The 57,671-nt window shown below is 71.4% G+C and carries 50 protein-coding genes, 3 pseudogenes and 1 riboswitch (2 of these 54 cut by a window edge); of the genes and pseudogenes, 28 read left to right on the plus strand and 25 right to left on the minus strand.

All coding sequences use genetic code 11. From position 1 onward, the window contains the following. The 3 genes from K7G59_RS13920 to K7G59_RS13930 form a co-directional block, all read right to left on the minus strand. Positions 1–740, minus strand: partial view of a 1-phosphofructokinase family hexose kinase gene (locus tag K7G59_RS13920; protein WP_225833994.1) — the 5' portion only. It extends 181 nt beyond the left edge of the window; only the first 740 of its 921 coding nucleotides appear in the window; it begins with the start codon at positions 738–740; its stop codon lies off the left edge, out of view. Positions 741–854: 114 nt separating this feature from the next. Continuing rightward, a complete protein-coding gene (nagA, locus tag K7G59_RS13925) occupies positions 855–1,997 on the minus strand; it encodes an N-acetylglucosamine-6-phosphate deacetylase (protein WP_225833996.1) in 1,143 nt (380 codons plus the stop codon). Further along, a complete protein-coding gene (locus tag K7G59_RS13930) occupies positions 1,997–2,941 on the minus strand; it encodes an ROK family protein (RefSeq protein ID WP_225833998.1) in 945 nt (314 codons plus the stop codon). Before K7G59_RS13930 ends, nagA begins: the two co-directional genes overlap by 1 nt. A 161-nt stretch (positions 2,942–3,102) precedes the next feature. Between K7G59_RS13930 and K7G59_RS34700 the strand changes: the two are divergent. The 3 genes and pseudogenes from K7G59_RS34700 to otsB form a co-directional block, all read left to right on the plus strand. Next, positions 3,103–3,345: pseudogene (locus K7G59_RS34700) on the plus strand (sugar ABC transporter substrate-binding protein); the annotation flags it as partial. 19 nt (positions 3,346–3,364) lie between these two features. Beyond that, a complete protein-coding gene (locus K7G59_RS13935; RefSeq protein WP_225834000.1) occupies positions 3,365–3,589 on the plus strand; it encodes a DUF3263 domain-containing protein in 225 nt (74 codons plus the stop codon). Positions 3,590–3,665: 76 nt separating this feature from the next. Next, entirely contained in the window at positions 3,666–4,499 is an 834-nt protein-coding gene (gene otsB, locus K7G59_RS13940) for a trehalose-phosphatase (RefSeq protein ID WP_225834002.1), read from the plus strand. 39 nt (positions 4,500–4,538) lie between these two features. Here the strand turns inward: otsB and K7G59_RS13945 are convergent, their stop codons facing one another. Together K7G59_RS13945 and K7G59_RS13950 are read right to left on the minus strand one after the other, a co-directional pair. Then, the gene (locus K7G59_RS13945) at positions 4,539–5,966 is read right to left on the minus strand and encodes a trehalose-6-phosphate synthase (protein ID WP_225834004.1); all 1,428 of its coding nucleotides are present in this window, start codon (positions 5,964–5,966) and stop codon (positions 4,539–4,541) included. 83 nt (positions 5,967–6,049) lie between these two features. Then, the gene (locus tag K7G59_RS13950; protein ID WP_225834007.1) at positions 6,050–6,994 is read right to left on the minus strand and encodes a glucosyl-3-phosphoglycerate synthase; all 945 of its coding nucleotides are present in this window, start codon (positions 6,992–6,994) and stop codon (positions 6,050–6,052) included. A 155-nt stretch (positions 6,995–7,149) separates the two neighbouring features. Next, a riboswitch (SAM riboswitch) is annotated at positions 7,150–7,306 on the plus strand. Between the two features lie 18 nt (positions 7,307–7,324). On the opposite strand from K7G59_RS13950, the gene thrC reads away from it, so the two are divergent. From thrC to groL, 4 genes are all read left to right on the plus strand, one after another. Then, a complete protein-coding gene (thrC, locus tag K7G59_RS13955) occupies positions 7,325–8,611 on the plus strand; it encodes a threonine synthase (protein WP_225834008.1) in 1,287 nt (428 codons plus the stop codon). Then, positions 8,608–8,883: a MoaD/ThiS family protein gene (locus K7G59_RS13960; protein ID WP_225834010.1), complete on the plus strand. Its 276-nt coding sequence runs from the start codon at positions 8,608–8,610 to the stop codon at positions 8,881–8,883. Before thrC ends, K7G59_RS13960 begins: the two co-directional genes overlap by 4 nt. 433 nt (positions 8,884–9,316) lie before the next feature. Further along, positions 9,317–9,520, plus strand: coding sequence for a cold-shock protein (locus K7G59_RS13965; protein ID WP_004986573.1), 204 nt, complete (start codon positions 9,317–9,319; stop codon positions 9,518–9,520). 321 nt (positions 9,521–9,841) lie between these two features. After that, positions 9,842–11,464: a chaperonin GroEL gene (groL, locus tag K7G59_RS13970; RefSeq protein WP_225834012.1), complete on the plus strand. Its 1,623-nt coding sequence runs from the start codon at positions 9,842–9,844 to the stop codon at positions 11,462–11,464. 84 nt (positions 11,465–11,548) lie between these two features. Here the strand turns inward: groL and K7G59_RS13975 are convergent, their stop codons facing one another. After that, complete coding sequence (locus K7G59_RS13975) at positions 11,549–13,024, minus strand: serine/threonine-protein kinase (protein WP_225834014.1); 1,476 nt, start codon at positions 13,022–13,024, stop codon at positions 11,549–11,551. Between the two features lie 148 nt (positions 13,025–13,172). Between K7G59_RS13975 and K7G59_RS13980 the strand changes: the two genes are divergently transcribed. Then, positions 13,173–14,300 carry an NADH:flavin oxidoreductase gene (locus K7G59_RS13980; RefSeq protein ID WP_225834017.1) on the plus strand — a complete coding sequence of 376 codons (1,128 nt, stop codon included), beginning with the start codon at positions 13,173–13,175 and terminating at the stop codon, positions 14,298–14,300. Positions 14,301–14,339: 39 nt separating this feature from the next. Here K7G59_RS13980 and K7G59_RS13985 read toward each other — a convergent pair whose 3' ends face one another. From K7G59_RS13985 to K7G59_RS14000, 4 genes are all read right to left on the minus strand, one after another. Continuing rightward, entirely contained in the window at positions 14,340–14,915 is a 576-nt protein-coding gene (locus K7G59_RS13985; protein WP_225834240.1) for a hypothetical protein, read from the minus strand. A gap of 211 nt (positions 14,916–15,126) precedes the next feature. After that, positions 15,127–16,512: a PTS transporter subunit EIIC gene (locus tag K7G59_RS13990; protein ID WP_225834019.1), complete on the minus strand. Its 1,386-nt coding sequence runs from the start codon at positions 16,510–16,512 to the stop codon at positions 15,127–15,129. Between the two features lie 16 nt (positions 16,513–16,528). Then, positions 16,529–17,452 carry an N-acetylmuramic acid 6-phosphate etherase gene (gene murQ, locus K7G59_RS13995; protein WP_225834020.1) on the minus strand — a complete coding sequence of 308 codons (924 nt, stop codon included), beginning with the start codon at positions 17,450–17,452 and terminating at the stop codon, positions 16,529–16,531. 58 nt (positions 17,453–17,510) lie between these two features. Then, on the minus strand, positions 17,511–18,416 hold the full coding sequence (locus K7G59_RS14000) for a MurR/RpiR family transcriptional regulator (protein ID WP_225834021.1): 906 nt from the start codon (positions 18,414–18,416) through the stop codon (positions 17,511–17,513). Between the two features lie 56 nt (positions 18,417–18,472). Here K7G59_RS14000 and K7G59_RS14005 point away from each other — a divergent pair, with 56 nt between their 5' ends. After that, positions 18,473–18,856, plus strand: a complete 384-nt coding sequence (locus K7G59_RS14005; protein WP_225834022.1) for a hypothetical protein — start codon at positions 18,473–18,475, stop codon at positions 18,854–18,856. A 7-nt stretch (positions 18,857–18,863) separates the two neighbouring features. Then, entirely contained in the window at positions 18,864–19,142 is a 279-nt protein-coding gene (locus K7G59_RS14010) for a DUF4031 domain-containing protein (protein WP_225834023.1), read from the plus strand. On the opposite strand, the gene K7G59_RS14015 is transcribed toward K7G59_RS14010, so the two are convergent. Continuing rightward, positions 19,124–20,191, minus strand: a complete 1,068-nt coding sequence (locus K7G59_RS14015) for a GNAT family N-acetyltransferase (RefSeq protein WP_225834024.1) — start codon at positions 20,189–20,191, stop codon at positions 19,124–19,126. The genes K7G59_RS14010 and K7G59_RS14015 overlap by 19 nt on opposite strands. Before the next feature lie 553 nt (positions 20,192–20,744). On the opposite strand from K7G59_RS14015, the gene K7G59_RS14020 reads away from it, so the two are divergent. The 4 genes and pseudogenes from K7G59_RS14020 to K7G59_RS14040 all read left to right on the plus strand — a co-directional run bounded on the left by K7G59_RS14020 (position 20,745) and on the right by K7G59_RS14040 (position 26,894). Next, positions 20,745–21,029: a hypothetical protein gene (locus tag K7G59_RS14020; RefSeq protein WP_225834025.1), complete on the plus strand. Its 285-nt coding sequence runs from the start codon at positions 20,745–20,747 to the stop codon at positions 21,027–21,029. A gap of 35 nt (positions 21,030–21,064) precedes the next feature. Beyond that, the gene (locus K7G59_RS14025) at positions 21,065–21,703 is read left to right on the plus strand and encodes a hypothetical protein (RefSeq protein WP_225834027.1); all 639 of its coding nucleotides are present in this window, start codon (positions 21,065–21,067) and stop codon (positions 21,701–21,703) included. Next, a pseudogene (locus K7G59_RS35325) lies at positions 21,703–26,440 on the plus strand (putative T7SS-secreted protein). Before K7G59_RS14025 ends, K7G59_RS35325 begins: the two are co-directional and overlap by 1 nt. A gap of 223 nt (positions 26,441–26,663) precedes the next feature. Continuing rightward, on the plus strand, positions 26,664–26,894 hold the full coding sequence (locus K7G59_RS14040) for a hypothetical protein (protein WP_225834029.1): 231 nt from the start codon (positions 26,664–26,666) through the stop codon (positions 26,892–26,894). A gap of 45 nt (positions 26,895–26,939) precedes the next feature. Here K7G59_RS14040 and K7G59_RS14045 read toward each other — a convergent pair whose 3' ends face one another. Then, positions 26,940–27,590 (minus strand): hypothetical protein, encoded by a 651-nt coding sequence (locus K7G59_RS14045; protein ID WP_225834030.1) that lies wholly within the window; start codon positions 27,588–27,590, stop codon positions 26,940–26,942. 61 nt (positions 27,591–27,651) lie between these two features. Between K7G59_RS14045 and K7G59_RS14050 the strand changes: the two are divergent. Together K7G59_RS14050 and K7G59_RS14055 are read left to right on the plus strand one after the other, a co-directional pair. Continuing rightward, positions 27,652–28,361: pseudogene (locus tag K7G59_RS14050) on the plus strand (maleylpyruvate isomerase family mycothiol-dependent enzyme). A 112-nt stretch (positions 28,362–28,473) separates the two neighbouring features. Further along, entirely contained in the window at positions 28,474–29,175 is a 702-nt protein-coding gene (locus K7G59_RS14055; RefSeq protein WP_225834031.1) for a copper homeostasis protein CutC, read from the plus strand. Here the strand turns inward: K7G59_RS14055 and K7G59_RS14060 are convergent. Further along, positions 29,172–30,104, minus strand: a complete 933-nt coding sequence (locus K7G59_RS14060; RefSeq protein ID WP_225834032.1) for a hypothetical protein — start codon at positions 30,102–30,104, stop codon at positions 29,172–29,174. The genes K7G59_RS14055 and K7G59_RS14060 overlap by 4 nt on opposite strands. 62 nt (positions 30,105–30,166) lie before the next feature. Then, positions 30,167–32,134, minus strand: coding sequence for a UvrD-helicase domain-containing protein (locus tag K7G59_RS14065; RefSeq protein WP_225834245.1), 1,968 nt, complete (start codon positions 32,132–32,134; stop codon positions 30,167–30,169). A gap of 381 nt (positions 32,135–32,515) precedes the next feature. On the opposite strand from K7G59_RS14065, the gene K7G59_RS14070 reads away from it, so the two are divergent. Continuing rightward, the gene (locus K7G59_RS14070; RefSeq protein ID WP_225834033.1) at positions 32,516–32,698 is read left to right on the plus strand and encodes a hypothetical protein; all 183 of its coding nucleotides are present in this window, start codon (positions 32,516–32,518) and stop codon (positions 32,696–32,698) included. A gap of 3 nt (positions 32,699–32,701) precedes the next feature. On the opposite strand, the gene K7G59_RS14075 is transcribed toward K7G59_RS14070, so the two are convergent. Further along, the gene (locus K7G59_RS14075) at positions 32,702–34,351 is read right to left on the minus strand and encodes a DNA repair helicase XPB (RefSeq protein ID WP_225834034.1); all 1,650 of its coding nucleotides are present in this window, start codon (positions 34,349–34,351) and stop codon (positions 32,702–32,704) included. Positions 34,352–34,562: 211 nt separating this feature from the next. Beyond that, a complete protein-coding gene (locus tag K7G59_RS14080; protein ID WP_225834035.1) occupies positions 34,563–37,145 on the minus strand; it encodes a helicase-associated domain-containing protein in 2,583 nt (860 codons plus the stop codon). Positions 37,146–37,243: 98 nt separating this feature from the next. Between K7G59_RS14080 and K7G59_RS14085 the strand changes: the two genes are divergently transcribed. Both K7G59_RS14085 and K7G59_RS14090 read left to right on the plus strand, forming a co-directional pair. Further along, positions 37,244–38,338, plus strand: coding sequence for a hypothetical protein (locus tag K7G59_RS14085; RefSeq protein ID WP_225834037.1), 1,095 nt, complete (start codon positions 37,244–37,246; stop codon positions 38,336–38,338). A 200-nt stretch (positions 38,339–38,538) separates the two neighbouring features. After that, positions 38,539–39,186, plus strand: coding sequence for an HAD family hydrolase (locus K7G59_RS14090; RefSeq protein WP_225834039.1), 648 nt, complete (start codon positions 38,539–38,541; stop codon positions 39,184–39,186). Here K7G59_RS14090 and K7G59_RS14095 read toward each other — a convergent pair. Next, complete coding sequence (locus K7G59_RS14095) at positions 39,159–39,413, minus strand: hypothetical protein (RefSeq protein WP_225834041.1); 255 nt, start codon at positions 39,411–39,413, stop codon at positions 39,159–39,161. The two genes, K7G59_RS14090 and K7G59_RS14095, sit on opposite strands and share 28 nt — an antisense overlap. A gap of 165 nt (positions 39,414–39,578) precedes the next feature. Between K7G59_RS14095 and K7G59_RS35035 the strand changes: the two genes are divergently transcribed. Continuing rightward, on the plus strand, positions 39,579–39,962 hold the full coding sequence (locus K7G59_RS35035) for a cold-shock protein (protein WP_308295031.1): 384 nt from the start codon (positions 39,579–39,581) through the stop codon (positions 39,960–39,962). A 5-nt stretch (positions 39,963–39,967) separates the two neighbouring features. On the opposite strand, the gene K7G59_RS14105 is transcribed toward K7G59_RS35035, so the two are convergent. The 4 genes from K7G59_RS14105 to K7G59_RS14120 all read right to left on the minus strand — a co-directional run bounded on the left by K7G59_RS14105 (position 39,968) and on the right by K7G59_RS14120 (position 43,479). Continuing rightward, positions 39,968–40,834 (minus strand): 1,4-dihydroxy-6-naphthoate synthase, encoded by an 867-nt coding sequence (locus tag K7G59_RS14105; protein WP_225834044.1) that lies wholly within the window; start codon positions 40,832–40,834, stop codon positions 39,968–39,970. Beyond that, the gene (locus K7G59_RS14110; RefSeq protein ID WP_374114226.1) at positions 40,812–41,510 is read right to left on the minus strand and encodes a futalosine hydrolase; all 699 of its coding nucleotides are present in this window, start codon (positions 41,508–41,510) and stop codon (positions 40,812–40,814) included. Before K7G59_RS14110 ends, K7G59_RS14105 begins: the two co-directional genes overlap by 23 nt. A gap of 83 nt (positions 41,511–41,593) precedes the next feature. Then, entirely contained in the window at positions 41,594–42,073 is a 480-nt protein-coding gene (locus K7G59_RS14115; protein WP_225834046.1) for a DUF2771 domain-containing protein, read from the minus strand. A gap of 62 nt (positions 42,074–42,135) precedes the next feature. Continuing rightward, a complete protein-coding gene (locus K7G59_RS14120) occupies positions 42,136–43,479 on the minus strand; it encodes an MFS transporter (RefSeq protein WP_225834249.1) in 1,344 nt (447 codons plus the stop codon). 453 nt (positions 43,480–43,932) lie between these two features. Here K7G59_RS14120 and K7G59_RS14125 point away from each other — a divergent pair, with 453 nt between their 5' ends. Next, a complete protein-coding gene (locus K7G59_RS14125) occupies positions 43,933–44,859 on the plus strand; it encodes a DUF3027 domain-containing protein (protein ID WP_225834047.1) in 927 nt (308 codons plus the stop codon). Between the two features lie 223 nt (positions 44,860–45,082). Here the strand turns inward: K7G59_RS14125 and K7G59_RS14130 are convergent, their stop codons facing one another. Continuing rightward, the gene (locus K7G59_RS14130) at positions 45,083–45,934 is read right to left on the minus strand and encodes a helix-turn-helix domain-containing protein (RefSeq protein ID WP_225834048.1); all 852 of its coding nucleotides are present in this window, start codon (positions 45,932–45,934) and stop codon (positions 45,083–45,085) included. Positions 45,935–46,191: 257 nt separating this feature from the next. Further along, positions 46,192–46,602, minus strand: coding sequence for an ATP-binding protein (locus K7G59_RS14135; RefSeq protein WP_225834049.1), 411 nt, complete (start codon positions 46,600–46,602; stop codon positions 46,192–46,194). 153 nt (positions 46,603–46,755) lie between these two features. On the opposite strand from K7G59_RS14135, the gene K7G59_RS14140 reads away from it, so the two are divergent. From K7G59_RS14140 to K7G59_RS14165, 6 genes are all read left to right on the plus strand, one after another. Beyond that, positions 46,756–47,622 carry a helix-turn-helix transcriptional regulator gene (locus K7G59_RS14140; RefSeq protein WP_225834050.1) on the plus strand — a complete coding sequence of 289 codons (867 nt, stop codon included), beginning with the start codon at positions 46,756–46,758 and terminating at the stop codon, positions 47,620–47,622. Continuing rightward, on the plus strand, positions 47,619–47,825 hold the full coding sequence (locus K7G59_RS14145; protein ID WP_225834051.1) for a DUF397 domain-containing protein: 207 nt from the start codon (positions 47,619–47,621) through the stop codon (positions 47,823–47,825). Before K7G59_RS14140 ends, K7G59_RS14145 begins: the two co-directional genes overlap by 4 nt. Positions 47,826–47,915: 90 nt before the next feature. Further along, positions 47,916–51,047, plus strand: coding sequence for a sacsin N-terminal ATP-binding-like domain-containing protein (locus K7G59_RS14150; RefSeq protein WP_225834052.1), 3,132 nt, complete (start codon positions 47,916–47,918; stop codon positions 51,045–51,047). A gap of 124 nt (positions 51,048–51,171) precedes the next feature. Continuing rightward, positions 51,172–51,939, plus strand: coding sequence for a calcium-binding protein (locus tag K7G59_RS14155; RefSeq protein ID WP_225834053.1), 768 nt, complete (start codon positions 51,172–51,174; stop codon positions 51,937–51,939). 82 nt (positions 51,940–52,021) lie between these two features. Beyond that, positions 52,022–52,936: a hypothetical protein gene (locus tag K7G59_RS14160; RefSeq protein ID WP_225834054.1), complete on the plus strand. Its 915-nt coding sequence runs from the start codon at positions 52,022–52,024 to the stop codon at positions 52,934–52,936. Between the two features lie 203 nt (positions 52,937–53,139). Beyond that, positions 53,140–53,964, plus strand: coding sequence for a hypothetical protein (locus tag K7G59_RS14165; RefSeq protein ID WP_225834055.1), 825 nt, complete (start codon positions 53,140–53,142; stop codon positions 53,962–53,964). A gap of 39 nt (positions 53,965–54,003) precedes the next feature. On the opposite strand, the gene K7G59_RS14170 is transcribed toward K7G59_RS14165, so the two are convergent. Continuing rightward, complete coding sequence (locus K7G59_RS14170) at positions 54,004–56,400, minus strand: HAD-IC family P-type ATPase (RefSeq protein WP_225834056.1); 2,397 nt, start codon at positions 56,398–56,400, stop codon at positions 54,004–54,006. Between the two features lie 75 nt (positions 56,401–56,475). Beyond that, the gene (locus K7G59_RS14175; protein ID WP_225834057.1) at positions 56,476–56,751 is read right to left on the minus strand and encodes a DUF2530 domain-containing protein; all 276 of its coding nucleotides are present in this window, start codon (positions 56,749–56,751) and stop codon (positions 56,476–56,478) included. Positions 56,752–56,863: 112 nt separating this feature from the next. Between K7G59_RS14175 and K7G59_RS14180 the strand changes: the two genes are divergently transcribed. Next, positions 56,864–57,671 carry the 5' portion of an NCS2 family permease gene (locus tag K7G59_RS14180; protein WP_225834058.1) on the plus strand. The gene runs 644 nt beyond the window's last position, so the window shows 808 of its 1,452 coding nt (coding positions 1–808); its start codon is at positions 56,864–56,866; the stop codon falls past the right edge of the window.

Genomic DNA, 57,671 nt, shown 5'->3' on the forward strand with positions numbered 1-57,671 from the left:
GCGCCGGTCGGGTTGCCGCGGACGGGGGCCGGTGGGGCGGCCTGCCAGCGGCCCTCGGGGGTGACGGCCAGCAGGCCGTCTGCGCCGAGGGAGGTGACCACCGCGTGGGCGCCCCTTCTCCGGGCGTCCTGGGTGGCCCGCAACGGTTCGTGCGAGCCGGTGAGTTCGGCCAGTTCCTCGGCGTTCGGCTTGATGATGTCGGGCCGGGCCGCGACCCCGCGGCGCAGTGCCTCGCCGCTGGTGTCCAGCAGGACGGGGACCGCGGCGGCGTGGGCCGCGCGTACCAGGAGCGCGTACGCGCCCACCGGCACCCCCGGCGGCAGACTGCCGCACAGGGCCACCGCGGAGGCGCCGGGCAGCAGTTGCTCGTAGCGGTCCAGGAAGGCGCCCCACTCGGCCGGCTCTATGTGCGGGCCCGGCTCGTTGAACTGGGTGGTGTCGCCGGACACTTCGTCCACGACGGCGAGCGTGCGCCGGGTCGCCCCGGCGATCGGCACCAGTGCGTCGGTCAGCCCGGGCACGTCCGCGAGCCGCTCGCGCAGCACCTGACCGGTGGCGCCGCCCGCGAAGCCGGTGACCGTCGACTCGTGGCCGAGGGCCGCGAGGACCCGGGCCACGTTCACGCCCTTGCCGCCCGGCCGCTCGATGACCTCCTGCACACGGTGCGAGGCGTGCGGGCGCAGCGACCGCACGCGGTAGGTGAGGTCGACAGCGGTGTTCAGTGTGACCGTGAGGATCACCCGTGCCGACCTCCCTCGCCGCGTCCGCCCTGTACGCCGCGTCCTCCGCTTTCGCTGTTCGGACACGATCATGCCAAACACACGGCGGTCGGCCCAGACACCGGGAGGGAGAGATCAGCCCAGTTGGGGCGCCACGATCCACTCGCCCCGGCGCATCACGCCCTTGAGGTCGAAACCGGCGTCCAGCAGCACCAGGTCCGCGTCCTTGCCCGGTTCCAGCGAGCCGACGCGGTCCTCGAGGCCGAGCAGGCGGGCCGGGTTGGCGCAGAGGGCGGCCACGGCGTCCTCCACCGGGAGCTTGTCGACGGTCACCGCCCGCTTGAACGCCCGGTCCAGGGTCAGCGTGGAGCCCGCGATCGAGCCGCCGTGCACCAGCCGGGCCACGCCCTCGCTGACCTCGACCTCCAGCGGGCCCAGCATGTAGCGGCCGTCGCCGATGCCGGCCGCGTCCATCGCGTCGGTGATGAACGCGACCCGGTCGGCGCCCGCGTGATGGAACGCCAGCTCCAGCGCGGCCGGGTGCAGATGGGTGCCGTCGTTGATCAGCTCGACGGTGACCCGTTCGTCCTCCAGCAGGGCGGCGACCGGGCCGGGGGCGCGGTGGAGGAGCGCCGGCATGGCGTTGAAGAGGTGGGTGGCGACCGTGGCGCCCGCGTCGATGGCCTCCACGGTCTGCTCGTAGGTGGCGTCCGTGTGGCCGATCGCCGCGATCACGCCGTGCTCCGCGAGCAGCCGTACCGAGTCGATGCCGCCCGGCAGCTCGGTGGCGAGGGTGACCATCTTCGCCCTGCCGCGCGCCGCGTCGATCAGCTTGCGGACCTCGGCGGGCTCGGGGTCGCGCAGCAGATCCTCGGAGTGGGCGCCCTTGCGGCACGGGGAGATGAACGGTCCCTCGAAGTGGATGCCCGCGATGTCGCCCTGCTCGGCCAGCTCGCTCAGCATCCCGGCCTGCCGCACCAGCAGGTCCATCTCGTCGGTGACGGTCGAGGCGACCAGCGTGGTCGTGCCGTGCAGGCGATGGGTGTGGACGGCCTTCAGCACCTCGTCCGGCGTGCCCGAGAAGGACGCTCCGCCGCCGCCGTGGTTGTGGATGTCGACGAACCCGGGCACCAGCCAGTGGCCGGTCACGTCGAGCACCTGGGCGTCGGCCGGGGCGGCGGCGGCGATGCGCCCGCCGTCCACGGCCACCTGGCCGCTCTCCACGGTTCCGGTGGGCAGCACCACCCGAGCACCTGCGAGAACCTTGCTGGCAGCCATCAGGTGGTTACCTCCGGAGTCGTAGAAGTGGTCGTCAGCAGATCGCGGGCGAGGAGCCCCGCGCCCAGACACCCGGCCGTGTCCCCCAGCGCGGCGGGGACGATGGCGGGCAGTTTCTGGAAGGTGACCCGTTGCTGGACGGCGGCCCGCAGGGGCTGGAACAACACCTTCCCCGCCTCTGCCAGCCCGCCACCGATGATCAGCGTCCTCGGGTCCAGCAGGGTGAGCGCGGTGACCAGCCCGTCGGCGAGGGCGTCCACCGCCTCCTGCCAGACCCGGACGGCATCCGGGTCACCGGACGCGACGGCCCTGGCGCAGTCGGCCGCGTCCGCTGCCGGGTCCCCGCAGGCCGCGGCCCACGCCTCGCTGACCGCGGACGCGGAGGCGTACCGCTCCAGACAGCCGCGTTGTCCGCACGGGCAGGGGACGCCCCCCGGTCGTACGACGACATGCCCGATCTCGCCCGCGAAGCCGTGTGCGCCGGACTCCACCCGCCCCTCCAGGCCGATGGCGCCGGCGATCCCGGTGCCGAGCGGCACGAACAGGAAGCGGTCGGCGCCCTTGCCCGCGCCGATGCGGCCCTCGGCGAGTCCGCCGGTGCGCACGTCGTGGCCGAGCGCCACCGGCACCCCGAGCCGCTCGGCCAGCAGCGCCCGCAGCGGCACGTCCCGCCAGCCGAGGTTGGCCGCGTAGACGGCGACGCCGTTGTCGTCGTCGACGATGCCGGGGACCGCGATGCCCGCGGCGGCGGCCGGTTCGCCGTAGCGCTCGACGCCGTACGCGCGCAGCTCGGCGGCGAAGTCGAGGATCGTGCCGACCACCGCGTCCGGGCCGCGCTCGCGGCCGGTCGCCCGGCGGGCGCGGTGCAGCAGAGCGCCGTCGTCACCGACCAGGGCGGCCTTCATCCCGGTACCGCCCACGTCCAGGGCGATGACATGTCTCACGGGGACAGTGTGGCCCTCGGACCCATAAGAGGTCTAGTCCACTCACGTGGTATAGACCTTAGTGTCCATATATTGAAACGGTCAGACAGCACGTTGGGGCTTTGACGGTGGATCGGCGCCGGCGTACGGCAGGAACGATCGCGGCGGTGTCCGCACGGGGCATGACGGTGGCCCTCGGCGGCTGCGGGAGCACCGGCTCCTCCGACGTGACCCTCAGACTGGTCGCGGCCGACTACGGCGACTCGGCGGCCAACAGCTCCAAGAAGTACTGGGACGCCCTCGTCACGGCGTACGAGGCCAGGCACCCGGGCGTGCGGATCGACGTCAGCGTCTACTCCTGGAACGACGTCGACGCCAAGGTCAAGGAGATGGTCGACGCCGGACACGCCCCCGACCTGGCGCAACGGCGTTACGGTGGCCGACATGGAACTCGGGCACCGCGAACAGGCCATCCTCGCGCTGGAGCGCCGGAGCTTCACCGGCCCCGGCGCGAAGGAGCGGGCGATACGCGAGGAGCTGGGCCTGGCGCCCGTGCGCTACTACCAACTGCTCAACGCCCTGCTGGACGACGAGCGGGCGCTCGCCCACGACCCGGTCACGGTCAACCGCCTGCGCCGGATCCGGCAGGCACGCCGGGCCGAGCGCTGACACCGACGGCGCAATGCCGGGCCGACAGCCGCCGTTCGGGGAGTGACCCAGGCGCCCACTGGATAGTGTCGGCTGTATGGACCTTCTGCCGACCCCGCTGACCCAGCCCGGCCGGGACGGACTGGCGGCACTGCTGGCAAGCCCCCGCACCGCCACGATCGCCCTCGACTTCGACGGCACGCTGGCCCCGATCGTCGCCGACCCCGAGCAGGCCCGCGCCCACCCCGACGCCGTTCCCGCACTCAGCGCGCTCGCCCCGAAGGTGGCCTCCGTCGCCGTGATCACCGGCCGGCCCGCCGGGGTCGCGGTGCGCTACGGCGGCTTCGCGGGCGTCCCCGCCCTCGAGCACCTCGTCGTCCTCGGCCACTACGGCGCCGAGCGCTGGGACGCGGTCACCGGCACCGTCAGCGCACCGGCCCCGCACCCCGGCGTGGCCGCGGTCCGCGCCGAACTGCCCGGCCTGCTGGACAGGATCGGCGCCTGGCACGGCGTGTGGATCGAGGAGAAGGGCCGCGCGGTCGCCGTCCACACCCGTCGCGCCGACGACCCCGAGGCCGCCTTCGAGGCCCTGCGCGGCCCCCTCACCGACCTGGCCACCCGGCACGGCCTGATCCTCGAGCCGGGCCGCCTGGTCCTGGAACTGCGCCCGCCCGGCACGGACAAGGGCGTGGCCCTCCTCGACCACGTGCGCACCACCGGCGCCGGGTGCGTCGTCTACGCGGGCGACGACCTGGGCGACCTGCCCGCCTACGCGGCCGTCGACAAACTCCGCTCCGAGGGCATCCCCGGCCTCCTGGTGTGCAGCGGCAGCACGGAGGTCACGGAACTGGCGGAAAGAGCGGACGTGGTCGTGGACGGCCCACAGGGCGTCGTGGGCCTGCTGCGGACGCTGGCGGCCCGGTTGCCTTGAGGCGGCTGCGGCCGGTCGTACCGCCAGGGCGTCCTGCCGCTACCGCTCCAGCGCACCCAGCTGATCCAGGAACCACCGCGCCGGCGGCAGGGCCGTGGCAGCGGCAGCCAGCCGCTTCGACCGCTCCGCCCGCTCCTCCGGAGCCATCCCGAGCGCCCGGCACAACGCCTCCGCCGTCCCTCCGATGTCGTAGGGGTTCACCACGACCGCGTCCTCGCCCAGCTCCTCGAACGCCCCCGCCTCCCGCGACAGCACCAGCACGCACCCTTCGTCCGACACGACCGGCACCTCCTTGGCGACCAGGTTCATGCCGTCCCGGATCGGATTGACCAGGGCCACGTCCGCGAGCCGGTACGCGGCCAGGGAACGCGCGAAGTCGTCCTTGACGTGCAGCACGACCGGGGTCCAACCGGCGGTGCCGTACGTGGAGTTGATCTCCTCCGCGACCCGCCGCACCTCGGCGGTGTAGTCGCGGTACACGGCGAGGTCCTGCCGCGACGGGTAGGCGAACGCCAGGTGCACCACCCGTTCCCGCCACTCGGGGTGGTCCTCCAGCAGCTGCCGGTACGCCAGCAGCCCGCGCACGATGTTCTTGGACAGCTCGGTGCGGTCCACCCGGACGATCGTCCGGCGCCCCTCGCCGATCTCCTGCCGCAGTGCCGCCATCCGCTCGTCCACGTCCGCCCGGTGCGCCCGCTCCCGCAGGAAGTCCGCGTCCGCGCCGAGCCCGTGCACGCCGATCCGTGTACCCGAGGGGATCCCCGGCCCCAGCACCGCGTGACAGCAGTCGGTGAACGCGTCTGCCCACCGCCGGGTCAGGAAGGCGGCCCGGTCCGCGCCGAGGATGCCGGTCAGCAGCTCGGCGGCGATGTCGTCGGGCAGCAGCCGGAAGTAGTCCGGCGGGGCCCACGGGGTGTGCGAGAAGTGGCCGATGCGCAGGTCGGGGCGGAGCTGCCGGAGCATGCGCGGGGCGAGCGCCAGGTGGTAGTCCTGGATCAGCACCGCCGCCCCCTCGGCCGCCTCCTGCGCCAGCGCCTCGGCGAAGGCACGGTTGTAGGCCTCGTACGACCCCCACCGCCGCCGGAACTCCGCGTCGAAGACCGGTTCCAGCGGGGTCTGGTACAGCATGTGGTGGACGAACCAGAGCACCGAGTTGGCGATGCCGTTGTACGCGTCGGAGAACACGGTCGCGTCGATGTCGAGCATGCGCACGTGCTGCCCGCCGGTGTCCTCGGCCGGCAGCAGCCCGCCGCCCGCGCGCCGTACCGCCTCCCGGTCGCCGTCGCTCAGCGCGGCACACACCCACACCGCGTTGGTGCTCGGCCCGATGGCCGACAGCCCCGAGACCAGCCCGCCGCCGCCCCGTCTGGCGTGCAGCGCGCCGGCCCCGCCGCCGGGGCGTACCTCGTACGAAACCGGGCCGCGATTGGACGCGACCAGTACCTCAGCACCGCGCGTGGAACCCATGGTCCTCAACCTAGCCCGGCCCGGAAACACTCAAACGTACGGTCCGCCCGGACAGACGCCGTACACAGCGGTTGCCCCCGGTTTCACGCCACCTTGCGGGCCGCGTACTCGGCGATCTCCGTCATCGGCGGCCGTTCCTCCGTGTCCACCGAGTAGGTGCGCGGCTCGAACCCGTCCTCGCCCCGCTCGAACTGGGTCAGCGACGGCCGGACGAGGTGTCCGCGGGCGAGCCTGAGCTGGGCGGTGCGGTAGATCGCCGCGGCCATCCGGCCGAGGGCCTGCCCGTCCTGGTGCCGGTGCCTGCGCACCCCGACGTCCACCTGGGCGAGGGCGTCCAGGCCCACCAGGTGCAGGGCGTCCACCAGCATGCCCAGCTCCACGCCGTAGCCGACCGGGAAGGGCAGCTGTTCCAGCAGCGAGCGGCGGGCCGCGTACTCGCCGCCGAGCGGCTGCACGAACCCGGCGAGCTGCGGCCAGTGCATGTTCAGCAGCGGGCGGGCCATCAGCTCGGTGACCCGGCCGCCCTGCCCGGCCGTGCCGCCCAGCGGGCGGTCGTACATCGCCTTGACCAGGTCCACGTCCGGCTCGGTGAGCAGCGGGCCGACGATCCCCGAGACGAAGTCGGCGGAGAACTCCCGCAGGTCGGCGTCGATGAAACAGATGATGTCGCCGCTGGTCACCAGCAGGGAGCGCCACAGCACCTCGCCCTTGCCGGGGACGGCCGGGATGCGCGGCAGGATGTCGTCGCGGTGGACCACCCGGGCGCCGGCCGCGGCCGCGACCTCGGAGGTACGGTCGGTGGACCCGGAGTCGACGACGACGATCTCGTCGACCAGTGGGACCTGTTCCACGAGGTCGCGGCGGATGACCGCGACGATGTCGCCGACGGTCTCCTCCTCGTTCAGCGCGGGCAGGACGACGGAGACGGACTGACCGGTGCGCTGCTTGGCGCACAGGATGCGGTGGAGGGGACGGTCGGTCACGGACCAGGAGCGGGTGGCCAGCCAGCGCTCGACTTCTTCCAGCACGGTCTGCGACTCCTCACTGTCACGGCCACACGTCGCCGTGTGATCCATCTCGCGGTACGGACGACTATCTCAACTGTGGTGGCCTTCGGTTACAGTCTTGAACAACGCCGATGACCATCGCATGTCGGGGGTCGCGTGCGTTGACAACCGCATACCGCTCATCCAGAGGGGCAGAGGGACACGGCCCGATGAAGCCCCGGCAACCCTCCAGTCGGTTCTCGTAGACCACCTTTGATGGTCACCGCGAGGCTCCCGGCTAGGGAAGGTGCCAAATCCGTCTCACGGCGAGATGCGTCGTGAGGAAGATGAGGAGAAAGGGCCTCGCCTCACATGGCTGCGCAGACAGTTGCAACCAGCACCGACTCCACGACCGTCGACCTCGGCCCCGCCGCGGCCCTGAGCTGTCGCGAGTGCGGTCACCGCGTCCCGCTCGGCCCGGTCTTCGCCTGCGAGGAGTGCTTCGGCCCGCTGGAGATCGCCTACGACTTCTCCGCGTACGACACCGAGGAACTGCGTCAGCGCATCGACTCCGGCCCGGCGAACATCTGGCGGTACGCGCCGCTGCTCCCCGTCCCGGCGGACGTGGCCGGCAAGCCGAACCTCAACCCCGGCTGGACCAAGCTCGTCAAGGCCGACAACCTCGCCCGGGAACTCGGCGTCACCGGCGGGCTGTTCGTGAAGGACGACTCCGGCAACCCGACGCACTCCTTCAAGGACCGGGTGGTCGCCCAGGCCCTGGAGGCCGCCCGCGCCTTCGGCTTCACCACCCTGTCCTGCTCCTCGACCGGCAACCTGGCCGGCGCCGTCGGCGCCGCCGCTGCCCGCGCCGGCCTGCGCTCCTGCGTGTTCATCCCGCACGACCTGGAGCAGGGCAAGGTCGTGATGGCCGCGGTCTACGGCGGCGAACTCGTCGGCATCGAAGGCAACTACGACGACGTGAACCGTTTCTGCTCCGAGCTGATCGGTGACCCGGCCGGCGAGGGCTGGGGCTTCGTCAACGTCAACCTGCGGCCGTACTACGCGGAGGGCTCCAAGACCCTGGCGTACGAGATCTGCGAGCAGCTCGGCTGGCGGCTGCCGGATCAGATCGTGGTCCCGATCGCCTCCGGTTCCCAGCTCACGAAGATCGACAAGGGTCTGCGGGAGCTGATCCGGCTCGGGCTGGTCGAGGACAGGCCGTACAAGATCTTCGGCGCGCAGGCCGAGGGCTGCTCGCCGGTGTCGACGGCCTTCAAGGCGGGCCACGACGTCGTGCGCCCCCAGAAGCCGAACACCATCGCCAAGTCCCTCGCGATCGGCAATCCGGCCGACGGGCCGTACGTCCTGGACATCGCACGCCGTACCGGCGGCGCGGTGGAGGACGTGACGGACGAGCAGGTCGTGGACGCGATCAAGCTGCTCGCGCGTACCGAGGGCATCTTCGCGGAGACGGCGGGCGGTGTGACGGTCGGCGTCACGAAGAAGCTGATCGAGAACGGCGTCCTGGACCCGTCCCTCACCACCGTCGTCCTCAACACCGGCGACGGCCTCAAGACCCTCGACGCGGTCGCAGGCACGGGCCTGACCGCTACGATCCGCCCGAACCTGGACTCCTTCCGAGAGGCTGGTCTCGCATGAGTGTGACCGTTCGTATCCCGACCATCCTGCGCACCTACACCGGCGGCCAGGCCGAGGTCAGCGCCGAGGGCGCGACGCTCGCCGAGGTCATCGAGGACCTGGAGAAGAACCACGCGGGCATCGCCGCCCGCGTGCTGGACGACCAGGGCAAGCTGCGCCGCTTCGTGAACGTGTACGTCAACGACGACGACGTCCGCTTCGAGCAGGGCCTTCAGACGGCGACCCCGGACGGCGCCGGTGTCTCCATCATCCCGGCCGTCGCCGGCGGCTGATCATTACCTCTCAGTAACGCAGGTCACGCACTGCTCACAGAATTGCCCCCTCCGTAAGGGAAGCGGAGGGGGCAATTCTGCGTGATTGAGCGCGGTAGAGTTGGGGAACGCGCTTCCGGGCCCCGAGAGGGGAGCCTCGGATTTGCGCCCTGAGCCCGACAAGAAGTAGCCAAAGTGTGCGGGCTTTACGCGGCGTTTGCTCCCTTTGTGGGGCCCGACTTGCCCTGAGATCAGGCGAATTCTCGCCACATTCCGGACGGTGCCCGTCCAGAATTCTCGTCCGATTGACCTGTTGCAGAGGGCAGTTGGACAGATACATTCAGCCGCGGTCGACGCGTTCCGGCGCACGCCCCCGACCGATTTGGGGGGTGAGGTCTGACCCGGGTCCGCGAAGTGTGGATCTGTGCAAGGGCCAGTAATAGGGGAGTTAGGCATGGCTCAGGGCACCGTCAAGTGGTTCAACGCGGAGAAGGGGTACGGCTTCATCGCGGTCGACGGTGGTGCGGACGTCTTCGTCCACTACAGCGCGATTCAGATGGACGGCTACCGCACCCTGGAAGAGGGTCAGCGGGTGGAGTTCGAGATCTCGCAGGGCCAGAAGGGCCCGCAGGCCGACATGGTTCGCGTCACCGCCTGAACATTTTTTGACGAAGGGCCCGCACCTCGCACAGGGTGCGGGCCCTTCGTCGTGCCCGTGGCCCCGGCCCGGGGCTCGCCCGGGGCGCGTGTTCGCGGGCGGCTGACGGGGCCTGCCGCATGGCGGGAGGCGCTTGCACTCTCCATGCCCGAGTGCTAATCATTGCGTTAGCACTCTGAAGGTGAGAGTGACAGTGAAGGACCGGGTCGGTGAGGCCCGCAGGCCGGGTGGGGCAAGGAACCACGAGGCCGGCGAGCCGTCCGTCGCGGGCGCGGGCGCGGTCCGAAGGAATCACCCCCAGTCCTGGAGGGACCACTTCACATGGCCAAGATCATCGCGTTCGACGAGGAGGCGCGGCGCGGCCTCGAGCGCGGCATGAACCAGCTCGCGGACGCCGTGAAGGTGACGCTCGGCCCCAAGGGCCGCAACGTCGTCCTCGAGAAGAAGTGGGGCGCCCCCACGATCACCAACGATGGTGTGTCCATCGCCAAGGAGATCGAGCTGGAGGACCCGTACGAGAAGATCGGCGCCGAGCTGGTCAAGGAAGTCGCCAAGAAGACGGACGACGTCGCCGGTGACGGTACGACCACCGCGACCGTGCTCGCCCAGGCCCTGGTGAAGGAGGGCCTGCGCAACGTCGCCGCCGGCGCCAACCCGATGGCTCTCAAGCGCGGTATCGAGAAGGCCGTCGAGGCCGTCTCCGCCGCCCTGCTGGAGCAGGCGAAGGACGTCGAGACCAAGGAGCAGATCGCCTCCACCGCGTCCATCTCCGCCGCCGACACCCAGATCGGCGAGCTGATCGCCGAGGCCATGGACAAGGTCGGCAAGGAAGGCGTCATCACCGTCGAGGAGAGCAACACCTTCGGCCTGGAGCTCGAGCTCACCGAGGGCATGCGCTTCGACAAGGGCTACATCTCCGCCTACTTCGCGACCGACATGGAGCGCATGGAGGCGGTGCTCGAGGACCCGTACATCCTCATCGCCAACTCCAAGATCTCCTCGGTCAAGGACCTGCTCCCGCTGCTGGAGAAGGTCATGCAGTCCGGCAAGCCGCTGCTGATCATCGCCGAGGACGTCGAGGGCGAGGCCCTGTCGACCCTGGTCGTCAACAAGATCCGTGGCACCTTCAAGTCCGTCGCCGTCAAGGCCCCGGGCTTCGGTGACCGCCGCAAGGCCATGCTCGGCGACATCGCCATCCTCACGGGCGGCGAGGTCATCTCCGAGGAGGTCGGCCTGAAGCTGGAGAACGCCACCCTCGACCTGCTGGGCAAGGCCCGCAAGGTGGTCATCACCAAGGACGAGACCACCATCGTCGACGGTGCCGGTTCCTCCGACCAGGTCGCGGGCCGGGTCAACCAGATCCGTGCCGAGATCGAGAACAGCGACTCCGACTACGACCGCGAGAAGCTGCAGGAGCGCCTGGCGAAGCTCGCCGGCGGTGTCGCGGTCATCAAGGCCGGCGCCGCCACCGAGGTGGAGCTCAAGGAGCGCAAGCACCGCATCGAGGACGCCGTCCGCAACGCGAAGGCGGCCGTCGAGGAGGGCATCGTCGCCGGTGGTGGCGTGGCCCTGCTGCAGGCCTCCCAGGTCTTCGAGAAGCTGGAGCTCGAGGGTGACGAGGCGACCGGCGCCAACGCCGTCCGTCTCGCCCTGGAGGCCCCGCTGAAGCAGATCGCCGTCAACGGTGGTCTCGAGGGTGGCGTCGTCGTGGAGAAGGTGCGCAACCTGGCCGTCGGCCACGGTCTGAACGCCGCCACGGGCGAGTACGTCGACATGATCGCCGAGGGCATCATCGACCCGGCGAAGGTGACCCGTTCCGCGCTGCAGAACGCCGCCTCCATCGCCGCGCTGTTCCTCACCACCGAGGCCGTCATCGCCGACAAGCCGGAGAAGGCCGCGGCCCCGGCCGGCGGCGGCATGCCGGGCGGTGACATGGACTTCTGATCGACCTGAAGGTTGATCGACTGTCCGTCAGTACCGAGGGCGGCATCCCCTGTTCCGACAGGGGGTGCCGCCCTCGGGCGTTTCTCAACCGGACCCGCTCTCCCCCAGGGGGATGCCGTGCTGCGCGGCGAGAGCGCGGACCGTGTCGGCCAGCGGACCCGCGTCGCCGGTCGGGGCGAGCCCTCGTGTGTGGATGCGGGTGGGCCCGTTCCGGCTGGTGCGCACCCAGGTCGGGTGCTGGAAGCCGACGGGCAGACGCTGTCCTCCCGCGAGCCGCAGGACGAGGTCGGTCTGTTTGCCGTCGCTCTCCAGTTCCAGGGAGGTGATGTCGGACCAGTGCAGTACGACCAGGTTGTCCGGCGGGCCCACTCCGATCCCGGGCCCGCCGAGCACCAGCCCGTCCTTGGCGCTGCCGAGCAGGCCGAAGAGGCGCACGGTCATCATGAACGCGATGAATGACAACACCGCCGTCAGGGCGGGCTGATGGAGAAGAGGGCCGCTCAGCAGAACCGCCCCGATCAAGCCGAAAGTGAAGAGCGTGTTCCGCAGTACCAGGCCCGCCCAGCCCCGACGGCTGCGCCGGTAGAGGGCGAGTTGCGCCGCGGGGGCGGCGGCGGAGGCGGCGCGGGGCGCTGCAGCGGGCCGAGGCGGCGGGGTACTGCGCCGCGGGGGCGGCGGCGGAGGCGGGCTGCCGGACCGGGACGGCGTCTCGGTGTCGGCGGAGTGCAGGCCGGAGCCGGAGTGGTCGGCCACAGTGGCTGTGCGGTCGGCCGTGGGGCCGGTGCGGTCATCGCACAGGTCCAGCAACTCCCGGGGCGTGGGGCGCCGTCCGGCCTCCTTGTGCAGGCAGGCCAGGGCGAGGCCCCGCAGGGCTGCGGGCACCGCGGACACATCCGCTTCCTCGTGCACCGCCCGGTACATCAGGCCGTAGGGCGCGCCGTCCCCGAACGCGCTGCCGCCCGCCGCCGCGACCACGACGGCACCGAGGGCGAACACGTCGCAGGCCCCGGTGACGGGATGCCCCAGCGCCTGCTCCGGCGCCAGGAACCCGGGGGTCCCGACCGTCACGCCGTCACCGGTCAGCCGCGTGCCTTCGGCGGCGCGCGCGATCCCGAAGTCCAGGACGCGCGGCCCGTCCTCGGCGAGAACGATGTTGCCCGGCTTGAGGTCCCGGTGCACCAGACCGCAGGAGTGGATCGCCGCCAGCGCCTCGGCCAGCGCGGCGGTGAGCGCCCAGAGCCGGGCCTCGCTCAACGGGCCGCGCCGGGCGACCTCTTCGGCCAGGGTCGGCCCCTTGATGTAGGCGCTGGCCATCCACGGCTGCGGTGCGTCGGGGTCGGCGTCCACCACCGCGGCCGTGTGGAAGCCGCCGACCCGGCGAGCGGCCTCGACCTCCTTGCGGAACCGGTCCCTGAAGCGGGGGTCGGCCGCGTACTCCGCTCTGATCACCTTGATGGCGACCGCCCGCCCTGAGCGCGAGCGCCCCAGATAGACCGAGCCCATGCCTCCGCTGCCCAGTTCTCGCTCGATCACGTAGTCCCCGATACGTGCACCGGTCACTGCAGCCGCCCCCCTCGGTGTTGCGCCAATCACATCACGGTCCACAGGGGCAGGGAATGCGTGACGCCGTACCCTCACTTACTTAAGGATGTGTACCAATGCGTGTGCACATACTGGCCAGTCGCACTGTTATCCCCCAGGAGCCCCCGTGACCGTCACGACGACCGCCGTCTCCCGCGCGGCCCAGATCCTGTCCCGCCCGATCGCGCTGAACGGCCTGACCGTTCCCAACCGGATCGTGATGGCTCCGATGACGCGGATGTTCTCCCCGGGCGGCATCCCCGGTGAGGACGTCCGCTCCTACTACGCCCGCCGCGCCGCCGCCGGGGTGGGTCTGATCGTCACCGAGGGCACGTACGTGGGTCACGCGTCGGCCGGGCAGAGCGACCGCGTCCCGCGGTTCCACGGGGAGGAGCAGCTCGCGGGCTGGGCGAAGGTCGCCGAGGACGTCCACGCGGCGGGCGGCACGATCGTCCCGCAGCTGTGGCACATCGGCATGGTCCGCAAGCAGGGCGACGCCCCCTTCCCCGACGCCCCCGCCGTCGGCCCGTCCGGCATCGTCACCGAGGGCGCCGAGGTGACCGGCAAGGCCATGACGCAGCAGGACCTGGACGACGTGATCGCCGCCTTCGCGGAGGCCGCCGCTGCCGCCGAGCGCATCGGCTTCGACGGCGTCGAACTCCACGGCGCCCACGGCTACCTGCTCGACCAGTTCCTGTGGGCGGGCACCAACCGCCGCACCGACGCGTACGGCGGCGACCCGGTGGCCCGCACCAAGTTCGCCGCGGAGATCGTCACGGCGGTCCGCGAGGCGGTCTCTGCCGACTTCCCGATCCTCTTCCGCTACTCGCAGTGGAAGCAGCAGGACTACGACGCCCGCCTCGCCGAGACCCCCGAGGAGCTGGAGGCCGTCCTGACCCCGCTGGCCGCCGCCGGCGTCGACGCCTTCCACGCCTCCACCCGCCGCTACTGGCTGCCCGAGTTCGAGGGCTCCGACCTCAACCTCGCCGGCTGGACGAAGAAGCTCACCGGAAAGCCGGTCGTCACGGTCGGCTCGGTCGGCCTCGACGGCGACTTCATCAACGCGTTCGCGGGCGAGGGCTCCCCGGTCAAGGGCATCGACAACCTGCTCGACCGCCTGGAGGCCGAGGAGTTCGACATGGTCGCCGTGGGCCGCGCACTGCTCCAGGACCCGGAGTGGGCGGCGAAGGTGCTGTCCGACCGCTTCGAGGAGCTGAAGCCGTACGACGCGGCGGCGCTGAAGACGCTGAGCTGAAGACGCTGAGCTGACCTCGTCCGGGAGGCTCCCGGGGGCCTACAGGTTGCCCATGGGCTCGATGTCGACGCGCACCGGCGTGCCCCAGATGCGGAGCACTTCGTAGTCGGTGAACTCGTGGACGAGCCGGTAGGCCATCGCGGGCCGGGAGCCCCGTCGCTGGGCGGCGAGATACGCCTCGGCCTCGCGCCGGTCCCGCCGGGGCGTGCCGCACAACTGCCACTCCTGCCCGTTCCACAGCTCCGGCAGCCACCGCTGCTGGGGCTGCGGCCGGTCGCCCCGCACGCCGTACCGGGAGGGGGCGGAGACGGGGGCCTGCTCGGCCTGCGCCCGTGCGCCGCCCTGGAACTCCGACCGCCGGGCGGTCCGGCGCCGGGTCTCACAGAGCAGACACAGGTCGGGTGCGCTCTCGTCCACGGGACCCTGCGGGTGCTCCGGGCACCGGGTGGCGGGGGCACCGGCGGCCACGCTCTCCTCCACCAGGTCGAGCGCCCGCCGCAGATCGGCCTTGATCTCGTGCAGCCGTGAGTCCGGCGTGTCGGCGCCGAGGGCCTCCCCGTGCTCGCCGAGCACGCGAAGGGCCCGTCCTAGGGCGGTGAGCTGGGCATGGTTCATGATCGTTCCGCGTAGTCCTTCAGCCTCTTGCGTGTCCAGTGTGATGCCGACCGGGGACGGCAGTTCGACGGTAGCGCCCCCGGGGATGGCGGGGGACTGCTGGACGAGGCTTCCCTCGCCGCCGGCGGGAGCGGCGGCGGAGGCGGCGAGGGCGGCGGTGGCCAGGAGCCTCGTCATCGTGCCGGGGGAAACGACCGGTCAGGGGGCGCCGTCACGCCGGAGCCGCCGCACGGGGGCGCCGGGGGAACCCGAAGGCGTATGTCGTCAGGAAGCCCACGATGTAGCCGGTCACCAGGCCGCCCGCATAGACCGCCGCTGTCAGCGGCAGCCCCCTGTTCCCCGTCAGCAGCGGGAACAGGGCCCAGCCGGACGGCCCGATCGCCGTCGCGCCCACCTTCGTGCCCAGCATCGCGAAGAAGCCGATGAACGCGCCGCCCGCCGCGCCGCCCGCGCAGGCGGTCAGGAACGGGCGGCCCAGGGGGAGGGACACGGCGTAGATCAGGGGTTCGCCCACGCCGAGCAGGCCGGCCGGGAGGGCTGATCTGATCGTCGTACGCAGCGGCGTGTCGTGGCGCAGGCGGACGTACACCGCGAGCGCCGCACCCACCTGGCCCGCGCCCGCCATGGCCAGCAGGGGGAGCAGGACGGTGCAGCCCTGCTGCTCGATGAGGGTGGTGTGGAGGGGGATCAGCGCCTGGTGCAGGCCCAGCATGACCAGGGGGAGGAAGAGGCCGCCGAGGAGCAGGCCGGCCACGGCTCCGGTCGTCGTCAGGAGCCAGTTCGCCGCGGTGCCGATCGCCGTCGCCACCGTACCGGCCGCGTACATCAGGCCGTACAGCGTGACCAGGCCGGGGACCAGGACGGTCAGGGTGGGGGTGAGCAGGACGTCCAGGGCGCCGGGGGCCCGGCCCCGGCACCACTTCTCCACCCGCGTCGCCAGCAGGGCCGCCGCCAGTGCGCCGAGGACGCCGCCCTGCCCGGGGGACAGGTGCACCCCGAAAGCCGTCACCTTCGCCACCCCCGGGTACACGACCACCGCCGCCACCGCCCCGCCCAGCACCGGTGTGCCCCCGAACTCCTTCGCCGTGTTGTGGCCGACGAACACCGCGATCAGCGCCATGAAGGCGGAGGAGATCGTGGTGAGCGCCGGGGTCAGGCCGGGCAGTCGGCCGGCGTTCAGGAGGAGGCCGTTGAGCCCGGCGAGGATTCCGCAGCCGATGAGGGCCGGGACGAGCGGCACGAAGACCGATGCGATACGGCGCAAGGCCGTCTTGAAGGGGGTGGCGTTGCGCCGGCTCAGGTGCTCCTTCACCTCCGTGACCCGGGCCGCCACCTCCCCCGTCACGTCCGCGACCACTCCCGGGCCCAGCACGACCTGGTACGACTCCCCGTCCGCCACCACCCCCAGGACCCCCGGGACCGCTCGTAGCCCCTCCGCGTTCACCGTCCCGGGGTCGGCCAGCGTCAGACGGAGTCTGGTCATGCAGTGGGTGACGGAGGTGACGTTCGCCGGGCCGCCGACCTCAGCGAGGACGGCGGTCGCGGTGGCGGCGCAGGAGGCGGGAGCGGATGCCGGGGCGGGGTCGTTGGGTCGCACGCCTCCGAGCGTGCGGTCAGCCCGTCGCGATCGCCAGCGCGGCGCGCAGATGGCCGTCGGACTCCTCCAGAAGGCGGGCGGCCGTCGGGCCGTCGACATCGGCGAGGATCGTCAGGATGGCGTTCTTCACCTCGCCGCCCGACTCGGTGAGGGCCCGCTCGATCTCGTCGTCGCCCGCCCCCGTGGCCAGGGCGACGATGCGACGCGAGCGCGCCCGGAGCTTGGCGTTCGAGGCGCGGACGTCGACCATCAGGTTCCCGTACGTCTTGCCGAGCCGGATCATCGTGATCGTCGACAGCATGTTCAGAACGAGTTTCTGCGCCGTACCGGCCTTCAGGCGGGTCGAGCCGGTGAGCAGCTCGGGGCCGACGACGACCTCGATGCCGTGTTCGGCCGCCGAAGCGAGCGCGCTGCCCTCGTTGCAGGCCAGGCCGATGGTCAGGGCGCCCACGGCGCGTGCGTGCCGGACGGCGCCGATGGCGTACGGGGTGCGGCCGGAGGCGGAGACGCCGACAACGGTGTCGTCGGCGGTGAGCTCGAGCCCGTCGAGGTCCTCGCGGGCCAGCTCGGGGGAGTCCTCGGCGCCCTCGACCGAGCTGACCACGGCGTCGGGGCCGCCCGCGATGAGGCCGATGACCTGGGTGGGACGGGTGTTGAAGGTGGGCGGGCACTCGGAGGCGTCGAGGACGCCGAGGCGGCCGGCGGTGCCCGCGCCGGCGTAGACCAGACGTCCGCCGTGTGCCATGCGGGCGGCCACGGCGTCGATGGCGGCGGCGATCTGCGGGAGCCGCGCGGCGACGGCGGCGGGCACGCTCGTGTCCTCGGCGTTCATGAGGCGGGCGATGTCGAGGGTGGGGAGGCGGTCGATCTCGGCGAGTTCGGGCCGGAAGGCTTCGGTGGTCAGGGAAGCCAGCTCGGCGCGCAGGTCGTGGGAGGTCATGGGGGGCGGCTCTTTCTCACTCGCGTACGAATCGCGTACTGATCCGCGTGCTTGTCACTCACCTGGGTCTGGTGCGATGCCGGTGGGCCAGCGCCTCGTACGACGCTGCCAGCGCCGGCGCCGCGGTGTCGTACGTCTGCTGCGCCACACCCACGAACAGGCAGTCCACAACGAGGAGTTGGCTGGTCCGCGAGGACATCGCGGCGGGCCGCAGCTCGGTCTCCCGGGAAGTGGAGGTGGTCAGCACATGGTCGGCGTACTGGGTGACGGGCGAGTCCGGGCGGCCGGTGATCGCCACCGTCGTCGCCCCGTGCTCGAAGGCGACCCGCAGCGGCTCGATGACGTCCCCCGTCGAGCCGGAGTGGGTGATGGCGATCGCCACGTCGCCCGTCCGCAACTGCACGGCGTTGGTCACCGCGAGGTGCGGATCGCTGTGCGCATGGGCTATGAGGCCTATCCGCAGCAGCTTCTGCGTGAGGTCCTGGGCGACCAGGCCGGACGCCCCGATGCCGTACACGTCGGTCCGCCGGGCGGCGGCCAGTGCGGTGACGGCCGCGCCCAGCTGGGCGGTGTCGAGTCCGGCGGCCGTGTCGGCGAGGGTCTGCTGCTCCTCGTAGGCCAGCTTGGCGACGACGTCGGCGATCGGGTCGTCCACGGCGATGTCCGTGGTGATGGCGGGTGCGCGGCCCGACTGCTGCTGTGCGGCCAGGCCCGCGAGGGCCAGGCGCAGGTCGCGGTAGCCGGGGTAGCCGAGCAGGCGGGCGGTGCGCACGACCGTGGCCTCGCTGGTGCCGGTGAGTTCGGCGAGGCCGGTGACCGTGAGGGCGGCGCAGCTCGCCGGGTCGTTCGCGACGGCCTCGGCGACGCGCTGCATGGACCGGGTCATGGACGGGGCGAGGGTGCGCACCTTGGCGGCGAGGGAGCCGCGCGGACTGCCGAAAATTTCCTTCACGTCCTGGGTCACGGATGAAAGGTATTTTCAGTTCGATGGCTGGGTCAAGAGTGCGCACAATGGGGACCATGGAGCCCATCAGCCCTCTTGAGCAGGCTTTGCACACGGCGCGCGCCCTGGTGCTGGCCGATCTGGTCGCGCGCGAGGTCGCGGAGGCGGACGTGGTCTCGCTGGTCGAGGACTCGGTCACGCAGCGGCGCTGGTGGGTCGAGCAGTGGCCGGACGGTGTCGCCTTCCTGGCCGGTCTGGTCGCGCAGGACGTGCAGGACGCGCTGCTGGAGCGGTACGGCCGCTGGCCGCTGTGCCCGGTGTGCGTCTCGGGCGACCCGCACGCGCTGGACGTGGAGCCGGAGCTGGGGCCCGACCCGCACTGGGTGTGTCACAAGGCGGGTGTGCGGGTCGCGGCGGTGGGGGCGCTGGGACGGGCCGCGGACGGGATGCAGTCCTCGTGAGGCGCCCGTGACGATCTACATCGACCCGCCGACCTGGCCCGGACACGGCCGGATGTGGTCGCACCTGATCAGCGACGTCTCCTACGAGGAGCTGCGGCTGTTCGCGGACGGGTTGGGACTGCCCCGGCGCGCCTTCGAACGCGACCACTACGACGTCCCCTCCCACCGCTACGCGGACGCGGTGGGGGCCGGCGCGGTGCAGGTCGGCAGCCGCGAGGTGGTGCGGCTGCTGCGCGCATCCGGCCTGCGCCGGCCGAAGGGGCTGGTTCAGCGCTTCAGTTCGTAGGTGAATCCCTCGTCGCTCTCGCCCACCTTCTGCCATCCCGCGCGGGAGACGACTGCCTGGGACGGGGCGTTGTCCGGGTCGATCGTCGCGCACAGGGTGTGTACGTCGTCCCTCGCGAGCGCCCACTCCGACAGTGCGCGCAGCGCCTCCGTGGCGTAGCCGTTGCCGCGGGCGGACTCGACGAGGTCGTAGCCGATCTCCACCCGGCCGTTCTCGTCGGGGGAGCGGTGGAAGCCCATGCCGCCGACCGCCCGGCCGTCCTCGCGCCGCACGAGCACGAACACGCCGAACTCGGGCCGGTGCGTGCCTGCTTCGTACGCCTTCAGCATGAAGCCCGCGGCGTCCCGTGTGCCCTGGAACGCGCTGCCCTCGATCCACTCGAAGCCGCCGTCGCCGCCCGCCGTCAGATCGCGCGCCGCCGCCGGCGTGACGCCCTGCAGGGTGAGGCGGTCGCCGGGGATGACGAGGTTGTTGCTCCAGTGCCACTCGGTGACCCGGGGGCGGCCGGGCAGTTCGCCCCGGCCGGTGGCCCACAGGAGGGTGCGCCAGGGGTCGGTGGTGGGCTGGACGGCCGGGAAGATGCTGGTGAGGGCGAACTCGGCGAGGTGCGCCGGGGGTTCGTACGCGACGTTCAGCCCCTGCGTGGCGTCGTACGTGTGGAGGAGGACCTCGGTGACGCCCATTGCGGCGAAGCCGTCACGGTTGGCGCTGTTGAAGGGGAACGGGTGGAAGCCGCGGGCCGTGGCCGGTGCCGTACGGACGACGGCGGCCAGCACGGCCCCGGCCGTCTCGATGACGTGCAGCAGCCCGGTGTTGTCGGTGCCGTCGTCGAGGGTGATGTGGAAGGGGGTGCTGGCGTCCTGGGCGCGTCCGGCCAGGTTGCCGGTGTACCGCATGAGGGCTGTGGCGATGTGGAGCGCCGTGTCGTGGCAGTTCCAGTCGAGCCCCCCGGCCTTCACCGCCGCCCAGTCCCGCTGCACCGCCGGCCGCAGCGCCGCCACGCAGCCCGCCACGGCCTCTTCCACATGGTCCCCGCTCAATGCACGCATGGGCCGCAGGCTATGTGGCCGGGTCGGCCGGTGGCGATGGAATTTCAGACGCTCGGCGATTACGCGCCAATTCCCTTGTCGGCGAGGACGGTTGACTGACGCTTTGCCTGCTGTTGGCCTGATGTGCGTTGCTCGTGCGAGCGCACGCATGTGAACATAACAGACTGTTTACTGGGCGAAAGCGACCGAACTCGAACGAGACATTTCCGGCGAGGGGGAAGGCGCTGTGGGCGGCGCGGAGCCGGCGGGAACAACAGGGCCGACGCACGAGCGCGAGAGGCAGCAGCCCAGGTCGGCGCTGACGGACATCGCGGAACAGACGCTTCTGTGCCCCGCCGACGTGCAGCCGCCACCTGGCGAGGCCACCCCTGTACCGGCACCACCTTCGGGCGCTGGCGACTTTGCCACAGCGAAACCGGTCACAACGGCCACGACCGACCGAGTCCGCGCGCACCGGCGGGCTTTCCTGGCACAGCTCGGCGAGTTCAGGCGCCGCCGCGCCCTCGTCCCCTACGGGGAGAACGGTGCGGCCCTGACGGTGGAGATGCGGGGCGTGCGATGGCTCCTCGCGTTCACGGACGAGGCCGCGCTCGCCCGCTGTGCGAGAGCGCGCGGGGAGGCCGACCGCCCCTGGCGGTACCGGGCGGTCTGGGGCGCCGCGGTGCTGGATGCGGGCGTACCGGCGGTGTCCGAGGAGACCGGGCTGCCGTGCGGGGTGCTGGTGGACGCGGCCGACGGTGAGCGGGGGATGGTGCTGCCACCGGTCGTCGGGATCGTCCCGGAGGCGTTCACGCTGGACCGACCGGGGGGTCAGGGCGCCGCCGGTCGACGGGAGTAACGGTTGAGGTCAATGGGGCAGGGGGAGGGGCGGGAATGATGACGCCGAGCGGGGGCGGAGAGCCGGATCTGCGGGTGCAGGGGCTGCACCTGATCGCCGAGGGCATCAACAAGACGCTGAGCGAACTGGATTCGCTGGGGACGATGAAGGGCTGGGCCGGAGCGGGCCGCGGCTTCACCAAGCTGGAGATGGACGGCATGGACGCCGGCGACGACCACCTGGGCGCGATGCTGCACACCTTCTGCGAGCGCTGGCAGTGGGGAGTGCGCGGCCTGATGGAGGAGGGCAACGCGCTCGCGGAGGCGCTGGGGCTCGCGGCCGGCACCTTCCACCAGACGGACGAGTACGTGAAGGGGTCGCTGAAGGTCGCCTACAACTCCCTCGTCGGCGATCCCTTCGCCTCCAGCGACAAGGTGGAGAAGGAGAGCCTGTCGCAGATCAACCACTCCATGATGACGACGGGCTACGGCGAGAAGGACCGCGACAACCTGGTGAACTCGGTCCGCAAGACGGGGAAAGGCATGCTCTGGGACATGGCGACGAGCGAGGGCATGCCGGGTAACCTGCTCTCGCCGTCCATGATGCGGAACGCGGCCGGGATGAGTGACGAGGAGTACAACACCTATCTGGAACAGGTGTTGGGTCCGAGGCCGCAGGCCGGGGACGGCAACTGATGTCGATCACGGGGAAGTTCAACAGTGTCGTAGACGGCCTCAAGTCCGGGTACGACCACGTCAAGCGGACGACGGGCCACTACATCGACAAGGGCGCCCACGGGGTGGGCGACGCGCTCGACTACGTAGGTGCGCACGGCGCGGCCGACAAGGTCGACGACTGGGGCGACGACACCGCGTCCAAACTGGGCGCGCACGTGAACGAGCAGCAACTGGACGAGACCGAGGACGAGAAGGAACTCATCCACGGCAACCCGTCCAAGCTCCGGGAGAACGCGGGGCACCTGCGGAACTTCGCGAACGCCTTCAGTGCCGTGGCGTCAGGCATGGCGAAGCTCGACTCGGCGGACTGGAAGGGCGAGGCCGCCGATGCCTTCCGCAAGAAGTTCGCCACACACCAGACGGGATGGCGCCAGGCTGCCGAGGCGTGCGGGGAGGCCGCCTCGGCCCTGGAGAACTTCGCACACACGGTGGATTGGGCCCGCAGCCAGGCGCGGGAGGCCGTGGCGAAGTACCGCGAGGGCAGATCCGCCTCGAAGGCCCACCAGCAGAAGGTGGAGACCTACACCCTCGCCGTGGAACTGGGCAAGGACGACCCGGGCCCGAAGCCCCCGGACCAGGACCCCGGCGACAAGGCCAAGCACGCGGCCGAGCAGATCCTCACCAACGCCCGACGCCAGCGCGACCACCTGGCCTCGGAGGCCGCCGACCGCATCAAGAAAGCGCTGAAGCACGCCCCCCACGAGCCGCCGATCCTGAACCAGCTCGGACTCGACGGAGCCGACGTCATGGACGCCGCCAAGACGGAGGACATGCGCTTCTCCGGCGGTGTCATGCGCGGGCTGGGCGACATCAACAACATGGTCCGCGGCGCGAACCCGCTCGACCCCTACGCGGTCACGCACCCCTACGAAGCGCTCCAGAACAAGATGGAACTCCTCGGCGGCGCCGTCCACTTGGTCACCCACCCCACCGAGACAGGCAACGCCCTCTGGAAGTCCTTCCTCGAAGACCCCGGCGGAGTCGGCGGCGAACTCGCCCCCCAGTTCTTCCTACCGGAGGCGGGCGCCGAGGGGGCTGCCGCCGATGGCGTTCGCCTGGCGGAGGACGGGGTCAAGGGCGCGGAGGGAGTAGCGGGGGCAGAGGGGGCAGAGGGGGCGGCGGCCGGGGAACGCGGGGCGGAGACGGGCGGTGCGGAGGGGAACCCGGCCCGGGAGGAAGTCACCAAGGACCCGTCGGCACCCTCCCACGACGAAACCAGTGTGGAGAGCAAGGGCACCGACCCGATCAACCTCGCCACCGGCAAGATGTACCTGCCGCAGACGGACGTCACCCTCCCCGGCGTGCTGCCCCTGGTCCTCAAGCGCCGGGTGGAGTCCGGCTACCACCTGGGCCGCTGGTTCGGCCCGTCCTGGTCCTCCACCCTGGACCAACGCCTGGAGATCGACGCGGAGGGAGTCGTCTTCGTCACGGAGGACGGCCTGCTCCTGGCGTACCCGCACCCGGCACCGGGCCTGCCGACTCTCCCCAGCCACGGCCCCCGCTGGCCCCTGGACCGTGTCTCCGACGGCTACACGATCACGGACCCGAGCACCCACCGCACCTGGCACTTCGCCGACCGCGGAAAACCTGGCGGTCCTGGAGCAGATAGACGACCGCAACGGCAACTGGATCACCTTCGAGTACGACGAGGAGGGCACCCCGCTCGCCGTCGTCTCCAGCGGCGGCCAGGCCGTACGCGTCACCACGGAGGCCGGCCGCGTCACGGCCTTCCACCTGGCCGCGACCGGCGAGGAGCTGAAGCGGTACGCCTACACGGACGGCAACCTCACCGAGGTCGTCAACTCCTCGGGCTTACCCCTCCGTTTCACCTACGATGAGGCCGGCCGGGTCACGTCCTGGACGGACACGAACGACCGCAGCTACACCTACGAGTACGACGACCAGGACCGCTGCACGGCCGAGGGCGGCTCCGCGGGCCACATGGCCCTGCGCCTGAGCTACGGGGACCCCGACCCGGAAACCGGCCTGCGCACCACGACCGCGACGACCGGCGAGGGCCACACCCGCCGCTACCTGGTCAACGAAGCCTGGCAGGTGGTCGCGGAGACCGACCCGCTCGGCGCGGTGACCCGCTACCACCGCGACCGCTACCACCGCCTGCTCTCCCGGACCGACCCGCTCGGCCACACGACGACGTTCGAGTACGACGAGGCGGGCAACCTCACACGGGCGGTACGCCCGGACGGCCGCGAGGCGAGGGCGGAGTACAGCGAACTCGGTCTCCCGGTGAAGGCGGTCAACCCGGACGGCACGGTCGTACGACAGACCTACGACGAGCGGGGCAACCGCACCTCGGTGACGGACCAGACAGGCCAGACCACCCGCTTCACCTACACAGAGGCCGGCCACCTCACCTCCGTGACCGACCCGCTCGGCAACACCACAACGGTCGTCTGCGACCGCGCGGGCCTCCCCCTGGAAATCACCGACCCGCTGGGCGCGGTGACGCGCTACGAACGGGACGCCCACGGCCGCCCGATCACCATCACCGACCCGACGGGCGCCGTGACGCGCCTGGAGTGGACGGTGGAGGGCCACCTGTCCCGCCGTACGGCCCCGGACGGCACGGCCGAGTCCTGGACGTACGACGGCGAGGGCAACTGCACCAGCCACACCGATCCGATCGGGGGCGTCTCCCGCTTCGAGTACACCCACTTCGACCTGCTGACGGCCCGCACGGGCCCGGACGGGGTCCGCTACGAGTTCGACCACGACAAGGAACTGCGCCTGACCAAGGTCACGAACCCGCAGGGCCTGACGTGGACGTACGCATACGACGCGGCAGGCCGCCTGGTCACGGAGACGGACTTCGACGACCGCACGCTGACGTACGAGTACGACTCCGCAGGTCGCCTCACCTCGCGCAGAAACGCGCTCGGCGAGGTGGTGTCCTTCGAACGCAACGAACCCGGCCAGGTGACCCGCAAGGACGCGGCGGGTCAGGTGTCGACGTACGCCTACGACCTCACGGACCAGCTAGCGCAGGCGACAGGCCCCGACGGCACGACACTCACCCTCCTCCGCGACCGCCACGGCCGCCTGCGCTCGGAGATGGTCGACGGGCGCGCGGTCACGTACACCTACGACTCCATGGGCCGCCGCACAGGCCGCACGACTCCGACCGGGGCCACGACGACGTGGTCGTACGACGCGACGGGCCGCCGCACCGGCATGGTGGCCTCCGGCAGGCCCATCGACTTCACCTACGACGAGGCAGGCCGCGAACTGACCCGCCACATAGGCGGAACGATCGCTCTGGAGCACGCCTTCGACACCCTGGGCCGCCTGACGACCCAGTCGGTGACCGGGGCGGAGGGCCGCATGGTCCAGCACCGGGCGTACACCTACCGAGCCGACGGCAACGTCATCGGTATCGACGACCAGCTCTCCGGCTCCCGCCGCTTCGACCTCGACGCGACGGGCCGGGTGACGGCGGTCCACGCGGCCGACTGGACGGAGAGGTACGCCTACGACGAGGCAGGCAACCAAACCCAGGCGTCCTGGCCGGCCGACCACCCGGGCCAGGAGGCAGTCGGAGACCGCACCTACACCGGCACCCGCATCACCCGCGCCGGCAACGTCCGCTACGAACACGACGCCCTCGGCCGCATCACCCTCCGCCAAAAAACCCGCCTGTCCCGCAAACCGGACACCTGGCGCTACGAATGGGACGCGGAGGACCGTCTGAGGTCGGTGACGACTCCCGATGGCACCCGCTGGCGCTACACCTACGACCCCCTGGGCCGCCGCACAGCAAAACTCCGCCTGGCGGAGGACGGCGAAACAGTCGTAGAGCGGGTCGACTTCACCTGGGACGGCACAACCCTCTGCGAACAAACCACGACGTCCTCCGACCTCCCCAACCCGGTAACCCTCACCTGGGACCACCAGGGCATACGCCCCCTCACTCAAACGGAACGCATCACCGCGGCCGACGCCCCCCAGCACGAAATCGACTCCCGCTTCTTCGCGATCGTCACCGACTTGGTCGGCACTCCGAGCGAGCTGATCGACGAGCAGGGCGAGATCGCCTGGCGTACCCGAAGCACGCTCTGGGGAACGACGGCGTGGGCCGTCAACAGCACCACTTACACGCCGCTCCGCTTCCCCGGTCAGTACTACGACCCCGAAACGGGCCTCCACTACAACTACTTCCGGCACTACGACCCCGAAACGGCCCGGTACCTCACCCCCGATCCACTTGGGCTAAGTCCGGCACCTAATCCCGCCGCTTATGTACAGAATCCTTACACGTGGACGGATCCACTCGGTCTGGCTCCCTGTAAAGCACCGACAGGTGACTCAGAATCCTCCCTTGTTGAGGGGAAAGGCCTCGAGGACAAGCCTCGTCGGTGGACCGCCGACCTAAGCCACGTGACAGGTAAAACCGCTCAAGCGCGTAATCGCGCGATCGACGCGATCATCAAAGAGGACCTCCCTGACCTCCGACTCACGCATAAACCTCAGTACAGTCCATTCGTCGGCCATGGGGTATCAAAGTTCGGTGAAGGAATACAGATAGGACGCGATTCTTTCGTCTCTCGACATGAGTTGCGGGATACGATCGTGCACGAGGAACTCCATCACCGTTGGTGGTCTAGGGGGATCTTCGAGGACCATCACCCCAAAAAAACGGATCCGGCCTGTCCGAGAGATTCTACGAAACAATACTGAGATATAGGCGAATGCGAGGGTGGTAATGAGAGTCAACGTGATCCTAGAAAGTGGCCCATACGCAGAAACGTGCGATAATTGCGGAGCGGTGGCATCGTGCACGGCAACGGAGGCCCTTATCGAGGGGAGGCCTCGCTGGGATACTGAGTGCACTTGCCCAACGTGCGGCGATACATGGCATGCTGGCGGCTCCGGTCCATCCCCCAGCTATGTTCGGAGTGCCGTGCTGGCAGCCAATGGCGAGTCGGTGATTCATGTTTCCAGAACGCAAAATGCTGGCGCAAGGCTCATCAAGGCAGTGCGCGAGATCGACGGAAGCTCACTGGCAGAATCCAAGGAGGCAGCGGATAAGCTGCGCACTGAAGGACGGACAGGGACGCGGGTAGAAGTGAGTAGACTGGCCGGCGCTTTGCATGCGGCAGGCATCGACTTCATCATCGATAAAAAGCAATGAGCAATTCGACTTTTCCTTCCCTTCTGGTGAACAAGTGAGCGTGCCTCAAGCGGACAGCAGGTCCAGCTCCGACGTGAGGTTGTAGCGGGCCGTGGGCTCCCAGTGTTCCTGGCCGTATGGGGTGTGGAACAGCTTCGGCAGGCCGAGGAGTTGGCGGAGGACCGCGGAGCGGCCCTCCCGGAAGGCGTCGTTCGGGACGAAGTGGTACTCCTTGCGGACCTCTGCGGTGTAGACCGCGTACGCCGAGGGGGGTGAGGCCAGGATCGCCAGGTCCGCGTCGCACAGGACCTGGCCGTTGGTGTCGTCGTCGGCCGGGGCGTGGGTGACCGTGAGGCGGACCAGGCGGGCCACCTCCGCCGTTGTCGGCGCCGGGACGCCCGCCTCCGGCAGGGCGCGTTCGGCGAGGCGGGCTGAGCGCTCCTCGTTCTCGGAGCGGTCGGGGAGGTAGACCGCGTCGTGGAACCAGGCCGCCAGGCGTACGGCGTCCGGGTCGGCCGCATAGGTCTCCAGGGTTTCGATGTGGTCCAGGACCGCGGTCAGGTGGGCCAGGGTGTGGTAGCGGCGCTGCGGTTCCTGCCAGCGGGTGAGGAGGTTGTCGGCGTAGGGGGTGGGGTCGGGGCCCTCGCCCGGGGTGCGGGCGGCCTCCAGGGTGCGGGTGAAGCGGGTGCGCAGGGCGTCGAGGTCGGGATCTGCCATGGGTCCATTCTTTCCGGCGTTCGGAGAGACGCGCAGTGATCGGCGTGCTTAGCGTGGCCCCATGGCTGACCTACATGACCTCCAGGAAGTGCGAGACCCAGAACTGCCCGGACGGCTGCTGCGCGTCGAACGGGACGCCCTGGTTCCGTTGCTGCGGGCCCGTCCCGACGCGGACTTCGACCTGCCCGCCGCCGCGTGTCCGGGGTGGTCCGTGCGGGACGTGCTCGCGCACTGTTCCGCCGCGCTGATGCGGGTGGTGGAGCGACGGTTCGAGGAGGGTGTCTTCTCGCCCGAGTCCAACGACCGGGACATCGCCGAGCGCGCCGAATGGACGAACGCGCGGGTCCTGGACGAGCTGGAGCGCGGCATGACCGAGGCCGGGCCCGCGATCGCCAGGGCCGGCGGGGTGCTGGACGTGATCGCGCTGGGGGTGGGGGTCCCCCCACGCCTTTAGGGCAGTGGGGGAGGGTGCACGCCGGGGACGTGCGGGACGCTCTCGGGGAGCCGGGGGCCTACGCGGGTGCCGGTCTGTCCGACGCCCTGACGCTGCTGGCGCGGGTCACCCGGGAGAAGGAGCACGTGTCGCTGCACGCCGATCTGGAGGACGTGGACGAGCCGCTGCGGCTCGGTGCCGTGGCCGCCGCGGCCCCGCCCGCCCGGTACATCGGCGACGCCGCCACGCTCGTACGGCTCTACGCGGGGCGCCCGCTGAACGGGGCCCCGTACGAACTGGCCGGCGCGACGGCAGGGGAGCTGAAGATCTTCCGGTGACCTCACCTCTTTCGGTGTTCGGCTTCGGGTGAGCCCTACAGGTGCCCCGTGCAGGCGTAGTCTTGGATTGGACTAGACCACTAGGTCGATGAGTGCCGACGAATGGGGTGCCATGAGCAAGCGTGCAGTCCTGGAGGTGATCGCACTCGACGCCGAGGACGCGGTCGCCGCGCAGGCGGGGGGCGCGGACCGCCTCGAACTGGTCACCGACATGGCGGCCGACGGACTCACCCCGTCGCCCACCACGGTCGCCGGTATCCGTGCCGCCGTCGACATCGACCTGCGCGTGATGCTGCGGCTGGCGGACGGGTTCGCGGCCGGTGACGTGGACCGGCTGGTCGGTGTCGCAGGTGAGCTGCGGGCCGCCGGAGGCGACCAGTTCGTGCTCGGTTTCCTCGATGCCGCGGGCGGGGTGGACCTGGCGGCCGTGGAGCGGGTCGTCGACGCGCTGGACGGGTGCCCGTGGACCTTCCACCGGGCGATCGACCGGGCCGCCGACCGGGAGGCCCTGCGCAAGCAGCTCGCCTGCCTGCCGGGCCTCGACACCTACCTCACCGCGGGTGCCGCCACGGGCGTGGACGAGGGTCTGCCGACGCTGGCCGCGGAGGCGGCGCGGCGCGGGGAGCCCGGGTACGAGCAGACGATCCTGGCCGGCGGCGGGCTCCGCCTCGATCATGTGGCCGGGCTCCGGGAGTACGGCGTCACCGCCTTCCACATCGGCGGCGCGGCGCGTCCCGACGGATGGCAGGGGCCTGTCTCGGCGCAGGCCGTCGCCCGGTGGCGGGCGGTGCTGGACACGCCCGCCGGCCCCTAGCCCTTCAGCGGGTGCAGGCACAGCGACGTGGCGCCGTCCTCGCTGTACTCCGGGTACGCCATGAAATCCCCGGACGGGCACGCGCCGGTCGCCGGGGCGTTGACGCGGTACTCCGCGTCGGCGGAGCCGCACTCCACGGGCTCGAGGCGCTGCTTGGGCCAGGCGGCGTCGTTGCGGGCGCACGAACCGACCGTCAGGGTCGTTTGACCGGTGCGGCCCCCGCTGTCACCCAGCCCGTTGTCGTCGCTCGGCCCGGCCAGCAGGCCGATGATCAGGAGCACCGGTATGGCGAGCACCGCCAGGGCGATCAGGCTCAGCGGGATCAGGGCCAGCACACCGGCCGGCCGCCGGAACACCGGTTTGCCCGGGTCCAGTGGGGGTCGCCAACCGGGCGCCACGGGCTCGGGGATGCGCCGGATGCCGGACAGCGCGCCGAGGTTGACCAGCAGGACGATGGGGGTGATGAACGCCGACAGCGGACCCCACCAGCCCTGCAGCATGGTGTCCGCCTGCATCTCACGGAACGAGGCCAGCGCGCAGGTACGGCAGAACACCCCCCGGCGCCGCAGGGACCGCATGATCACCAGCATCCCCTGGTGACCGCGGATCGTCACCGGCGCGGCGGGCGCCGCACCGCACAACTGGCAGATTCCCGGCCCGCCGGGCGGTCCGCCCGCAGGCGCGCCCGCCGGTCCGCTCATCGGCATCCCGCCGCCGTACTGCTGCGGCCAGGCGGGCGCGGGTCCCGGCCCGGCCGCCGGCGGATACGGCGTGGCGGGCTGCTGGTACGGGCCCGGAGGCTGCGGAGCCTGCTGGTACGGGCCCGGAGGCTGCGGAGCCTGCTGGTACGGGCCCGCAGCCTGGGGAGCCTGCTGGTACGGCCCTGGAGTCTGCTGGTACGCGGGGTGCTGAGGCGGCGGCGTGCTCAACGGAGGCCTTTCCAAGGGGACATCTCAGAACGGCACAGCACCCTACTCGGCGGGCGGCACCCCTACTCGGTCAGCTGCGGGGGCAGTGGCGCCGCATGCGTCACGATCAGCCCCGACACCGCCCGGGTCAGCGCAACGTACAGGCGGCGCAGGCCCGTTCGCTCGTCCGGCTCGCCGTCGACCACCGCCCGCGGCTCGTCCAGGACCACGTAGTCGTACTCCAGACCCTTGGCGAGCGAGGCCGGGACGAGGGTCAGGCGGGTTTCGCGGGTCGTCTCCTCACCGGGGGCCAGGTAGCCGATCCCGGCCGCGGTCAGGGCCTCGGCGAGCGCCGGGATCCGGGCGTCGGCGGCGATCAGGCCGGTCGAGCCCTCGTTGTCCAGCAACTCCTCGCACGCGGCGATGACGTCGGAGTCCTGCGTCGCCGTGCGGATCTCGAAGAAGCCCGGGTTCTCGCGGACGGAGGCGACCGGGGTGAGGCCGGGGGCGATGTGGGGCAGGAGGCGGGAGGCGTAGGTGATGACGTCCGTGGGGACACGGAAACCCGCCGTCAGCTCCTCGACGATCCCTTCGCGCTTGCCGAGGTGGGCGAGCGCCTCGCCCCAACTCCGCGTCGCCCACGGGGTGGTGCCCTGGGCCAGGTCGCCCAGGACGGTCGCGCTGCCGGTGGTGCAGCGGCGGCCGACGGCCCGGTACTGCATGGGGGACAGGTCCTGGGCCTCGTCCAGGACGACGTGGCCCAGCGAGTGCGTGCGCTGGATCAGGTCGGCCGCCTCGTCGATCAACACGGCGTCCGCGGAAGACCACTTGGCCGACTTCACACTCCGCGCCGGCTTCGTCCACAGGATCGTCTTCTGCTCGTCCTCGGTGAGGACCCCCTCGGCGTGCTCTGCGAGGAAGTCCGCGTCGGACAGCAGGCGCAGCACCAGTTTCGCCGGGTCGACGGCCGGCCAGACCGCCTTCACGGCGGCCTTCACCGCGCTGTTGCGGGCGACCGCGTCCTGCACCCGGTCGTCCGGGGCCTCGCCGGACCGTTCCATCTGGACCAGCACCGCGTGCGAGATGCGCTGCGGCAGGGCCTCCAGGGCGGCGCCGTAGCGGATGTCGCGCTCCAGCAACTCCCGGACGATGTCCTGCAGTTCGTACGCCGGGATCCGCCAGCGGCGCGAGCCGCGCACGACGACGACCGGCTCGGTGGGCAGCGTCACGTGCGCGTACAGGGCCCGGCGCAGCACCTCGGCCATCCTGGCGTCACCCTTGACGACAGCGGCACCCGCCTCGTCCGTGCCGCGCACCTCCACATGGGCGACCAGGTCGTCCACGGTGGCCTGCTGCACGGTCAACTCGCCCAGCGCCGGGAGCACTTGCTCGATGTAGTGCAGAAAGGAGCGGTTCGGGCCGATGACCAGGGTGCCGGTGCGGGCGAGCCGTTCCCGGTGGGCGTAGAGGAGATAGGCGACGCGGTGCAGGCCGACGGCGGTCTTTCCGGTGCCGGGGCCGCCCTGCACGCACACGGTTCCGGCCAGCCCGCTGCGGACGATCTCGTCCTGCTCGGGCTGGATGGTGGCGACGATGTCCCGCATCGGGCCGACGCGCGGGCGCTCGATCTCCTGCTGGAGCAGCTTGCTGGTGGTGGCCGGCTCGGCCGGGTCGGACAGGCGCTCGTCCTCGTAGGCGGTGAGTTCGCCGCCGGTGTAACCGAAGCGGCGGCGCAGCCCGACGTCCATCGGGTCCTTCTTGGAGGCCCGGTAGAACGGCTGGGAGACCGGGGCGCGCCAGTCGATGACCATGGGGTCGCCGTCGCCGTCGTGCACATGCCGCCGCCCGATGTAGAACTGCTCGCCCTCGGCACCCTCGGCCTGCGCGGCGCCCGGCGCGTGCAGGTAGTCGAGCCGGCCGAAGAACAGCGGGGTGTCGCTGAGGTCGGCCAGCGCCTTGATGCGCTCCTCGATCTGGCGGGCGAGTACCGCGGCGTTGACCCAGTTCGCGGTGACGTCGCTGATGTCCAGCGCCTCCACGTCCTCGCGCATGGCGCGCAGGGCGGCCCGGGAGGCGGCGAGGTGGGAGCGCTCTCGAGTGAGGGGGTCGTCGCTGGACGTGGGCAGGGGCGTGGACAAGGGGGTGCCTCCGGTGGGCGTGCTCCATGGATACGTCGGTACGTCGATGCCGTCCGGTTTCCGTCCGGGCGGCGGCGCTCCGGTGAAGGGAGGCGGGCAAGAGCGGAGATCTTAGGTGAGGAAGCGGGGCGGAGGCGAACGGTTTTCCGTCCCCTAGGGGAAACCCAGGGGATGCAGGCTGCTACGGGCGCATCCGCGTAGGGGACCGCCTCCACCCGTGGGTCTGGGCGCAGGCTCCGGAATTGGCTCCGTGGACCGATGCCGGCCGGGCCCCCGGCGTTCCACCATGGAGACATGAGCACAGCAGCCATCACTCCAGCCCATGCCCGGCCCCCTGCCGGTGCCACGGCCGTGGACGGTCCCCATCGTCATTTCCTGGGCAACGCCCTGCGTGCCATCAAGGTGTTCGCCCAGGCCGCGTTCGGCGTCGTGGTCCTCGGTGAGTACGGCGAGGAAGCGGGCATACGCCACCGGTGATGATCAGCCGGTGCCCTCCGCAAGGAGCTCGTCCGCGTCCACGATCCGGTAGGCGTAGCCCTGTTCCGCCAGGAAGCGCTGGCGGTGCGCGGCGAAGTCCTGGTCGATGGTGTCGCGGGCGACGACCGAGTAGAAGTGGGCCTGGTGGCCGTCGGCCTTGGGGCGCAGGACGCGGCCGAGGCGCTGGGCCTCCTCCTGCCGGGAACCGAAGGTGCCGGAGACCTGGATGGCAACCGTGGCCTCGGGCAGGTCGATGGAGAAGTTCGCGACCTTCGAGACGACGAGGACGCTGATCTCGCCCTCCCTGAAGGCGTCGAAGAGCTTCTCGCGCTGGGCGTTGGAGGTCTCGCCCTTGATGACGGGCGCGTCCAGGTGCTCGCCCAGTTCGTCGAGCTGGTCGATGTACTGGCCGATCACCAGGATCTGCTGGCCGGCGAAGCGGCGGACGATCGCCTCCGTGACCTTCCGCTTGGTGTCCGTCGTCGCGCAGAAGCGGTACTTCTCCTCCGTCTCGGCGGTGGCGTAGGCGAGCCGCTCGGAGTCGGTGAGGTTGACGCGGACCTCGACGCAGTCGGCGGGCGCGATGTAGCCCTGGGCCTCGATCTCCTTCCAGGGCGCGTCGAACCGCTTCGGACCGATCAGCGAGAACACGTCCGACTCGCGGCCGTCCTCGCGCACCAGGGTGGCGGTCAGGCCGAGGCGGCGGCGCGCCTGGAGGTCGGCGGTGAACTTGAAGACGGGGGCGGGAAGCAGGTGCACCTCGTCGTAGACGATGAGACCCCAGTCCCGGGAGTCGAAGAGTTCGAGGTGGGGGTAGACGCCCTTCCGCTTCGTGGTCAGCACCTGGTAGGTGGCGATGGTGACCGGGCGGATCTCCTTCCTCGTACCGCTGTACTCGCCGATCTCGTCCTCGGTCAGCGAGGTCCGCTTCACCAGCTCGTGCTTCCACTGCCGGGCGGAGACGGTGTTGGTGACGAGGATCAGGGTGGTGGACTTGGCCTGGGCCATGGATCCCGCGCCGACCAGCGTCTTGCCGGCGCCGCAGGGCAGGACGACGACGCCGCTGCCGCCGTGCCAGAAGTTCTCCACAGCCTGCTTCTGGTACGGCCTGAGCGTCCAGCCGTCCTCACGCAGGTCGATCGGGTGCGCCTCGCCGTCGACGTATCCGGCGAGGTCCTCGGCCGGCCAGCCCAGCTTCAGCAGCACCTGCTTGATCTGGCCGCGCTCGGAGGGGTGCACGACCACGGTGTCCTGGTCGATCCGCGCCCCGACCAGCGGAGCGATCCGCTTGGACTTCAGCACCTCCTCCAGCACGGGCCGGTCGGTGGTGGTGAGGACGAGGCCGTGCGCGGGGTGCTTGGTGAGGGTGAGGCGCCCGTACCGGTCCATCGTGTCGGCGATGTCGACCAGCAGGGCGTGCGGCACCGGATAGCGGCTGTACTGCACCAGCGCGTCCACGACCTGTTCGGCGTCGTGTCCGGCCGCACGTGCGTTCCACAGCCCGAGCGGGGTGACCCGGTAGGTGTGGATGTGCTCGGGTGCCCGCTCCAGTTCGGCGAAGGGCGCGATGGCCCGACGGCATGCGTCGGCCCGCTCGTGGTCGACTTCCAGGAGCAGGGTCTTGTCGGACTGGACGATCAGCGGACCGTTCACCTACGTCATCCTTCCGCATGGTGTGAGGACGCGGCCAAACGTCCAGTGTGCCCTATTGGCCGGTGATCAAGATGAGTTGATCGACGACAGAAGACCGACGGCAGAAGAGGGACGACGGCCGAGGACGTCCGCTGATCGACGTCCGCTGATCGACGTCGGCTGATTCGGCGTCCGCTGACCGCGTCGGCCGGTGGACGCCGGCCGGTGGACGTCAGTCGTCCGCCAGTTCCGCCACGCCCGTCACCCGGTGCAGCGGATACGTGCGTACCTCGTCGGCCGTGTGGTCGTACGCCGTCACGAAGCCGCCCTCCACCCGGATCGGGGCGATCACACGCTGGCTCGCGGCGCCCTCGGCGTTGACGTAGCCGATCCATACGGAGTCTCCGGTCAGGACGGCGGCCTGCATGGTGGCCAGGGTCTCGGCGGCGGAGGTGCGGGGCAGCTCGCCGTGCGCCACCGGGTCCCCGGCGGGCTTGCGCGGGGCGGTGGCGGCCAGGTCACCGGCCCTGATCGCCCGGATCGCGGCCGTCAGCAGCGTGGCGTCGGGCGGCGGCGGCCCGTCCGGCACCGGCTCGGGAGCGGTGCGCGGCGGGGTGCGGTGGGCGTGGGCGCGGGCGACCAGGACGTCACCCTCGGCCGACTCGGCAGCGGGCGCGTAGCCCATGGCGCGCAGGCCCGTCAGCAGTGTGGCCGGGTCGGACTGCGCGGCCAGCACGGTCGGGGCGAGGCGGCGCAGCCGCAGGGCGGCGGCCCGCTTGTCGGCGAGGATCTCGTTCAGCAGGGCGTCGTCGTCGCAGCGCACGTACGCCGAGGCCGCGCCGACCCGTAGATGCCCGTGCTTGCGGGCCACGTCGTCGATCAGATACGCCAGCGGCTGCGGGACCGGTGTGCGGGAGTGCCGGGCGAGGAAGGCATGCAGGTCGGCGGCGCTCCGCCCGGCGTCCAGCGCGCGCCGGACCGAGCCCGGGGTGAAGCGGTACACCGTCGCCCCGCCCTTGGACTCGACGTCCGCGAGGACGCCGAGCATGTCGGCGAGCGGACGCTCGAGCGGGCCGGGCGCCACCGCCGTCAGGTCCGCCTGGAGCAGGACGTGGTCCAGCGGCTCGGGCAGCAGCGGTGCGAGCAGCCGGGCAGCGGCGGCGGTCGCGACGTGCTGTTCGGTGGGGGAGAGGGGTGCGAAGGGGGCGAGGGGCGCGAGCGGTTCGGGCTGATGGTGGTGCCGGACGGGCAGCTTGTCGCCGGGCCCCGACGGTTCCCCGGACCCTGCCGGCTCGGACGGCTTCGCGGACTCGTCGGCCGTTGCCGGAGCCGGTGCGGCCAGCAGCGCCCGTCCGTGCGCGGACAGAGCGCCGCGCCCGGTCACGCCCAGCAGCTCCGCCTCCGACAGGGTCCAGCGGGCGAGCCGGGAGCGCAGGTCGTCCTCGCCCTGCGGCCCGCGCAGGGGCCGTTCCCAGCGCAGCCGGGCCAGCACGGACTCGGCGGCGGGCGCCGTGCCCTCCGGGAGCCCGGCGAGCAGGGCCAGCACCCGGTGCCGTACCTCGGGCGCGGCGGAACGGTCGAGGCCCGGCCCGAGCGCGGACAACGTACGCTCCTTCGCGTCCCGCCCGCCGACCAGCCCCGGTGTCCGGGTGGCCGCCAGCCACGCCTCGGCCAGCTTCGCCCAGCGCTCGGCGGCGGGCTGCTCCAGCCACTCGTCGTAGGCGGGGGTGGCTGCATACCGCTCGTCGGCCTCGCCGTCGGAGGCGAGCAGGCCGGCCGCGTAGGCCAGCTCGACCCAGAACGCGGCGACCGGCTCGGGTACGTCGAGGGCGACGGCGGTCCGCTTCAGGTCGCGCACGCTCAGGCCCCCGGCCCGCAGCACGGCGGGGCCGCCCTCATGCCAGTCCTTCAGCAGCTCCTCGACGGTCGACAGGGCGGTGTAGGCCTGTGCGGCCGCGGTGGCGTCCACCATCCGCGGGGCGTGCGCCGCGGACGGCGCGACGGCGGGCGGTACCGGCTCGGGCTCCCGGTGGGCGCGGCCCCGGCGCAGGTGCAGGGCGACCTCGCGGGGCAGGACGACCGTGCCGGGCGCGGTCGGCAGCAGCAGGCCGCGGTCGAGCAGCCAGCGCAGATGAGCGGCCGGTTCCGGGGTGACCTGCCCGTACGGCGGCCCCCACACCAGTCGGGACAGCACCTCGCGGGAGGCTTCCGGAGCCTTCTCGAGCAGCGCGTTCAGCCGCTCGCGGTCCGTGAACAGGGCGGTGAGCGCGGCCACGGCGGAGACCGAGTCGTACGTCGAGGGCAGCCCGGCCGTGGTGACGATCTCCTGCATCCGTCCCGGTGACATGCCCGAGGTCGCCTCCTGCACGGTCGGCCCGAGGCCGGTCGGGGAGGGGTGCTGCGGGGACGGCGCGAGCAGCTCCCGGGCGGTCCGCACCAGCCGCAGCCGCTCGTCGTCGCCCCACACCAGGGCCTGCTCGCGCAGCGTCGCGAGCGTACGGGGCAGCGCGGCGGCCACGGCCGCGTCCCCGGCGTCACCGGCCAGCAGCCCGAGCAGCGTCTCGTACGACGCCGGGTCCGGGGCCACGGCCAGCGCCTCCGCCGTCTGCAGCGCGAACCGGTCGAGCCGCTCCAGGGCGCGCAGCACCGAGGCCCGGGTACCGGCGCGGGTGGCCAGCTGGGTGAGGTCGGTCGGAACGGGCGTGATGAGGTCCGGTCGGCTGCGCAGCAGCGCGGCCAGGGAGGCGTCGTCCCGGGCGCGGAGCGCTTCCGCGAGGGACCGAGGGGCTGCCGCCGACTTCTCCTCGTTGCTCATCCGGCCAACGGTAGCGGGTGAGCGCGTTCCAGCCGAGTGAGCCGGGAAGCGGTACCGTCCTCACCGGGGTTTCGTCGGCAGCACCCCGGAGGGGTTCCGTGGGGATCGAGAGCGACCAGGTCGTCTACGAGTATCTGAGCCGTGTCGGGGACATCGCCCAGCAGCGCCAGCTGCCGTCGGCCACACGGATGCGGCTCGTGTCGGAGCTGCGCAACGAGATCGACCGGCACCGGGCCAAGGTGACGGTGGACAGTCCCGCCGCGGTCCGCCGCATCCTGGACCGCCTGGGCACGCCGGACGAGGTGGTCGCGGCGGCGGGAGGCACCCCTGGCCCGCCCAGTGCCATGGGCACCCCGGGCCCCACGGGCATCACGCGCCCCACAGGTGCGTCTCGGGCGCCGTCGACGGCCGTACCGGCACAGCCCGCTCCCGCAGAGCGGGAGCGGAAGCCGAAGCCGGAGCGGCCGGACCTCCTCAAGGGCCTGCGCAGGGTCGTACCCCGCCCGCGCCCCGCCGAGCCGGATCCGCCGGCCGTGCGCCCCGACGCGCCGTCCCCGCCGCACCTCGCCGCCGCGCACGAACTCGGGGACAGCGTGACGCAGCCCGACTGGTGGCGGGTGGAGTCCGGCAGCCCGCTCGGGTTCGGGACGGCCGGTGACGCCGTGCCGGGGTTCGTGGGCGGGGTGGAGATCCCGGAACTGCTCAGGCGCCCCCAGAAGGAGACGAAGGCGGCGGAGGAGCGCCCGGCGGACGGCATGGAGAAGTCCCCGGACCCGGTGCCGGCGGCACAGCCCGACCCCGCGGCCTCCTCCCCCCGCCGTCTCTCCCCGGGCCGCCTCCTGCCCCGCCCGGCCGCCGGCTGGACCAATCCCCTGCTGCTGCTGGCCGCCGCGGCGCTGCTCGCGGGTGCCGTGCTCGGCAAGTGGTTCGCGCTGGGGCTGGGCTGGCTGATCGCCTGGGGCTCCCGGCGCCTGACGCCCGCCGAGACGAAGTGGGCGGTCGTGATCCTGCCCGGTCTGTCGGTCACGGCCGGGCTGGTCTGGCTGTGGGGTCGGAACACCGGCCGCTGGGGCGCACCCATAGCCCAGGGGCACATGGGTGACGCCCTGGCCGGCACCTGGCCGTGGATGGTCCGGGGCGCGGCCGTGGCGTCGGCTCTGTTCCTGCTGTGGCGCTCCCAGCGCCGCCGCTAGGGCGTGTTTCGAAAGTCCCGTCTGGCTCGCGACGCCTGGCACGGCACCTCGCCGCGTTGTCGGGGTCGTCCGCGTACGCCCAGTACGCGGACGACCCTCCGCCTTGCGATGCACCGCACCGGACGCCGCGGGCCCCGCCCTTCGGGCGGACGACGCTGCTTTCGACACACGCCCTAGTGCCGTCACCCCCACCCGGCACAATGGCCCGCATGCCCTCTGTGCCCCCGCCCCCGCTGACCGTCGGTTTCGACCTCGACATGACCCTGATCGACTCCCGGCCGGGGATCCGTGCCTGTTACGTGGCCCTGGCGGAGCGGACGGGGACGTACATCGATGCCGATCTGGCGGTGACGCGGCTCGGGCCGCCGCTGGTGGAGGAGCTGGTCAACTGGTTCCCGGCGGAGCAGGTCGAGGAGATGGCCGATCTGTACCGGGCGATGTACCCGGCGATCGCCATAGCCGCGACGCCCGCCATGGCCGGGGCCCGGGAGGCGATCGAGGCGGTGCGGGCGGCCGGCGGGCGCACGATGGTGGTCACGGCGAAGTACGAGCCGAACGCCAAGCTGCACCTGGCCCACCTCGGCATCGTGCCCGACGTGGTCGTGGGCGGCCTGTGGGCCGAGCAGAAGGCCGCGGCGCTGCGCGAGCACAGCGCGGCGGTGTACGTGGGCGACCACGTCGGGGACGTGCGCGGAGCCCGTACGGCGGGTGCGCTGTCGGTCTGCGTGGCCACCGGTCCGTGTCCGCCGGACGAGCTGCGGGCCGCCGGTGCGGATGTCGTGCTCGACGACCTCTGCGTCTTCCCGGACTGGCTCGACGGCTACCGCGAGGCGGCTTCGCGGGCCTGACGGCGCCCGTCGGCCACGGACCGCAGGACACCTGCCGCCGCCAGCAGGAAACCGACGCCCATGAGCATGCACAGCCAGTACATGTACGACGGAAAGGGCTTCGCCCCGAGGAACAGCGGGGCCACGGTGACCAGGGTGGACACGACCCCGATGAAGAAGACGATGGCACCGGCCTGGATCAGCCGGTCTCCGGGCGCCGCGGAATTCGTTTGGGTTTTGTCAGGCACGGGACCAGGGTAGTTCCCAGCGCGTAGGAACAGCCGGGGGACGTCTTGTCACCGGCACGAAGACCATTAGCCTTGGTAGCGGCGGGTCATCGTGGACCCGCTCTAGTGCTATCAAGAGCCGTTTCCGAAGCAGTTTCCCCAACGAGTACGAGGACGAGGACAGACGTGCCTACCGGCAAGGTCAAGTGGTTCAACAGCGAGAAGGGCTTCGGCTTTCTCTCCCGCGACGACGGCGGTGACGTCTTCGTCCATTCCTCGGTTCTCCCCGCCGGAGTCGATTCACTCAAGCCGGGACAACGCGTGGAGTTCGGGGTCGTCGCCGGGCAGCGCGGTGACCAGGCGCTTTCGGTGACCGTGCTCGATCCGACGCCGTCGGTCGCGGCGGCCCAGCGTCGCAAGCCGGATGAACTGGCCTCGATCGTGCAGGACCTGACGACCCTTCTCGAGAACATCACGCCGATGCTGGAGAAGGGCCGCTATCCGGACAAGGCGTCCGGCAAGAAGATCGCCGGCCTGCTGCGGGCGGTCGCCGACCAGTTGGACGTCTGAGCCGGCTAGGTGAATTCGAGCGCGTCCGGGCCGAGGGGCGGCAGCAGCCCCTCGGCCGCCGCGCGGGTGAGAAGGCCGCGGACCGCGGCGTAGCCGTCCTCGCCGAGGGCGGCGGTGAACTCGTTGACGTACAGGCCGATGTGCTGGTCGGCAACGGCCGGATCCATCTCCTGGGCGTGCGCCATGACGTACGGCCGGGAGACCTCGGGGTCGTCCCAGGCGGCCCGGACGGACGCGGTGATGGACTCCGCGAGCCCGTGCAGCGTCTCGGTGCCCAGTGAGCGCTTGGCGATGATCGCGCCCAGGGGGATCGGCAGCCCGGTGGTCCGCTCCCAGTGCTCGCCCATGTCGGCGAGCTTGTGCAGACCGTAGTTCTGGTACGTGAACCGTGCCTCGTGGATGACGAGTCCGGCGTCCACCTTGCCGTCCCGCACGGCCGGCATGATCTCGTGGAACGGCATGACGACGATCTCGCCGACCCCGCCGTCCTTCAGCGTGTCCGCGGCCCACAGGCGGAACAGCAGGTAGGCGGTGGACTTCTCGCTGGGCACGGCGACCGTGCGGCCCGTGAGGTCGGCGTCCGGCTCCCGGGTGAGCACCAGCGGGCCGCAGCCCCGGCCCAGCGCGCCGCCGCAGGGCAGCAGCGCGTACTCGTCGAGGACGTACGGCAGGACGGCGTACGACACCTTCAGGACGTCGAACTCGCCGCGTTCGGCCATGCCGTTGGTGATGTCGATGTCGGCGAACGTCACGTCCAGCGCGGGCCCGCCGGGGACGCGGCCGTGGGCGAGGGCGTCGAAGACGAACGTGTCGTTGGGGCAGGGCGAGTAGGCGATCCGCAGGGGCCGCTCACTGCTCGTGCTGGTGGTCATACGGGTTCCAACTCTCCAATGCGGGTGCGAGGTTGGCGAAGGCGTCGGTGAGCGCTGCCAGGGCGTCGCCGATGCGCCAGGCGGCACGGTCGCGCGGGCCGACCGGGTTGGACACCGCGCGGATCTCCAGCGCGGGTACCCCGTGCGCGGCGGCGGCCTCGGCGGCCCCGAACCCCTCCATGCCCTCGGCGAGAGCGTCGGGGTGGCGGGCGCGCAGTTCGGCGGCGCGGGCGGCGGTGCCGGTCACGGTGGAGACGGTGAGGATGGTGCCGGGGCGGGCACCGGTGGCTTCGGACATCACTCGTACGAGTGATTTTGGTGGCCGGTGCGTGACGGCCCCGAAGCCGAGTTCGGTGACCGGGAGGAATCCGTCGGCGGTCTCGGCGCCCAGGTCGGCCACGGTGATGGCATCGGCGACGACGAGCGATCCGACGGGCGCACCTGGCTGGAAGCCGCCGCCGATACCGGCCGACACGACGAGGCCGTAAGGGGCGCCGTCGAGGGCGGCGGCGGTCAGCGCCGCGGCGGTGGAGGCGGCGGCGAGCGCGGGGCCGACTCCGGCGGCCAGCAGATCCCAGCCGCCCCCGGAGGTACCGGCCCCTGTGCGGGCCGTACGCCACAGCACCGCGCCGGGCAGCCGCACTTCGTCGGCCGTGCCGGGAAACGCCCGTGCCACCGCGTCCCGTTCGGCGGGGACCGCGGTGGCGACGAGGATGCGTACGGGCGCCGTGCTCGGGCTGCTCTGCCGGATCAGACTGATCAGGCCTTCTTCAGCTTGAACGTCCAGAAGCCCTTGACGCCCTTGCCGACCTCGCCCTCCTGGATCGAGACGGTGTTCGTCTCGCCCTGGGTGCCGTACTGGGCGTTGAAGAACGCGCTGCCCGGGATGGTGCGGTAGGTCTTCTTGCTGACGTCGGTGAACTGGCGGCCGTTCACCAGGATGACCCAGCCGGCGTCGGCGATCTTCGGGTCGACACCGAAGCGGACCGTCTCGTCCTGGTCGACCTTGATCGACTTGGCGTCCTTGTCGTTCGTGGCGCACTTCATGAGGGACTTCGTGTCCAGCGCGTCGCCGTCGTTGTAGCAGGCGGCTTCGGAGTGGACCCAGCTGTGGCCGACGGTGATGGTCGAGATGGGCGTCGGCTTGTCACAGGCCGACAGGACGAGCAGTCCGGCGGAAACGGCGCCGGCGGCGGCGACGGCGCGGCGGCGTCGCGAGGCGGAGTGCAGCGTGGTCATGGCCGAAGGTTATCGGGCCCCCGGAGCCGTCCGCCCACGTGGGGTGCGGCGTGCCCGGTTCGTTACGCCACTCGCGCCCGGGGCCGGCCGCCGCGCCGGGCGGAGGCGAGCAGCCCGCGCAGGGTGGTCAGCCAGCCGCAGGCCACCAGCACGGCGGCCACGGCCAGTCCGAGGGCGCCGTTGAGCGGCATGACGATGCCGACCGCGCCGCCGAACACCCACGCCATCTGCAGCAGCGTCTCCGAGCGCGCGAACGCCGAGGTGCGCACCGCTTCCGGCACGTCCCGCTGGATCAGGGCGTCCAGGGACAGCTTGGCCAGCGCCTGCGCGAACCCGGCGGCGGCGGCCAGCAAGGCCACCAGGAAGGCCCCGAAGAGGGCGGCGGCCACGACGGTCGTCCCGAGCGCCATGCCGACGACGGTGACGATGATGATCTCCGGTGCCCGTGACCTCAGCCACGCCCCCATGGCCGTCCCCAGGGCGTTGCCCATACCGGCGGAGACGCCGACTATCCCCAGGGACACCGCCGCGCTCTGCCCCGCCAGCGGGTGCTCGCGCAGCAGGAACGCGAGGAAGAAGATCAGGAAGCCGGACAGGCAGCGCAGGGCGGCGTTGGCGCCGAGCGCGTGCGTGACGGCCGGGCCGACGGTCCGCAGCCCCGGCCGCGGCGCGTCTGTGCGGTGCGGCCCGTGCAGATGCTGTTCGTCCGCGGCGAGCAGGGCCACGTCCTCGCCCTTGGCGGAGTCCACCTTGGGCGGCAGCGAGAAGGACAGGAAGGTCCCCGCCAGGAAGATCACGAAGGCGCCGTAGAGCGGCCACGGGTCGCCGACGGCGTGCAGCCCCGCCGCGGCCGGCGCGGCGACGCCGGTGGCCAGCAACCCGGCGAGGGTGACCCGGGAATTGGCCTTCACCAGCGAGAACTGCGGCGGCAGCAGCCGCGGTACGACGGCGCTTCTGACCACCCCGTACGCCTTCGACGCCACGAGCACGCCCAGCGCGGCGGGATACAGCTCCAGGCTGCCGCTGGCCACCGCCCCCGAGATGATCAGCGCGAGCAGGGCGCGGGCCAGCATGGCACCCGCCATGGCGGCACGCCGGCCGTGCGGGAGCCGGTCCAGCAGCGGGCCGATCACGGGCGCGAGAACGGTGAAGGGGGCCATGGTGATGGCGAGATACAGCGCGACGCGCCCGCGCGCCTGGTCGGTGGGCACGGAGAAGAAGACGGTGGAGGCGAGCGCGACAGTGATCATGACATCGCCGGCGCCGTTCACCGCGTGCAGCTCGATCAGTTTGCCGAGCCCCGACTCACCGGCGCCGTGCGCGTGGGTCGCCTTCCGCAGCCCGCGCGCCGCACCGGTGACCGGAAAGTGCAGGGCACGTCCGACCGCGCGGGCGGCCCCGCTCAGGCCCGCACCGCCACCTCGACCATTCCCGCCGTCCGCGGCTGCCACGACGCCATAGTGCCCCGAGAACCGTCCGAATAGTGCCGTCACCGCGCGCACGCCGCCGACGTCCCCCTTCCGTTCTGTCCTGTCCGGTCCTGCACTGTCCTGTTCTCTCCCCGGGCTCCTGCCCTTCGGACAGTGTCCAACTGATGGGTTTCGGCCGAGTGAACCCGTTTGTGACGGTGCCTTCAAGCCGACCGGGACGGGCCTGGGTACAGGAAGCACCGCCGTGAAGCGCCAAGGAATCTTGTCGGTGTAGCGTGCATATCTCAGCCATAACGCAGAATGGATGGCAGAGGTGCGCCCGAGCGCGATCGGATGCAGACGTCGATGCGGTCCCCAGGTCCGCTCCGTCCGCTTCACCGCCGGAGGCAGCCGCACTCATTGAGACGGCGTAGGAGAGAAGCGATACCTGTGAGCGCAGCGACAACGCGAAGCCGCACCCCCGACCGCCTGTGCGCCGAGGCGGTCGACCTCGCCCGCGCCGCAGCCGAGGAACTCGCCGCGCCCGGTGTGGTCGGCGAGCACACCGGCCTGGTGTCGGAGGGCGACCGCGTCGTCACGCACTTCTTCGAGTGCAAGGAGCCGGGGTACCGCGGCTGGCGCTGGGCGGCGACGGTGGCGCGCGCCTCCCGCGCCAAGATCGTCACTCTGGACGAGGTGGTCCTCCTCCCCGGCCCCGACGCGCTCCTCGCCCCCGAGTGGGTGCCCTGGAGCGAGCGCCTGCGCCCCGGCGACCTGGGCCCCGGCGATCTGCTCCCCACCGACCAGGAGGACCTGCGCCTGGAGCCCGGCTACACCGGGGAGGAGCAGCCGCCGCCGAACTCGCTCGTGTCCGAGGAGATGGCGGAGCTGGCGGACGCCGAGGACGCGGACGTGACCCCGGGCGCCCCCGCCATCCAGCCCACGGCCCCCTCCCGGGGTTCCATCGCGGCGGTCGCCGAGGAACTGGGCATGCGCCGCGCCCGCGTCCTGTCCCGGTACGGCCTGCACGTGGCGGCCGACCGCTGGGAGGAGGCGTACGGCCCGAAGACGGCGATGGCCCAGGCGGCCCCGGCCACCTGCATGTCGTGCGGCTTCCTCACCCCGGTCGGCGGCTCGCTCGGCCAGGCCTTCGGCGTGTGCGCGAACGAGTTCTCCCCGGCCGACGGCCGCGTGGTCTCCCTGGCGTACGGCTGTGGGGCCCACTCGGAGGCGGCGGTCATGCCGAAGCCGCCCCGGCCGCCCGCGCCGGTCATCGACGAGACCAGGGTCGACCCGTTCCCGCTCCGCCCGGCCCGCGACTCGGGCTCGGTCCCGGAGACGGGCGACGAGGAGACGGCGGACCTGGGTCACTCGTAACGGCGGTCAGGTGCCGTAGAGCGGCAGCCCGTCCGTCGAGAATGGCGTTCGCTCCTCGTGTGTGCCCGGGGGCAAGGATCGTCGCTCTCATGCTGGGCGGCTCCCGGGGATCGGGCCGGTAGCCCGCTTCCGGCTCCCCTGCATCTCGTCCAGGCGGCCCGGTGCGACGACGGCGAGGGCTGCGCGCAGGGCGTCCGGGGTCGGCCCGGGACGAGGGGCGTGCTCAGGCGGCACTGGCGGGGCGGCAGTCACGGCAATGTCCTGGGGTGGCGGAGCGGAAGGCTCTGTCGCAGCCTTCGCAGTTCTGGAGGGGGTCCCGGACCGTTGGTTCTGGCGCCGGGGCCCGGAACGGCGGTGGAGGAGGCAGTTGCACGGTCAGGCGATGGGCCAGGACCGCCGCCGGACGGCACAGGGGTTCCGGTGGCAGGTTCGCGGTCAGGGCCCGGCGCACGGCGGTGGGACTCACGTCCCGTTCCAGCCACGCGGCGACGCCCGGGGCCAGATGGGCCGTGTCGGACTCCGACAGCAGCAGGCGCGGATCGTCCTGGCGCAGGGCCGCGAGGAGGTCGATCGCGAGCCGGAGCAGCTCGGGGGACGTGCAGGCCGGGCGGGGTACGGCGGGCAGCGCCTTGCGGGGTGCCTGCTTTTTGCGGGGCGCGGGCGGCTTGGGCGCGTGGCACTCGTCCCTGCGGCGTCCGGGCTGGTTGCAGGAGATCGTGCGGGTGACGATACGGCCGTCGGGCAGGCGTTCCCGCTCGCGCCGCAGATAGCCCTCGGCCTCCAGCTCCCGCAGTGCGCGGGCGACCCGGACCGCTCCCTCGGGGAAGCGGCCGGCCAGCGTCTTGATGTCGACGCGGGCCCCGGCCGGAAGCGACTGGATGTGCACCCCGATGCCGATCGCGAGCCCCGACAGCGTCCGGTGCTGGGCCAGGTCGTTGCCGATCACCGTGAAGCGGGTGGTGTGACGGGTGTTCTCGTGGATCAGTCCGCCGGTGGCTGACCGCCGGTTCGGGTGGTTGTTGGCGGCAACCCGGGACTGGGCGGGGGAGGACGCGCTAGGGTTCTGGTTATCCATCGGGAAGGTTTTGGCTTCCTAGGTGGTCAGGCCCTCGATCGGGATCGCTAGTCCCGGCCGGGGGCCGTCGTCTTTGTGCGGCTCTGTCGCGCTGAGCGTAGAGGCCGCAACCGGGCGCCACGCCAGCCCGGTTGGCGATGTTCACCCTCGTGAGTGAGTTTGCGCCGTGGGCGGGAGGGGTGGGTTTGGTGGGGTCCTTTTCCCCCGTTCTTTCCTTGGTTGGGACAGCCCATGGCACCGCAGCATGGATTCCCGGGTCACGGCGCGCAGAGCGCGACTTCGGCCCAGACCGTCTTGCGCGGGGTGGGGCCGTCCGTCACTCCCCAGCGGGTCGACAGCGCCTCGATCAGGACGAGGCCACGCCCCGACTCGGCGTCGGCAGCGGCGGGTTGCGGCTGCGGTCGGCGGTCGCCGCGCGTGTCCGTCACCTCGATCCGCAACGTCTCCCCGACGGCGTACATCATGAGCCGGAAGTCCCGGCCCGCGACCTTGCCGTGCGTGACGGCGTTCGCCGCCAGTTCGGCCACGATCTGCGCCGCCGGGTCCAGCGGAAGGCCCCAGCTGCGCAGTTGCTCCGTCGCGAGCAGCCGGGCCAGGCGGGCGCCCCGTGGTGTGGGGGACAGTTGGAGGCTGAGGTGGGGGATGGCGGTGAGGGTTTCCTGGTTCACATCACGCAGCGTGGCGGACCGTGCGTACCGTAAACAGTGATGGCGCCGATACGTAGGGTGACTGTCCGCGCGTTGTCCGGTGATGTCCGGACTGTCGGGAGGGTCCGTGTGGGTAGGGGCGCCGCGGATGGTCGTACGACGGAGGGGTGCGCGGTGGCCACGGACGTTGAGGTCGTGAACGAGACGGACGAGCCGGGCTGGGATGTCGACCCGGACGACGAGTGGGGGCTGGCCGTACTCGCCACGGTGGGACGGCAGTTGAGGCTCCGGCGGGAAGCGGTGGGCATGCGCGCGGCCGACTTCGCCAAGGCCGTCGGGTACAGCGAGGACATGGTCTACAAGGTGGAGGGCGGGAAGCGGATCCCTCGGCCGGAGTACCTGGACAAGGCGGACAGGGTGCTGAGGGCGGGTGGGCTGATCGTCGCGATGAAGGAGGACGTGGACAGGGTTCGCTACCCGAAGAAGGTGCGGGCGCTGGCGGAGCTGGAGTCCAAGGCGGTGGAGATCGGCGTGTACGAGACCAGCAACATCGCCGGCCTGCTGCAGACGCCCGAGTACGCGCGAGCCCTACTGGAGTGCTGGCAGCCTGCCTATACACCGCAGGACCTGGAGCGACGTGTGGCCGCCCGTATGTCCCGGCGTTCCCTCTTCGAGCGATCGCCGGCACCCGCTCTGGGTTTCGTCCTGGAAGAGGCCGCCCTGCGCCGCAAGGTTGGAGGCAGAATGGTGCGGCGGCAGCAGTTCGAACGTCTGCTGGAGCTGGGACGACTGAGCAACGTCACGCTTCAGTTGATGCCGATGGACAGCGCGCCGCACCCCGGAATGAGCGGCAGGATCGAGTTGCTGAAGTTCAAGGACGGCACGGGTGTCGGTCGTTCCGACGGCGCGTTCAACGGTCGCCCGGTCGAGGACCTGAAGCACCTGCGCATCCTCGAACTGCGCTATGGCACTATCCGGGCTCAGGCTCTTCCCCCTGGGGAGTCGCTGGCACTTATCGAGCAACTGCTGGGAGAGACATGATCCGCACACCCGCTGCCAGTGCCGCCTCCGAACTGGCGTGGTTCAAGAGCAGCTACAGCAGCGGCCCCGACGGCGACTCCTGCGTAGAAGTCGCCCCCACCCCCACCACCATCCACATCCGCGACTCCAAGCACACCGACGGCCCCCGTCTCGCCGTCACCCCATCCGCCTGGACGGAGTTCGTCGCCCACGCCTCGCGCTGACCGGCGGGGCAAGGACCCGCGCCCTGTGCCGGCGCATGCCCCGCGCGTCGGGGCGGTACCTTCGTGCTCACGTCGACGAGGAGAATGAACGTGAGCAAGTACGTGCGGCCGGCGGCCGAGGGCGCCGACCCCTTCGGCACCGCCCGGCTGCGGCGCGGTGTCCTCGACGCCTGGGCCACCAGTCCCGCCCGGTTCCGGGAGGACGCCAACGCCGAGGAGGATCTCGTCCTCGGCGGGTACCGGGACCGGCTCGTCGTCGAGCTGGCGCAGAACGCCGCCGACGCCGCCGCCCGGGCGAAGACGCCGGGACGGCTGCGTCTCACTCTCCGTGACGGCGTGCTCGTCGCCGCCAACACCGGCGCCCCGCTGGACGCGGCCGGTGTCGAGTCGCTGGCCACGCTGCGGGCCTCCGCCAAGCGCGGTCCCGAGACCGGGCACGCTGCCGTCGGCCGGTTCGGTGTCGGGTTCGCCGCCGTGCTCGCCGTCACCGACGAGCCCGCTGTCGTCGGGCGGCACGGTGGTGTGCGGTGGTCGCTGGCCGAGGCGCGGGAGCTGGCCGCCGACGTCGCCCGGCACAGTCCGGGACTCGGCGACGAGATCCGGCGGCGGGACGGGCACGTCCCCCTTCTCCGTCTGCCCTTCGCCGCCGAGGGCACCGCCCCGGACCCGTACGACACCGCGGTCATCCTGCCGTTGCGGGACTCGGCCGCCGCCGATCTCGCGGAACGGCTCCTGCGTGCCGTCGACGACGCCCTGCTCCTCGCCCTGCCGGGGCTGACGGAGGTCGTCGTGGAGATCGACGACGAGGACCCGCGCAGGCTCAGCCGCCGTACCGACGGGCCCTTCACGATCGTGGAGGACTCCCGCGACGGGATGACGCACTGGCGTACCTCCTCCGCGCACGGCCCGCTCACCCCCGAACTGCTCGCCGACCGGCCGGTCGAGGAGCGGCTGCGCCCGCACTGGTCGGTGACCTGGGCGGTGCCCGTGGACGCCTACGGCGCGCCCGTACCGCCCCGTACCAGCCCCGTCGTCCACGCGCCCACGCCGAGCGACGAGCCCCTCGGCGTCCCCGCGCTGCTCATCGCCTCCTTCCCGCTGGACACCACCCGGCGGCACGCGGCCCCGGGCCCCCTCACCGACTTCCTCGTGCAGCGGGCGGCGGACGCCTACGCCGAGCTGCTGGCCGAGTGGCGGCCGGTGACGGAGGGGACCATCGATCTCGTGCCCGGCCCGCTGGGCAAGGGCGAGCTGGACGGGGCGTTGCGGCAGGCGGTCCTCGAGCGGCTGCCGCGTACCGCCTTCCTGCCGCCGGCCCTCGAGCCCAAGGCGCACGACACCGATCTGCCCGAGGTGCTCCGGCCACGGGACGCCGAGGTCGTGGAGGGGGCGGGCGCCGGGACCGTGCGGGTGCTCGCCGAAGTGCTGCCCACCCTGCTGCCCGCCGGGCTGGAGCGGCGCGTGGAGCTGCGCGCGCTCGGGGTCGCCCGGCTGTCGCTCGCCGACGCCATCGACCGGCTGGCCGGGCTGGAGAAGGATCCGGACTGGTGGTGGCGGCTCTACGACAGCCTCGCCGGGGTGGATCCGGACCGGCTGTCCGGGTTGCCGGTGCCGCTGGCCGACGGCCGTACCACCATCGGTCCCCGGCAGGTGCTGCTGCCCGTGCCGGACTCGACGGCCATCGATGCCGACGTGCTGGCGCGCCTCGGGCTGAAGGTCGCCCACCAGGATGCCGCCCATCCTCTGCTGGAGAAGCTGGGCGCGCTGCCCGCCTCGCCGCGTGCGGTGCTGACCACCCCGCAGGTGCGGGCCGCCGTCGCCGCCTCGCTGGAGGACGAGGGCGGGATCGGATGGGAGGAGGACGCCCTCGACGCCGAGGAGCTGGCCGACACCGTGCTCGCACTCGTCCGGGACGCGGGTCTGGAGCCCGGCGACGAGCCCTGGCTGGGCGCCCTCGCGCTGCCCGACGAGGACGGGGAGCCTGCGCCCGCCGGTGAACTGGTCTTCCCCGGCAGTGCGTTCGCGCGGGTGATCCGCGAGGACGAACTCGCCGCCGTCGATGCCGAACTGGCCGAGAAGTGGGGGGAGCAGCCGCTGACCGCGTGCGGTGTCCTCGCGAACTTCGCGCTCGTCCGCGCCACCGACGTCGTCCTCGACCCCGATGAACTCGAGCCCCGGGAGGGTGATTTCGCCGAGCCCGACGACGCGGGACTGCTCGACGCCGTCGACGTGTGGTGCGAGGACATCCTCGACCGGTTCCCGGACAGCCCGGTGCCGCCCGTGGCCACCGAGCTGGTCGCCGTCCGCGATCTCGACCTCGTCGACGACGACCACTGGCCGCAGGCGCTCGCGCTACTGGCCCAGCCGCCGTTGCGCGACGCCCTCACCCAGCCCGTGCGGATCCTGCTGCCCGACGGCACGCACGAGCTCGTACGGCCGTACACCGCCTGGTGGCTGCGGGGGCACCCCGTGCTCGACGGGCGGCGGCCGGCCGGGCTGCTCGCCGCCGGGGGCGATCCGCTGCTGCGCGGCCTGTACGACGAGGCCGACGCCACCGGATTCGAGGACGAGCAGGTGCTGCGGGCGCTGGGGGTGCGGACCTCCGTGGCCGCCCTGCTGGACGAGCCGGGCGGGGCCGCCGAGCTGCTGGAGCGGCTGGCCGACCCGGAGCGGGTGGTGTCCTCCGCCCAACTGCACGGCCTTTACGGTGCGTTGGGGGATCTCGACCCCGAGCAGGTGACCCTGCCGGACGACCTGCGGGCCGTGGTCGACGGGCGGGTGGAGGTCGTGGACGCGGCCGACGCCGTGGTGGTCGACTCGCCCGACCTGCTGCCGTTCACCTCCGGTGTTCCGCTGCTGCCCGTCCGGCCGGCGCGCGCCGCCGAGCTGGCCGAGCTGTTCCAGGTGCGGCGGCTGAGCGAGTCCGTCACCGGCGAGGTGCACTCCGCGGGAACCGAGCACGACGTACCCGAGTCGGTGCGGGTGCTGCTCGGGCCGCGCACGCCCGGCACCTATGTCGAGCACGACGAACTCGTCGTGGACGGCGTGGAGATCGACTGGCGGCTCACCGACGACGGCGTGCTGCACGCGGCCACCCTGGAGGGCGTCGCCGCGGGCCTCGCCTGGGCGGCGGGACAGTGGCCGCGCCGGTTCGAGGTGGCGGCCCTGCTGGAAGACCCCTCGCGGACCGAGGAACTGGCCCGGGACCGGTGGTTCGACTGACATCCGAATCCGCCTCGACAACTCCCACACGAATTTCTTACTCGTAGTACAACCTTCCACCTACTCCCCGGGTCACATGTGGTGGAGTCGCCAGACTCCTCACAGTTGAACGTGGGGGAAACACATGCGTATTCGTGCCTCTGTCGCCGCGGTCACCGTCGCCTCCGGCGCTCTGGCTCTGTCCGCCCTCGCCGCCCCGGCCGCCATGGCCGACGGCGGTGACGGCGACACCGCGATCACCAAGGTGGTCGTGGGCAGCTTCAACAAGGTCGAGGTCGGCACCTACTACGACAAGACCATCAGCGTCAGCGTGACGGCGTCGGACGACTCGGGCATCAAGAGCATGGACGAATTCGTGCTCACCGGGCCCAACGGCGGCTTCCTGATGACGAGCCAGCCCACCTGCACGGCCGTCAGCGCCACCACCTCCACCTGCAAGGCGTCGGTGACGGTCGACCCGAAGGTCGACTACCTCATGAACAACACCGCCGGTACCTGGTACGTCGGCGTCTGGGCCGACGCCAACGACGGGAACTACTCCTGGAAGGACAAGGCCGGTTCCTTCCTCTTCCAGCGCTCCTCCAAGGTGACGTCCAACGCCTCGCCGGAGCCGGTGGCGAAGGGCAAGACGATCACCGTCACCGGGTCCCTCACCCGGGCCAACTGGGAGACCCTGAAGTACGGCGCCTACGGCTCGCAGTACGTGAAGCTGCAGTACCTGAAGAAGGGCGCCAGCACCTGGACGACGCTGAAGACCGTCACCTCGTCGTCCACGGGCTACGTGAAGGCGACGACCACGGCGACGTACGACGGCTACTACCGCTTCTCCTTCGCGGGCACCACGACGACCGCGGCGGCGAGGTCCATCTCTGACTTCGTCGACGTGCAGTAAGCCGCACCGGCCGCCTTCTTCGCCGCGTCACCAACCCCCCACGTTCTTTTCTGACCACCCTTTTCCGCACAGGGGAACACACATGCGTATCCGCACCGCCGTGGCCGCCGTCTCCGGCGCCGTCGTCCTGTCCGCCCTCGCCGCTCCGGCCGCCCTGGCCGCCGAGCCGCGGGTGCCCGCGCAGACCTCCGCGAGCCAGGCCGCCCACGCCGCCCAGGCCGCCGGGGGCAAGACGGCCTTCACCGCGTCCACCACGGGCACGCCCTACACGCTGGACGCCAGCTTCCTCGCCGTGAAGGTGAACCACGGCAAGAACATCGCCGTCGGCACCACCAACGTGGTCAAGGTGCCCGTCTCCTTCACGCTGACGCACGCCGCGGACATCGACATCCAGGCCGACGACTTCTTCGCGGGCGTCGAGCTGTACCGCGGCAACTCGTTCGAGGACTCGATCTACTTCTTCGACAGCAACGACGCGACCTGCGTCGCCGCGACCGCCACGGACGCCTCCTGCACGGCCACCGTCGAGATCGACCCGTACGAGCTGATGAACGAGGACGCCGGCACCTGGAAGGCCGCCGCCTTCGCCGTCGCCTTCAACGGCGAGGACCCGACGAACCCGAACCTGGACAACGTCGGCGTCGTCGTCCAGGACCCCACCAACACCTTCAAGCTCCAGCGCTACTCCAAGCTGACGGCCAACGCCTCCCCGGAGCCGGTGGCCAAGGGCAAGACCATCACGGTCACGGGCAAGCTGACCCGTGCCAACTGGGACACGCACAAGTACGCCGGTTACACCAACCAGTACGTGCAGCTCCAGTACTTCAAGAAGGGTGGCACCGCGTACTCCACCCTGAAGACGATCAAGTCGGACTCGTACGGCAACCTGAAGACGACGACCACCGCGACCTACGACGGTTACTACCGCTACTACTTCGCGGGCACCACGACCACCCCGGCGGTCAAGTCCGCCGCCGACTTCGTCGACGTGCAGTAAGCGTCCGGCGTCCCGTTCCGGCCCTGGTGGGGCTTTCCTCCCCCAGGGCCGGAATCTTTCCTCTCACTTGTGCAATGGATCGGCAATCGGCGCACAAAATCTGGCTGTGGGAGGCAACGACCGTACAACCAGTGGCATGTCCTGCGGATCTGATCGCTTGAGTCAACCGACTCCTAGATCACTTCTCCCTCCAAGGGACGCACATGCGCATACGTGCCGCTGTGGCCGCCGTTTCCGGCGCCCTGGCCCTGTCCGCCCTCGCCGTGCCCGCCGCGCACGCCGCCGGGGCGCCGTACACGCTGAACGTCAGCTTCTCGAACGTCACGATCGCCAAGTCGATCAAGGTCGGCACCACCTATGAGGTCAGCGCCAAGTACTCGTACACGCTGACCCACGGCTCGGACGTCAACATCAAGGCCTCCGACTTCTACACGGACGCCTTCCTGTACAAGGGCACGTACGACACCCCGACCGCGGAGCTGTACGGCGACCAGCCGGCCACCTGCACCGACACCTCCGCCACGACCGCCACCTGCACCGGCACGGTCGACATCTACCCGGCCGACGGTGACCTGAAGAACGCCTGGGCCGGCAGCTGGAGCGTGGCCGCCGAGGCCGTCGCGTTCAACGGCCAGAACCAGGACAACCCCGCCGATCTGAGCAAGGTCGGCTACAAGGACCAGAGCGGTCTGGGCACCACCCTGGTGCAGCGCTACTCCAAGCTCACCGCCGACGCCACGCCCGAGCCGGTGAAGAAGGGGTCGACCATCACGGTCGCCGGCAAGCTCACCCGTGCGGACTGGGACCACAAAACGTACATCCCGCTCGCCAGCCAGTCCGTCAAGCTCCAGTACCGCAAGGGTGGCACCACGACCTGGACCACCCTCAAGACGATCACGTCGTCCTCCACGGGCTACCTGAAGACGACGACCACCGCCACCTACGACGGTTACTACCGCTACAGCTACGCGGGCACCTCGACCACGGCCGCCGTCAGCTCGTCGGCCGACTACGTCGACGTGCAGTAACCCCCACGCCGTGACTGCCCCGCGGTAGCTCTCACGCTCTCACGCGGGGAAGCGGCGGTCGGCCCATTTCCACAGGAACTCCAGGCCGGCCGCCGCCACCACCGCCACGCCGACCGCCGTCCACGGCATGGTGACACCCACCAGTTTCAGGGCGAAGAAGCGCTGCAGGGACGGCACCGCCAGGACGACGACGAAGCCCAGGCCCATCGCGGCCACCAGGACGGTCCGCCACCAGGTGTAGGGGCGGGCGATGATCGCCAGGACCCACATCGAGACCAGGAACAGGGTCAGGGTCGCCGCGCTGGTCTCCGCGTTCAGCTGGCCCGGCCCGGTGTAGTGATGCCGGGCGACCAGGTACATCACGAAGGTCGCCGCCCCGGCCACCACGCCCCCCGGGACCGCGTACCGCATCACCAGCCGTACGAAGTGCGGTCGCGCGCGTTCCCTGTTCGGGGCGAGGGCGAGGAAGAACGCCGGGACGCCGATGGTGAGGGTGGACAGCAGCGTCAGGTGCCGGGGCAGGAACGGGTACTCGACCCGCCAGCACACCACCAGCAGGGCCAGCAGCACCGAGTAGACCGTCTTCACCAGGAACAGGGTCGCCACCCGCGTGATGTTGCCGATCACCCGGCGGCCCTCGGCGACCACCGACGGCAGCGTGGCGAAACTGTTGTCCAGCAGCACGATCTGGGCGACCGCCCGGGTCGCCTCCGAGCCCGAGCCCATGGCCACGCCGATGTCGGCGTCCTTCAGGGCCAGCACGTCGTTCACGCCGTCGCCGGTCATCGCGACCGTGTGCCCGCGCGACTGGAGCGCGCCGACCATGTCCCGCTTCTGCTGGGGGGTGACCCGGCCGAAGACGGTCGCCTCGTCCAGCGCCTCGGCCATCCCCTTCCGGTCGGCGGGCAGCCGCCGCGCGTCCACCGCGGCGCCCGTGAGCCCCAGCTTGGCGGCGACCGCGCCGACGGAGACCGCGTTGTCCCCGGAGATCACCTTGGCCCGCACGCGCTGCTCGGCGAAGTAACCCAGGGTGTCCGCCGCGTCGGGCCGCAGCCGCTGGTCGAGGACGACCAGGGCGGTGGGGCGGGCGCCCCGGGCCGGCTCGGGATCGTCCAGGTCGCGGGTGGCACGGGCCAGCAGCAGGACGCGCAGCCCCTGCTCGTTGAGCTGCTCGATCTCGGCCAGGGCCCGGTCGTCGGGGGCGAGCAGCACGTCGGGCGCTCCCAGCAGCCAGGTGCTGGTCTCGCCGTCGCCCTCGCTGAACGCGGCCCCGCTGTACTTGCGGGCCGAGGAGAACGGCAGCGACTCCACGCAGCGCCATTCCTCGCTGTCGGGGAAGGCGTCGATGACGGCCTGGAGGGAGGCGTTGGGGCGCGGGTCGGACTCCCCGAGGGCGCCGAGCACCTTGCGTACGTACGCCTCGTCGGCCCCGTCGAGCGGGCGGAGCTGGGTGACGTCCATGCCGCCCTCGGTCAGCGTCCCGGTCTTGTCCAGGCACACCGTGTCCACGCGGGCCAGGCCCTCGATGGCCGGGAGTTCCTGCACGAGGCACTGCCGGCGGCCCAGCCGGATGACACCGATGGCGAAGGCGACCGAGGTGAGCAGCACCAGCCCCTCCGGGACCATGGGGACGATACCGCCGACGGTGCGGGCCACGGCGTCCTTGAAGCCGTAGTCCTTGACCACCAGCTGGGTGATGACGAGCCCGACGGCCGCCGGGACCATCATCCAGGTCACGTACTTCAGGATGACGGAGATGCCGGTGCGCAGTTCGGAGTGGACGAGAGTGAAGCGGGAGGCCTCCTCGGCGAGCTGGGCGGCGTAGGCCTCCCGGCCCACCTTGGTCGCGGTGAAGGCGCCGCCGCCCGCCACCACGAAGCTGCCCGACATGACCTGGTCGCCGGGCCGTTTGACGACGGGGTCGGCCTCACCGGTGAGCAGCGACTCGTCGATCTCCAGCCCGTCGGCCTCGGCGCACACACCATCCACGACGATCTTGTCGCCGGGGCCCGTCTCGATGAGGTCGCCCAGCACGATCTCGTTCGTGGCGACTTCGACGGCGATCCCGTCCCGCCGCACGGTCGGCCGGGCCTCTCCGATCACGGCGAGGGAGTCCAGGGTCTGCTTGGCCCGCCACTCCTGCACGATGCCGATGCCGGTGTTGGCGAGGATCACGAAGCCGAAGAAGCTGTCCTGGATCGGCGCGACGAACAGCATGATCACCCAGAGCACGCCGATGATCGCGTTGAACCGGGTGAAGACGTTCGCCCGGACGATCTCGCCGAACGAGCGGCTGCTGCGCACCGGAACGTCATTGACCTGCCCGCGCGCGACGCGTTCTGCGACTTCGGCGCCGGTGAGCCCTGTCGGTCTGGTCACCGGGAGGGCCACCGGATGCACGGGGTCGAGTTCCGCGCCCGCGTCTATATGGGTCATGCATCCGACGTTACGTGCGGACGGGCGCCTTCACCTGCCGAGCGGAGGGAAGTTCCGACCCAGGGAGGAGGGCGGCTACTGCGCTCGCAGTGCTGCGTCCCGCCCGTTCTCGGCGGCCCGTCTGATGGCCGCGTCCCGCTTGCGGACGTACCAGACACCGATCAGCCCGAGCCCGCCGCCGGCCAGGCACGTCCACAGCCACCACAGGTGGCCGTGGTCGTGGAACCAGCCGTAGAAAGGGAGCTGGACCAGGAAGAGGACGAACCACACGATGGTGCCGCCGGTGATGGTGGCGACCACGGGGCCCTCCAGGGGCTCCGGCGCCTCGTGCCTCGGGGTCCACTTAGCCATGCGCACAGCTTACGAGGCCGTCTTGTCTACGCGCGGAGTAGCGTTCAACCAATTTATATGTTCATACTGAAACCGTTTGCGTCTGTCCGCTTCTGCTCGTAGGAACATACAAATGCCCACCTCGGCCGCCGCCAAGGTCCCCGCCCCCGAGAAGCCCGGGCAGGCGCCCGTTCTCGGCCCCCTCGACCGCTACTTCCGCATCTCCGAGCGCGGCAGCTCCGTGGCCCGTGAGATCCGCGGCGGTTTCGCCACCTTCTTCGCGATGGCCTACATCATCGTGCTGAACCCGATCATCCTCGGCAGCGCCAAGGACATGTACGGGCACCACCTGGACCACGGCCAGCTGGTCACGGCGACGGCGCTGACCGCCGCCGTCACCACCCTCCTCATGGGTGTCCTCGGCAACGTCCCGATCGCGCTGGCCGCCGGCCTCGGCGTCAACACGGTCGTCGCGCTGCAGCTCGCGCCCCGGATGAGCTGGCCGGACGCGATGGGCATGGTCGTCCTCGCCGGCTTCGTGGTCATGCTGCTCGTCGCCACCGGGCTGCGCGAGCGCGTGATGAACGCCGTGCCCTACGGCCTGCGCAAGGCCATCTCCATCGGCATCGGCCTGTTCATCATGCTGATCGGCCTGGTCGACTCCGGCTTCGTCAGCCGCATCCCGGACATCGCCCAGACCACCGTCCCGCTCCAGCTCGGCGGCAACGGCCACCTCCTGGGCTGGCCGGTGCTGGTCTTCATCCTGGGCGCACTGCTCACCTTCGCCCTGATCGTGCGCAAGGTGCCGGGCGCGATCCTGATCTCCATCGTCGGGATGACCGTCCTCGCGATGATCATCAACGCGGTCGCCAAGGTCCCCTCGTGGGGCCTTACGGTCCCGAAGTGGCCGGGCAACCCGGTGGCCACGCCCGACTTCGGTC

The organism is Streptomyces sp. NK08204, assembly GCF_020400585.1.
Classification (GTDB): domain Bacteria; phylum Actinomycetota; class Actinomycetes; order Streptomycetales; family Streptomycetaceae; genus Streptomyces.

Bases quoted from the DNA above. Each gene is read 5' to 3' on its own strand.
- nagA (WP_225833996.1), bottom strand. From the start codon at position 1,997: ATGGCTGCCAGCAAGGTTCTCGCAGGTGCTCGGGTGGTGCTGCCCACC.
- K7G59_RS13935 (WP_225834000.1), top strand. From the start codon at position 3,365: ATGGAACTCGGGCACCGCGAACAGGCCATCCTCGCGCTGGAGCGCCGG.
- otsB (WP_225834002.1), top strand. From the start codon at position 3,666: ATGGACCTTCTGCCGACCCCGCTGACCCAGCCCGGCCGGGACGGACTG.
- K7G59_RS13945 (WP_225834004.1), bottom strand. From the start codon at position 5,966: ATGGGTTCCACGCGCGGTGCTGAGGTACTGGTCGCGTCCAATCGCGGC.
- thrC (WP_225834008.1), top strand. From the start codon at position 7,325: ATGGCTGCGCAGACAGTTGCAACCAGCACCGACTCCACGACCGTCGAC.
- K7G59_RS13960 (WP_225834010.1), top strand. From the start codon at position 8,608: ATGAGTGTGACCGTTCGTATCCCGACCATCCTGCGCACCTACACCGGC.
- K7G59_RS13965 (WP_004986573.1), top strand. From the start codon at position 9,317: ATGGCTCAGGGCACCGTCAAGTGGTTCAACGCGGAGAAGGGGTACGGC.
- groL (WP_225834012.1), top strand. From the start codon at position 9,842: ATGGCCAAGATCATCGCGTTCGACGAGGAGGCGCGGCGCGGCCTCGAG.
- K7G59_RS13985 (WP_225834240.1), bottom strand. From the start codon at position 14,915: ATGAACCATGCCCAGCTCACCGCCCTAGGACGGGCCCTTCGCGTGCTC.
- murQ (WP_225834020.1), bottom strand. From the start codon at position 17,452: ATGACCTCCCACGACCTGCGCGCCGAGCTGGCTTCCCTGACCACCGAA.
- K7G59_RS14005 (WP_225834022.1), top strand. From the start codon at position 18,473: ATGGAGCCCATCAGCCCTCTTGAGCAGGCTTTGCACACGGCGCGCGCC.
- K7G59_RS14015 (WP_225834024.1), bottom strand. From the start codon at position 20,191: ATGCGTGCATTGAGCGGGGACCATGTGGAAGAGGCCGTGGCGGGCTGC.
- K7G59_RS14025 (WP_225834027.1), top strand. From the start codon at position 21,065: ATGATGACGCCGAGCGGGGGCGGAGAGCCGGATCTGCGGGTGCAGGGG.
- K7G59_RS14045 (WP_225834030.1), bottom strand. From the start codon at position 27,590: ATGGCAGATCCCGACCTCGACGCCCTGCGCACCCGCTTCACCCGCACC.
- K7G59_RS14055 (WP_225834031.1), top strand. From the start codon at position 28,474: ATGAGCAAGCGTGCAGTCCTGGAGGTGATCGCACTCGACGCCGAGGAC.
- K7G59_RS14065 (WP_225834245.1), bottom strand. From the start codon at position 32,134: ATGCGCGAGGACGTGGAGGCGCTGGACATCAGCGACGTCACCGCGAAC.
- K7G59_RS14070 (WP_225834033.1), top strand. From the start codon at position 32,516: ATGAGCACAGCAGCCATCACTCCAGCCCATGCCCGGCCCCCTGCCGGT.
- K7G59_RS14080 (WP_225834035.1), bottom strand. From the start codon at position 37,145: ATGAGCAACGAGGAGAAGTCGGCGGCAGCCCCTCGGTCCCTCGCGGAA.
- K7G59_RS14090 (WP_225834039.1), top strand. From the start codon at position 38,539: ATGGCCCGCATGCCCTCTGTGCCCCCGCCCCCGCTGACCGTCGGTTTC.
- K7G59_RS14105 (WP_225834044.1), bottom strand. From the start codon at position 40,834: ATGACCACCAGCACGAGCAGTGAGCGGCCCCTGCGGATCGCCTACTCG.
- K7G59_RS14115 (WP_225834046.1), bottom strand. From the start codon at position 42,073: ATGACCACGCTGCACTCCGCCTCGCGACGCCGCCGCGCCGTCGCCGCC.
- K7G59_RS14130 (WP_225834048.1), bottom strand. From the start codon at position 45,934: ATGGATAACCAGAACCCTAGCGCGTCCTCCCCCGCCCAGTCCCGGGTT.
- K7G59_RS14145 (WP_225834051.1), top strand. From the start codon at position 47,619: ATGATCCGCACACCCGCTGCCAGTGCCGCCTCCGAACTGGCGTGGTTC.
- K7G59_RS14155 (WP_225834053.1), top strand. From the start codon at position 51,172: ATGCGTATTCGTGCCTCTGTCGCCGCGGTCACCGTCGCCTCCGGCGCT.
- K7G59_RS14160 (WP_225834054.1), top strand. From the start codon at position 52,022: ATGCGTATCCGCACCGCCGTGGCCGCCGTCTCCGGCGCCGTCGTCCTG.
- K7G59_RS14165 (WP_225834055.1), top strand. From the start codon at position 53,140: ATGCGCATACGTGCCGCTGTGGCCGCCGTTTCCGGCGCCCTGGCCCTG.
- K7G59_RS14170 (WP_225834056.1), bottom strand. From the start codon at position 56,400: ATGACCCATATAGACGCGGGCGCGGAACTCGACCCCGTGCATCCGGTG.
- K7G59_RS14175 (WP_225834057.1), bottom strand. From the start codon at position 56,751: ATGGCTAAGTGGACCCCGAGGCACGAGGCGCCGGAGCCCCTGGAGGGC.